The following is a 57,671-nucleotide window of genomic DNA, read 5'->3' on the forward strand; positions in this document are numbered from 1 at the left end:
GGTGATGGCCAACGTCTGGCTGCACAATGGCTTTCTCCAGGTGGAGGGGGAGAAGATGTCGAAGTCGCTCGGCAACTTCATCACCATCCGCGACGTGCTGAAGGACTGGCCGGGCGAGGTCGTGCGCCTCACCATGCTCAAGACCCAGTACCGGCAGCCGATCGACTGGACCCTGCGCGGCCTGGAGGAATCGGCCCGCGTGCTCGACCGCTGGTACAACGCCGCCGGGGATGCGCCCGCCGCGCCCGACATCCCCGCCGGGGTCGTCGAGGCGCTCTGCGACGACCTCAACACGCCGGCGGCGATCAACGAGCTGCACCGGCTCGGGAGCGGTGCGGAGGCGCAGCCCGGTGCGCTGCGCGCCGGCGCGAACCTGCTGGGCTTCCTCGCGCGCACCCGCAGCGATCGCGAGCAGGATCAGGTCGCGGCGTCCGGGGTCGACGTCGCGGCCGTCGAGGCGCTGATCGCCGAGCGCCGCGCGGCGCGGGCCGCCAAGGACTGGCCCGCCTCGGACCGGGCGCGCGACGCTCTCGCGGCCATGGGCGTCGCCGTGAAGGACAACAAGGACGGCACCACGACCTGGACGGTGGCGCGCTGATTGCTGAGCCGGCGGCCGATGACACGGACGTGACGGCGGCCGCGTCCTCGCGCCCGCTTGCGCGGCGCGGCGCGTGCGGCATCTGTGGTCCGGGGGCTCGCGGCGGAGATGAGCAGCACGTGATCAGCTTCGGGACCAGCTTCGGGACGACCTTCCGGACCACCGGGGCGCGGCGCGCCGCCGCCGCGTCGGCGCTCACCCTCGGTCTGGGCCTGTCGGGCCCGGCCGCCGCCATCGACGGCGGCTCGGCCGCCGGCCGGGATGCCCTGGCGCAGGCTACCGTGGCGATCGGCACGATCACCCAGCCCGAGGAGGCGCTGAAGCTGACCCGCTGCACCGGCGTGCTCATCGCGCCGGATCTCGTGCTCACCGCGGCCCATTGCGTGAACGGCGATCCGCTCGGCGCGCTGGTCGTGTTCTTCCGGGGCAGCGAGCCGGCGCGGCCGGTCTACGGGGCGCGTGTCGCCGCCCGCTACAGTCCCGATCCGGGGGAGATGCTGCCGAACGAGGCGTCGGGCGTCAGCCTCTCCGACCTCTCCCTCGACCTCGCGGTCCTGCGCCTGACCGAGCCGGTGCGCGACCGGCGGCCGGTGCCGCTGGCGGCGGATCCCGGCCGGGTCCCCAAGAGCCTGCGCATCGCCGGCGCCGGCCTCTCCGGTCGGACCGTCGGGCGCCTGCGCACCGCCACGCTGACGCCGGTGGCGGCGAGCAGCACCGGGCTGACCATCGCGCGGGCCAACGGTGCCCGGGTCTGCTTCGGCGATTCCGGCGGCCCGGTCGTCGCGCAGGATCGCCGCGGCACCTACATCTGGGGCGTGGCCAGCGCGGTGATCAGCCGGGCCGCGCCCTGCGGCGGCTACGTGGTGATCGCGCCCGCCGCGCAGGTCTTCTCGGCCACCGGGACGCGGTGAGGGCTGCGGATACCGCCGGAACGCGAAAACCCCGCGCGGCCGGACCGCGCGGGGTTTTTCAGGAGACGGTGCGCGTGGCGGGTCAGACCGCCATGCGCTCCTCGCCGTCCATCGGCTCGCGCAGCACGTAGCCGCGGCCCCAGACGGTCTCGATGTAGTTCTTGCCCTGGCTGGCGTTGGCGAGCTTCTTGCGCAGCTTGCAGATGAAGACGTCGATGATCTTCAGCTCCGGCTCGTCCATGCCGCCGTAGAGATGGTTCAGGAACATCTCCTTGGTGAGCGTCGTGCCCTTCCGGAGCGAGAGGAGTTCCAGCATCTGGTACTCCTTGCCGGTGAGATGCACCCGGGCGCCGCCGACCTCGACGGTCTTCTGATCGAGGTTCACGATCAGGTCGCCGGTGGTGATGACCGACTGGGCGTGGCCCTTCGAGCGGCGCACGATGGCGTGGATGCGCGCCACCAGCTCGTCCTTGTGGAACGGCTTGGTGAGGTAGTCGTCGGCGCCGAAGCCGAGGCCCTTCACCTTGTCTTCGATGCCGGCCATGCCGGAGAGGATCAGGATCGGGGTCTTCACCTTCGCCACGCGCAGCGAGCGGAGCACCTCGTAGCCCGACATGTCGGGCAGGTTCAGATCGAGGAGGATGATGTCGTAATCGTACAGCTTACCGAGATCGACACCCTCTTCCCCGAGGTCGGTGGTGTAGGTGTTGAAGTTCTCGGACTTGAGCATCAGCTCGATGCTCTGCGCGGTCGCGCTGTCGTCCTCGATCAAAAGTACCCGCATCGTCGGTCCCCAGCCCCGCCGGCCGCATCAGCGCGCAGACACGTCCCAGCCTTCGCCCGCCACCGGCCTGTGGACGGGCGCTCCGTCGCTCTTGACGTGGAACGCTATGGATTAATCGTTAACAAAACCTGATTCCTGCCCGCAAGCGTCTCGTTCGAAGTTCCGCGAGCTTGACAGGAGAAACACCGTTCCTCCGGCCTCGCCCTCGGCCCCGATTCCGATCCGCCCTCGTCCAGGCCGCTCGCCCCCTTCGGCGTAAGTACTTCCTGCGCAACGGTTCGATCCCCGGTGTTGTCCGTCGGACACACCGGTACGACTTCGTCGGGCGCGATTGTGGTCGCGACCCGGATCGAGCCGCTACGAGCCCGTGACCCGCAGTGTTAAGGAGGCCGGTAAACGAAGCGTTGAGAGCCAGGCCGATGACACAGGATCCGGCAAGATCCGTTGCTTCGCTCGCGTCGGCGCAGGCCGCCCTCGAGCGGATCGAGGTGCTGGAGACGTTCGGGCGGGTCGTGGCGATCCGCGGCCTGCTGGTGGAGGTCGCCGGACCTGTGGCCGCGATGCGACTCGGTGGCCGGGTCGACGTCGAGGGTGCCAACGGCCACGGGCTGGTGCCCTGCGAGGTCATCGGGTTCCAGGGCGATCGGGCGCTCGCGATGCCGTTCGGCTCGCTCGAGGGCGTGCGGCGCGGATGCCCCGCCTATGTCCGCGACGAATCAGCCGGCGCGATCCGGCCCTCCGGCGCTTGGCTCGGCCGGGTGATCGACGCCCTCGGGCGGCCGGTCGACGGGCTGGGCCCCCTTGTGCAGGGGCCAGACGTCTACCCCCTGCGCGCGGACCCGCCCCCCGCCCATGCCCGCACACGCGTCGGCGGACCGCTCGATCTGGGCGTCCGGTGTATCAACACCTTCCTGACCATGTGCGCGGGCCAGCGGATGGGCATCTTCGCCGGGTCCGGCGTCGGCAAGTCCGTGTTGCTGTCGATGCTGGCCCGCTACACGGCCGCCGATGTGGCGGTGATCGGCCTCGTGGGCGAGCGCGGCCGCGAGGTGCAGGAATTCCTCCAGGACGATCTGGGCGCTGCCGGACTCGCGCGCTCGGTGGTCGTGGTGGCGACCTCCGACGAGCCGGCCCTGATGCGCCGGAACGCGGCCTACGTGACCCTGTCGGTCGCCGAGCACTTCCGCGATCAGGGCGCCAAGGTCCTGTGCATGATCGACTCGATCACGCGCTTCGCCATGGCCCAGCGCGATATCGGCCTCGCTGCCGGCGAGCCGCCCACCGCCAAGGGCTACACGCCGACCGTCTTCTCGGAGCTGCCGCGCCTGCTCGAGCGCGCCGGTCCCGGGGTGGGGCAGGGCACGATCTCGGCCCTGTTCACCGTCCTGGTCGAGGGCGACGACCACAACGAGCCCGTGGCCGACGCCGTGCGGGGCATCCTCGACGGCCACATCGTCATGGAGCGCGCCATCGCGGAGCGCGGGCGCTACCCGGCGATCAACGTGCTGCGCTCGGTCTCGCGCACCATGCCGCGCTCCTGCGACCCGGCCTACCTCCCGGTCGTGCGGCGGGCGCGGCGGCTGCTGTCGACCTACGCCGACATGGAGGAGCTGATCCGGCTCGGCGCCTACCGGGCGGGCTCCTCCCAGGAGGTCGACGAGGCGGTCGCGCTCATGCCCGATCTTGAGGCTTTTCTGGGGCAGGGTAAGGAAGAAGCAACGTCCATCGGCGATGGTTACGCACGGCTCACCGAGATCGTCGGCAGGGCCTAGGCACCATGGGCCGGGGCGTTAACGCTTCGGCGCGATCATGGTGCACGTGGGGGATCCGGGCGGGTCTGCCGTGGGCAGGCTCGCACACAGGCTCGGTCCGGGCACGATCCCGGGCGCGGCCTCAAGCGTTGCGTGGAGTGAGCGTCCTGATGAAATCGCGTGACACGCTGATCCGCCTGCGCCGCTTCCAGGTCGACGAGAAGCGCCGGCGCGTGACCCAGATCGAGATGATGATGGCCGACTTCCAGCGCATGGCGGTGGAGCTCGATCGCGAGGTCGCCGTCGAGGAGGCCCGGGCCGGAATCACCGACGTCGGTCACTTCGCCTACCCGACCTACGCCCGGGCCGCGGCGACGCGCCGGGACAACATGATCCAGTCCGCCCAGGCGCTCGAGGGCCAGCTCGCCGAGGCGAAGGCCGAGCTGGGCGAGGCGTTCGAGGAGCTCAAGAAGGTCGAGATCCTGAACGACCGCGAGCGGACCGCCGAGCGCGCTGCCGAATCGGCCCGCGATCAGGCCGCCATGGACGGGATCGGCCTCAACCGCGCCCGGGGCTGACGCGGCCCGTCGGACCGCTCGGCCGGCTTCCGCGGCACGAAACCGTCACGATCACCTGACAAGGGGGATCGCGGCGGCGCCATGCCGCTTGCAGCGCGTCGCGTGCCGGCGCATCAGGGGCTCTCCCCAGGGCGTCGGTGTTCATGAAGAAGATCAGCGAGTTCATCTGGCCCTTGATCGGCCTCGCGGCCGTCGTGATATCGGGCTACTTCCTCTACCAGGAATTGAAGACGACCTCGCTCGCGGCGATCTGGGCCGCGATCCTCGCGATCCCGCCCCACCGGATCCTGCTGGCGGCCCTGTCGACCCTGGTCGCCTACGCGGCGCTCGCCTGGTACGACCGGATCGCCCTGCTGCATCTGGGCGTGCGCCACATCTCGTGGCTCTTCGTCTCGCTCTGCTCGTTCACGACCTACGCGCTCTCGCACAATATCGGCGCCTCGGTCTTCTCGGGCGCCCTGGTCCGCTACCGGGCCTACACGGCCAAGGGCCTGACGGCGGCGCAGGTCGCCGTGCTGGTGGCGCTCTGCTCGTTCACGTTCTTCCTCGGGACCGTCCTCCTCGGCGGCTTCACGCTGGTGGTCGATCCGAACCTGCTGACGCGCCTCGAGGGCAAGCTCCCGGGCTTCCTCACCGATTCCAAGACCGCGCTGATCGTCGGCATCGGCATGCTGGGCTTCGTCGGCCTGTACGTGATCGGCTCGATCCTGCACCTGCGGCCGCTGCACATCCGGTCGTTCAAGCTCGAGTATCCCCGGCCCGGCATCATGGGGCGCCAGCTGCTCGCGGCGCCGCTGGAGCTCCTGGGCGCGGCGGGCATCATCTACTTCGCCCTGCCGGAGGCGATGAACCCGGGCTTCATCCCGGTCCTGGCGATCTTCCTGGCCTCCTTCTCGGTGGCGCTGGCCTCGCACGCGCCGGGCGGACTCGGCGTGTTCGAGATCGTGTTCATCACCGCGATGCACATCACCGACGAGGCGCAGAAGGACGCGATCATCGCGGCGGTGATCATCTTCCGGATCTTCTACTTCTGGCTTCCGGCCTTGGTCTCGGTGATCGTGGTGATCGCCTTCGAGCGCTCGCGGCTGGCCGCGGCGATCGGCTCGGCCGCGCACGGGCCCAAGGCGGCCGCCGTGCCGGAGCCGCCCGTCGTCGTTCCCGGGCTCGACGCGCATGAGCTGGAGCGGGAGCTCAAGCAGAAAGCGATCTGAGGGCCTGACCGCCGTCTCGACGCGGGGGTGACGCCGCCGCCTTGGCCCCCGCGCGCCACACCACGAAACCCGGGATCGCTTCGCCGCGCGCTTCGTCTGCGCGCGGCGCGCGCCGATCCCGTGATTGCTCCCTCGGCCCGTGCGCCGGCACGAGTCTGCCCACGCCGGTGTCGCGGCCCCTGGGTCCTCAGATCGAGTTCACCGTCCGCAGCCGCGCCCGCGGGTGGATCTCCGCTTGGCTCATCACCGGCGTCTCGCGGCGGAAGCGCTCGATGATCGAGCGCACGAAGGGCCGCGTCTGGGCGGAGGTGACGAGCACCGGCATCTCGCCCTGGCGCGCCGCCGTCTCGAAGCGGTCGCGCACGGTGTTGACGAACTCGCTGAGCTTCGAGGGCTGCATCGCGAGGTAGCGCTCCTCGCGCTCGCCGACGATCGACTCCATGAACGCCTGCTCCCAGGCCGGCGACAGGGTGATGATCGGCAGCATGCCGTTCGGGTCCTGGTACTGCGCGCAGATCTGCCGGCCGAGGCGCGCCCGGACGTGCTCGACCACGTCGCGGGGGTTCTTCACGGCGCCCGCCACCTCGGCGATCGCCTCCACGATCGCCCCGAGATCGCGGATCGAGACCCGCTCGGCGAGCAGGAACTGCAGCACGCGCTGGATGCCGGTGGTGGAGATCTGCGACGGCACGATCTCCTTGAGCAGCTCGGCGTGCTCCTTGGGCAACTCGCGCAGCAGCTTCGACACCTCGACGTGGTTGAGGAGCTCGGAGACGTGGGCCTTGATGATCTCGGTCAGGTGCGTCGACACGACGGTGGCGGCATCGACCACCGTGTAGCCCTTGAGCTGCGCTTGGTCGCGCAGGGCGGCGTCGATCCAGGTTGCCGGCAGGCCGAAAGTCGGCTCCAGCATGTGCTGTCCGGGCAGCTGGACCTGACCGCCCATCGGATCCATCGCCATGAACTGGCCCGGGAAGATCCGGCCGGTGCCCGCCTCGATCTCCTTGACCCGCACCACGTAGGCGTTGGCGTCGAGCTGGACGTTGTCGAGGATGCGCACCGACGGCATCACGAAGCCGAGTTCCGCGGCGAGCTGGCGGCGCAGGGCCTTGATCTGGTCGGTGAGCCGGTCCTGGCCCTCGCCGTTGACCAGGGCGAGGAGCGCGTAGCCCATCTCGAGCTTGAGGTCGTCGAGCTTCAGCAGGTCGGTGACCGTCTCCTCCTTGGCGGCGCTCGCCGCGGCGACCGCGGCCGCATCCATCGGGGCGCCCAGGGCGTCGAGCGGCGGCGCGAGCTTGGCGGTCTTGTTGATGCGCCACGCCGCGTAGCCAGCGCCGCCGCCCAGCAGGACGAAGGGCAGCATCGGCATGCCGGGCAGGAGGGCGATCAGCAGCATCACCGCGGCCGACATGCCCAGCGCCTTGGGATAGTGCGCGAGCTGCTTGCCGAGCGCCTTGTCGGCGGCGCCGCGCACGCCGGCCTTCGAGACCAGCAGGCCCGCCGCCGTCGACACGATCAGCGCCGGGACCTGGCTCGCGAGGCCGTCGCCGATGGTCAGCAGGGTGTAGCTCTTGGCGGCCTCGCCGAAGCTCAAGCCCTGCTGCGCCACCCCGATGATGATGCCGCCGACCACGTTGATGAAGGTGATCAGCAGGGCCGCCACCGCGTCGCCGCGCACGAACTTCGAGGCACCGTCCATGGCCCCGAAGAAGGAGGATTCTTCCTCGAGCGCCGCGCGCCGCGCCTTCGCGGTCTTCTCGTCGATCAGGCCGGCCGACAGGTCGGCGTCGATGGCCATCTGCTTGCCGGGCATCGCGTCGAGGGTGAAGCGGGCCGCGACCTCGGCGATGCGGCCCGAGCCCTTCGTGATCACCACGAAGTTCACGATGATCAGGATCGCGAACACGATGATCCCGATGACGAAGTTACCGCCCATCACGAAGTGGCCGAAGGCCTCGATGACGTGCCCGGCCGCCGCCGTGCCCTCGTGCCCGTGCCCGAGGATCAGGCGCGTCGAGGCGAGGTTGAGGGCGAGCCGCAGCATCGTGGCGATGAGCAGCAGCGTCGGGAAGACGGTGAATTCCAGCGGGTTGTCGATCGACAGGCCGGTCATCATGATCAGGACCGACAGGATGATCGACACGGCCAGCAGCAGGTCGAGCAGGATCGCCGGCAACGGGAAGATGAGGACCGCCAGGATCCCCAGCACGCCGGTCGCGAACAGCAGGTCCGACCGCTTCGACAGCGCCTGGAGATCGCCGCGCGTCGGCAGCGCGAGCTGGCCGAGGACGGCCGCCGCTCCTGTCTGTGCCGGCGCGCTCGCCGTCTCTGCCATCGCTGCCATCCGCTGCCGTTCGCCCGGGACAGGCCCGGGACGTACCCGGCAAGATCTGCCGAGCGGATGGTTAGCGCGGCGTTAAGATGGGGCCGGCGCTCGCGGGAACCCACGCCGCCGCGATCGCTTGATCGGTCGGCGAGAGCGTCGATCCGGCATCCGACCGCGCCCGCGTCCGGGCCGCCCGCGCCGCCGCCACGTCTCCGGGCCCAGGCCCGGACATACCGGGAGAGCTCGATGGCCCTGCGCGCCCTGACCGCCCTGTTCGACGATTACGACGCCGCCGCGGGGGCGGTGGACCGGCTGGAGGCCGCCGGCATCCCCCACGCGGACATCAGCATCATCGCGAATCGCAACGAGCCCGCGGTCCCGCCGCGGGCGCCCGGGACCGCCGTTCCCCGACCGGTGGACGCGGCGGATTCCGCCGGCACCGGAGCCACAGTCGGCACGGTCCTGGGCGGCGGCGCCGGCCTGCTCGCGGGGCTGGGCCTCCTGGCGATCCCGGGGCTCGGGCCGGTGGCGGCGGCGGGCTGGCTCGTCGCCACCGTGACGGGCGCCGGCGTGGGCGCCGCGGCCGGCGGCCTGATCGGCGGCCTGACCGCCGCGGGCCTCAGCGCCGACGAGGCCGAGACCTACGCCGAGGGCGTGCGTCGCGGCGGAACCCTGGTGACGGTGCGCGCCGACGAGTCCCGGGCCGAGCGCGTCCTGTCCATTCTCGACCAGGCGGGGTCGATCGATCTCGACCAGCGCGCCGAGGGCTGGCGCGCCCAGGGCTGGACCGGCGGCACCATCGGCCCGGCGGCGGACGACCGGGGCACCGGGGCCGGCCGCTGAGGATACCGGACCGTCCCGGGCGAACCCGGCGGGACGCGCGTCAGGTCATCATCTTCCGGGCGAACATCGCGGCGCCGAACAGGACGCCGGCGCCCGCGGTGATCAACGCGATCATCAGGAGCCGCCGCGGTTCGGTGGAGGATTCGGCCTTCACCGGCTCGACGATCGGGCTGAAGAACTCGATCTGCCGGGCCGCGATGATGCGCGCGCGCTCGTGGGCGGTCAGCACCTGCTGATAGTACTTCTCGGCGTTCTTGCGGTCGTTCTCCAGGACCTCGAACTTGGTCAGCGCGTCGGAGAGCAGGCGCTTCTGCTCCGGATCCTGGCTGGCGGATTGCCGCTCGATCCGCGCGATGTTGTCGTCGATGTCCTTCATCTGCTGCTTGATGTCGATGATCCGGCGGGCGTCGGGACCGAGGTCCCGCTGCCCGATCGCGAGCTGGAGCGCGAGGTTGATCCGCGAGGCCCGCAGCTCGGCGATCATCTTGACGTTGATGTCGTTCGTCTTCTGAGCGTCGAGCACGCCCTCGCGGTTGCGCAGGTCGCGCGTCGCGAGGCGGATCTTGGTCATGCGCTCCTCGGCGAGCCGCAGCTCCCGCGTGCTCTCGGCGACGGCATCCTCGCGCGACTTGACGCTGAGGTCGTTCACCTTGCGCTCGGCCTCCTTCATGATGGCCTTGGCGATGGCGAGGGATTCGTCGGGATCGAAGGCCTCGACCTGCACCGACATGATGCCGGATCCGGACTCGACCTCGACGCCGACGCGCCGCTTCCAGTAGCGGAGGAACTTCTCGATCGGCTTCTCCGGATCGAACCGGGAAAAGTAGTCGATCGAGTCGGCGCTGAACCACTGGCGCAGCGGCAGCTGCGCCTCGAGGAGCTCCAGCATCGGCCGGCTGAGGATGAACTCGCGCGTGATCAGCGTGTCCTGCGCCACCATCTGGTTCGCCATGCCGGAATTCGTCCCCCCGGTCTCGGTGGACGTCTTCTCGGCGGAGCCCAGGGCCGGCCGGATCGCGAATCGCGCCTCGCTGACGTAGCGGTCCGAGGCGATCAGGCCGTAATAGGCCGCCCCGGCGAGCGTCGGCAGCAGGAAGCAGACGATGAACAGGATCGGGATCCAGGGATCGTTCTTGGCGTCGGCCTGAAAGGACCGGATGCCCTTCTTGCGGTCGGCGAAGCGCGACATGCGCGCGATCTGCCGCAGCGACTCGCTCACCGCCTGCTGGCGGTCCGCGGGCGTGACCGGCTGCCCCTCGGCCTTCCGGATCTCCATGTTCATGGCCTGATTCCCGGCCTCCCCGGCCTCGAAGGTCGACCCGTTACCGGGATCCCGCGCGCGCCGCACCCGGCGCCGCGACCGTCTCTCGCACGGCGAGGCGGCAAAAGCATGTCGTCGCAGTCCGGCCGCCGCCGGCGCGGTCAGGCGTTGAGGCGCCGGTACACCTCGATGGCGTCGTTCACGTCCTCGTAGATGATCGCGCGACCGTTCAGCAGGACCAATCCCTGCGTGCACCACTGCCGGATGGTCTCCATGGAGTGCGAGACCATGATGATGTCGGCGTTCTTCCGGCGCTGCGAGAAGACCTCGTCGCAGCGCTTCGAGAACCGCGCGTCGCCGACCGAGGTGATTTCGTCGATCAGGTAGCAGTCGAACGGGATCGCCATGCTCATGCCGAAGGCGAGCCGCGCGCCCATGCCCGACGAGTACGTGTAGATCGGCACGTCGAGGTAGCTTCCGAGTTCCGAGAAGTCCTCGACGAAATCGAGCACCTTGCGCGGATCCTCGCCGTAGATGCGCGCCACGAAGGTGACGTTGTCGCGCCCAGTCATCTTGGGATGGAAGCCGCCGGCGAAGCCGAGGGGCCACGAGACCCTGAGGCCGCGGTGGATCCGGCCGCGCGTCGCGTCCTCGGTGCCGGCGATCAGCCGCATCGTGGTGGATTTTCCGGCGCCGTTGATGCCGAGGATGCCGTAGGACACGCCCGGCTTCAGGGTGAACGACACCTGTTCCAGGATGGTCCGCCGGTGGCCTTCCGTCCGGTAGACCTTGCTGACTTTCTCGAAACGGATCACCGAAATGGTCTCCCGGGCGGTGTGCCGAACCGCCGGTCCGAGCTGCCTGACGGGCGGAGTCCTGCTCGCCGAAAGCGGCAAATCTGAGAAGGACATGAGCGCCTTGCCGGGCCGCGCGGCGGCGGCCGAGAGGCGCGCGTCGGCAGACGGCTTCGCCCGGAAAGCTCCACCGGCCGCTTGAAGAAAAGTGCCACCTGTCACCCCGTCGGTTGACGCCATTCTCCATTTGGCATACCAAATACCAACCGAAGAGGGCGGGTGACAGCCCTTCAAGGATGCGGGACCGGAATTTTACCGCCGTTTCCGCGCGTGACGTTCAGGAAGGGCCGCCCCATGACAAGGCGCCGGACTGCCGCGATCCACCTCTCATCCGCGCCGCCGACCGGGTGGCGCCCATGACGGCGACCGGGCCGACCCTGGCCGCGCCCGGTTCCCTCGAAATCCACGGTCTGGCCGAGGCGATCGGCGACGCGGTGGTGGTGTCTGATCCGGACGGCGCCATCACGGTCTGGAACCCGGCCGCGGAGCGCATCTTCGGCTTCACCGCCGCCGAGGCTCTGGGCCAGACCCTCGATCTGATCACACCCGAGCGGCACCGACGCCGCCACTGGGACGGCTACGCCAAGACCATGCGCACCGGCGTCACCCGCTACGGGGCAGAGACCCTGAGGGTGCCGGCGCTCCACAAGGACGGCCGCCAGCTCTCCATCGCCTTCACGGTGGGGATGGTGCGGGACGCCTCCGACCGGGTGACCGGGATCGTCGCCGTGATCCGCGACGAGACCGAGCGCTGGGCCGAGGAGAAGCGCCTGCGCCAGCGCGTCGCCGAACTCGAAGCTTCCTCGGATCCGGCCCGTCGGGCGCCTTGAGCCCGCCGGACGATCCGAAGGACCCGATCACCGAACCGCACAGGGAGAACGCCCAATGAGCAAGCCGCTGGAAGGCATCAAGATCATCGACTTCACCCACGTCCAGGCCGGCCCGGCCTGCACGCAGCTCCTCGCCTGGTTCGGCGCCGACGTGATCAAGGTCGAGCGCCCCGGCGCCGGCGACGTGACCCGCACGCAGCTGCGCCACGTCGAGGACGCGGACGCGCTCTACTTCACGATGCTGAACTCCAACAAGCGCTCGCTCACCCTCGACACCAAGACCCAGGCCGGCAAGGAAGTCCTCGAGAAGCTCATCCAGGACTCCGACGTCATGGTCGAGAACTTCGGCCCCGGCGCCCTCGACCGGATGGGCTTCTCCTGGGCCCGCATCCAGGAGCTGAACCCGGGCATGATCCTCGCCTCGGTGAAGGGCTTCTCGGACGGCCACCACTACGAGGACCTGAAGGTCTACGAGAACGTCGCCCAGTGCGCGGGCGGTGCCGCCTCGACCACGGGCTTCTGGGACGGGCCGCCCACCGTCAGCGCCGCCGCGCTCGGTGACTCCAACACCGGCATGCACCTCGCCATCGGCATCCTCACGGCGCTCCACCAGAAGAACAAGACCGGCAAGGGCCAGAAGGTCGCCGTGTCGATGCAGGACTCGGTGATCAACCTCTGCCGCGTGAAGCTGCGCGACCAGCAGCGCCTCGACGCGCTCGGCTACCTCGAGGAGTACCCGCAGTACCCCCACGGCGAGTTCTCCGACGTGGTGCCGCGCGGCGGCAACGCGGGCGGCGGCGGCCAGCCGGGCTGGGTGCTGAAGTGCAAGGGCTGGGAGACCGACCCGAACGCCTACATCTACTTCACGATCCAGGGCCACGCCTGGGCGCCGATCTGCAAGGCGCTCGGCAAGGAGGAGTGGATCACCGACCCGGGCTACAACACGCCGCGGGCCCGCCAGGACAAGATCTTCGACATCTTCAAGACGATCGAGGAGTGGCTCGCCGACAAGACTAAGTTCGAGGCGGTCGACATCCTGCGCACCTACGACATCCCCTGCGCGCCGGTGCTGTCGATGAAGGAGATCGCCGAGGACAAGTCCCTGCGCGAGAGCGGCACCGTCGTCGAGGTGGCGCACCCGAAGCTCGGCAAGTACCTGACCGTCGGAAGCCCGATCAAGTTCTCCGACATGCAGGTCGAGGTGAAGGCGTCGCCGCTGCTCGGCGAGCACACCGATGAGGTGCTCGCAGACCTGGGTTACACCCAGGAGCAGATCCGGGCGATGCACGAGGCCCGCGCGGTCTGATAAGGACCGCCCGACTTCAGCGACCCTGAGACAGGACGGCGCTCCCCGGGGCGCCGTCCTTTTCACGTGCGAGCCCCGGATCCGATGCGCGCATTCCTCAGCCGTTTCCTGCCGGAGCTGACCCCGGTCAGCAAGCGCGAGCGCCTGCGCTCGGCGGCCGGTGCCCTCGTGGGCATCCTGGCGACCGGCTTCGTCTGCCGGGTCTCCGTCCCGGCCGAGGCCCTGCCGGTGCTGATCGCCCCGATGGGCGCCTCGGCGGTGCTGCTCTTCGCGGTGCCGGCGAGCCCCCTGGCGCAGCCCTGGTCGATCCTCGGCGGCAACATCGTGGCGGCGCTCGTCGGCGTCACGGCGGCGGCCTGGATCGGCGACCCGTTCGTGGCGGCGTCCTGCGCCATCGGGGTGGCGATCGCGCTGATGATGGCCCTGCGCTGCCTGCACCCGCCGAGCGGGGCCGTGGCGCTGACGGCGGTGCTCGGCGGCCCGGCGATCCGGGAGCTGGGCTACGGCTTCGTGCTGTGGCCGGTGGCGGTCAACTCGCTGCTGCTGCTGACCACCGCCCTGCTGTTCAACAACCTCACCGGGCGCGCCTACCCGCACCTGCGCCCGGCCGGGCCCCGGACGGCGGATCCGCCCTCGGACGCCCGCGTCGGCTTCCGGGCCTCGGACCTCGACGCCGCGCTGGAGGATTTCGACCAGCTCCTGGACGTCGATCGGGGCGACCTGGAGCAGATCCTGCGGCGCGTGCAGATGCGGGTCTACGGCCGCCGCTCGGGCCCGATCACCTGCGCGGCGATCATGTCGCGCGACGTGATCGCGGTGGCGCCGGACGCGCCGCTCTCCGAGGCCATGCGGCTGCTGCGCCGTCACCGCATCAAGGCGCTTCCGGTCACCGACGAGGGCGCGCGCGTCCTCGGCATCGTCACGCAGACCGACCTGCTCGACAAGGCCGCCTGGGACCGGAGCGGGCCGCGCCTCGGTCTCGGCCGACGCCTGCGCCTCACCGCCGAGCGCGGCCGCGCCCCCCACGGCTGCGCGGCCGACATCATGAGCGCGGTCGAGCCGGTCGGTCCCGACACGCCCGTGGCCGCCCTGGTGCCGCGGATGTCGGAGGCGGGGCTTCACCACCTGCCGGTGGTCGACGACGACGGCCGCCTGGTCGGAATCGTCTCGCAGACCGACCTGATCCCGGCGCTCCTGTCCGAGGCCGATGCGCCCGAGGCGCCGATCCGCGCCCGCGCGCCGGCCCGGGCTGCCCTGGCCTGACCCTCAGCGCCCGGCGGGCGGATCCGCCAGGAAGAACCTGACCGCCTGCGCCACCACGGCCGGCTGGTGGGCGTGCGGTCCGTCATACTCCACGTAGGTCACGGGGTAGCCGGCCTCGCGCAGGGCCGGCACGTGGACCCGGGCGCTCCGGTCGATCGGGATCTGCTCGTCCTGTGTGCCGTGCGACAGGAAGATGCGCGGCGCGCCGACCTGCAGGTGCACCGACAGGAACCCCGCCGACGAGACGATAAGGTGGCTCGCCACGTCGCCGTTCGCGAGCCCCGCCGAGAGCGTGTAGCTGCCGCCGTCGGAATGGCCGGCGAAGCAGAGCCGTTGCGGATCGAGCAGGAACCGGTCGGCGACGTGACCCAGCGCCGCCGCGACGCGCTCCCGGTCGGGCCCGTGGCCGGCGATGACGATATCCCAGGTCGGGAACAGGGATTGCGGCGCGAGGAGCAGGAAGCGCTCGGTCCGGGCGTGCGCCTCCAGCATCGGCAGGATGCGCTCGGCGCTGCCGCCGCCGCCGTGGAACAGCACCACGAGCGGGCAGGGCCGGCGCGGATCGAGGCCCTCGGGAACGACCAGCACCGCGTCGCGCTCGGCGAAGAGGCCGAGGTCGTGCCGGCCCGGGGGGAGGGGCTCCTCGGTCGGGAGCCGGTGGCGGAAGTGCAGGCGGCCGGCGAGGTCGGGGTCGATCATGGATGCACCGTCACCGAACGGATGACGGATCCGGCGCCGTCACTGCGGGCGCGGCGAAGACATCCCCGCGCTCCGCGCGGAACTGGACCGCGCCGCCGCGGGTCGCTTCGGTTCGCTCGCGATGACGGTGCGGGGAAGGTCTCCCGGTGGCCGGGAGCTTCGGCGGAACACCGTCCCGCGCGGATCCGCGACGCCGTTCTCATCAAGGCAAAGAGCCGGGCTCGACACGCGAGCCCGGCTTCGATGGTGTGGGATCAGAGATCTCGCGAGGGTCTCGCCCTCACTTCTTCTTCTTGATCCCGCTTTGCGGGTTGAGGCTGCCGATGTTGCCGCTCTCGCTGCCGGCCGCCGGGTCGATGACGGCGTTGACGAGGGCCGGGCGGCCCGAGTTCATCGCCTCGTTGACCGCGCGGGTCAGCTCGTCCGGCGTGGTGACGTGGTAGCCGACGCCGCCGAAGGCCTCCATCATCTTGTCGTAGCGGGAATCCGGCACGAACACCGTGGTGGCCGGGTCGCGGCCGGTCGGATCGGTGTCGGTACCGCGGTAGATGCCGTTGTTGTTGAACACCACGATGCAGACCGGCAAGCCGTACCGGCAGATCGTCTCGACCTCCATGCCGGAGAAGCCGAAGGCGCTGTCACCCTCGACGCAGAGCACCGGCTTGCCGGTCTCGACCGCGGCCGCGACGGCGAAGCCCATGCCGATGCCCATGATGCCCCAGGTGCCGACGTCCAGGCGCTTGCGCGGCTGGTACATGTCGATGATGCCGCGGGCGAGGTCGAGGGTGTTGGCGCCCTCGTTGACGAGGATCGCGTCCGGCCGCTCCTTGACGATGGTGCGCAGCGCGCCGAGCGCGGCGTGGAAGTTCATGGGCGAGGCGTTGCTCATGAGCTTCGGCGCCATCTTGGCGACGTTCGCCTCGCGCTTGGTCTTGAGCGTCTCGATCCAGTCGGACGGGGGCTGCTGCCAGCCCTGGCCCATGCCGTCGAGCAAAGCCTGCACGCAGGAGGCGATGTCGCCGACGACGGGCGCCACGATCTCGACGTTCGAGTCCATCTCGCGGGGCTCGATGTCGATCTGGATGAACTTGGTCGAGCCCGGCTCGCCCCAGCTCTTGCCCTTGCCGTGCGACAGCAGCCAGTTCAGCCGGGCGCCGACCAGCAGCACAACGTCCGAGTCCTTCAGCGCCGTCGAGCGCGCCGCGCCGGCCGAGAGCGGGTGGGTGTCGGGCAGGAGGCCCTTGGCCATGCTCATCGGCACGTAGGGGATGCCGCTGGTCTCCACGAGGGCGCGGATGGCGTCATCGGCCTGGGCGTAGGCGGCGCCCTTGCCGAGCACGATCAGCGGCCGCTTGGCGGATTTCAGGACCTCGAGAGCCCGGGCGATCGCCTCGGGGGCGGGGTGCTGGGCAGGCGCCGGATCGATCACCTTGACCAGCGACTTCTGGCCGGCCTCGGCGTCCATCACCTGGGAGAACAGCTTGGCGGGCAGGTCGAGGTAGACGCCGCCGGGCCGGCCCGAGCAGGCCGCGCGGATGGCGCGGGCGACGCCGATGCCGATATCGGCGGCGTGCAGCACCCGGAAGGCCGCCTTGCACAGGGGCTTGGCGATGGCGAGCTGGTCCATCTCCTCGTAGTCGCCCTGCTGCAGGTCGACGATCTCGCGCTCGGAGGAGCCCGAGATCAGGATCATCGGGAAGCAGTTGGTGGTGGCGTTGGCGAGCGCCGTCAGGCCGTTGAGGAAGCCCGGCGCCGAGACGGTGAGGCAGATGCCCGGCTTCTGGGTAAGGAAGCCCGCGATCGCCGCGGCGTTGCCGGCGTGCTGCTCGTGGCGGAACGAGATGACCCGCATCCCCTCGGCCTGGGCCATGCGGCCGAGGTCGGTGATCGGGATGCCCGGGACGCCGTAGATGGTCTCGATGCCGTTGAGCTTGAGCGCGTCGATGACGAGGTGGAAGCCGTCGGTCAGATCGGGCTCGGCCTCGACCTCGGGGGTGGTGTGGACGATCTTGGCGACTGCGGTCATCACGGTATCTCCCGGAGGATCGGTTTGTACGGGCGGGTCTCGGTGCCGGCTGGCTGGAGGATCCCCCACACTCCCGAGGAGGGGGAGGGCGGGAGATCCGCGAAGGTCGGGCGTCGCTTGCGCGACGTCGTGGGGCGGGGGCCTATCAGGCCGCCCGGATCGGCTGGGCGCTGAGCGCCGCGGGCTGGTCCTCCGAGGCGAGGTAGCGGGCCCGCATCGGGCGCAGGACGAACATCGCCAGCGCCGCCGCCGTCACGTTGAGGACGATGATCAGCGTGAACACCGCCGACCAGCCGTAGGCCGCCGACAGGATGCTGGCGAAGGGGACGAGGAAGGCCGCGGTGCCCTTGGCAGTGTAGAGCAGGCCGGCGTTGCTGGCGGCGTACTTGGAGCCGAACGTGTCGCCGCAGGTCGCCGGGAACAGCGAGTAGATCTCGCCGAAGACCCCGAAATACACCGCGGTGGCCAGGACGAAGACCATCGGGACGTGACCGTAGGTCAGCAGCACGATCACCGCCAGCGCCGCCGTCGAGAAGGCGATGAACATCGTATTCTCGCGGCCGATGTTGTCGGAGACGTAGCCGAAGAACGGCCGGCCGAACCCGTCGAAGACCCGGTCGAGCGAGATCGCCAGCGTCAGCGCCGCCATCTGGAGGCCGAACAGGCTCACCGGCACGCCGGCCACCTGGAAGTCGTGGGCGATCGGGGCGATCTGCGCCGCCGCCATCAGGCCGCCGGAAGCGACCATCACGAACATCACGTACATCACCCAGAAGACCGGGGTGCGCACCGCCTCGCGGGGGCTGCGGTCGACCTTGGTCTGCGGCAGGCGGGTCTTCTTGCGCTGGACCGGCGTGTTGGTCGACGGCTTGCGCAGCAGGAAGGCGAGGGCCAGCACCACGGCGCCCTGGCCGATGCCGAAGTACAGGAACGCGTCCTGGTAGCCGCTCGACGCGATCATGCGGGCGATCGGCACCACCGTGATGGCGGCACCCGCGCCGAAGCCGGCCGCGGTGGCGCCGGCGGCCAGGCCACGGCGATCCGGGAACCACTTGAGCGCGTTGCCCACGCAGGTGCCGTAGACCGAGCCCGCACCGATGCCGGCGACCACGGCGCCGAGATAGAGCATCGCCAGGCTGTCGGCGTAGGCGTTGATGGTCCAGGCGAGGGCGATCATCACGCCGCCGAAGGCGACGACGATCTTCGGACCGTAGCGGTCGACGAACCACGCTTCGACCGGCACCAGCCATGTCTCCGTGGCGACGAACAGCGTGAACGCGAGCTGGATCGCCGCGCGACCCCAATGGTAGCGCTGGTCGATCGGGTCCACGAACAGGGTCCAACCGTATTGAAGGTTGGCGATCATGGCCATGCAGATCACGCCGAAGGCGAGCTGCCACCATTTCGCCGAAGGCGAATCCTGGCGTTCCATCCCTGAGCCTCTCTCTTGGGCGGCGCGGCCTTGCTCTGGCGGCGTCTCTCGTGCCCCGACGATCATGCACATCCGTTCTAGGTATGCAATATACCAGGGTGAGACGGACCGGGTGAAGTGTCAGGACGGCGATATTATTCCGTTTGCCCGGCCGGAGGAATCGGTCCCCAGGCACCGAGCGTCGGTGCCTCAGCGGGGCTCAGAATCTCGTCGAGGGCGGGGATCGAGGCCGGCTCGGCCGGGAAGCCGATGAGGGCGCAGGCGGCCTCCCAGTCGGGCCCCGACTTCACCGCCGCCAGGGTTCCCGGATCCAGCGCCGTGATCCGACCGCGGTCGAGACGCATGAAGGCCCGGCCGGTCTCGGCCTGAACGAAGCGGACGACCGCCATCCGGCGCAGGCATTCGCGCAGGAAGCTGGTGTTGGCGGAGGCCGAGAGGTCGGCGCCGTCGAACACCGCGTCGGGCCCGTGGGCGAAGATGTCGACCTTGCGGAAGCGGTCGATGTCGATCAGCCCCTTCACGTCGAGGATGTTGAGAGTTCCGTCCGCCCAGAACGCGATGGTGCGCGGGCGCTCGCCCAGCGGCACGCTGTTGTCGAGGAACTCGCAGACCACCTGCTTGTCCCGTGAGAGCGCCCAGTTGAAGAACAGGCGCGGCATGCCGGTATAGGCCTCGACGTTGTGGGCCAGGAGGTCCTCGACGGCTTTGTAGCGGCCGAACAGCTCGCCGCGCTTCCAGGCGCGCTCCACGGTGTCGGCCGGAGGCGTGACCATGAACTGCATGTAGACGCGGTCGCCGAACCGGGTGAGCAACTGGCCGCCGCCGTCCGAGCCCGCGTCGGCCTGGAAGCTGTCGAACCGGAACCGGTCGATCAGCAGGTTCGAGATCCGCCGCTCCGCCGCCTTGCGGGTGACGTAGCGGTCGAGCTTCATGTCGATGATCTCGACCTCGTAGCCGGTCAGCGTCCCGGCGTACCGCGAAGCTTCGCCCAGGCTGTCGTAGTCGAGGAGGTACTTGCGCCAGACGTCGGGGGTGATCACCGCGAAGTCCGACCACGCCATGCCCAGCCGCCTGGCGAGGCCGAGCTGGTAGGGGCGGATCGTGCTCTTTCCCGACGCCGAGGCGCCCTTCACGTTCATCACCACCGGATGATCCTGCGGCGCCAGCCGCCGGTAGCGCTGCGCCTCGACGACGGCGTCGATCCAGGGCTCGATCTGCTCGCCGACGCGCCGGCTGCCGTAGCCGTTCGAGACCAGCGTCCCCGCGATGGTCCGCAGCAGCGCGGCGTCGCGGATGACCGCATTCTGCCGCGCGATGAGGCCCGACACCACGGCGCGCAGGGCCTCGCAGGCGGCCGTCTCCAGGGCGTCGCCGGCTTCGGCGGCGCGTCGCTGCCAGCTCTCGAGATGGCGCAGGGCCCGGGTCGCGAGATCCTCGCGCGGCGCCTGGACCGTCGGCGGGCGGCGCCCGAGCAGGCGGTCGAGCCAGCGCGGCTCTGGCGGCGGCGGGGGAGGTCTCTCCTCCAGGATGGCGGCGATCTCGCGGGCGAGCACCGCGTCGGCCTCGGCGCGGATCCGGTCGAGGGCGGACTCGACCTCGGCGAGGCGGGGCTCGATGCCCTCGCGCAGGATGGTCGCGACGATGGCGCGGAAGTTCACGCCGAGATCGGCGTAGACTTCGCCCACCGGCACGGAGAGATCCGACATCACCCGGATCAGGACCTCGTGGACGACGAGGCGCCCGGCCCGGAACCGGGTGAGCTGGCGGGCGGGCAGCCCGCAGAGATCGCTCAGGTCCAGGGCGTCGTGGAGCGGCGTCTCGACGTGCTCCGGCCGGTAGACGGTCACGAGGGGCAGGAAGGCGGACGGCAGATCGGACCGGACGCCCGGGTTCCAGGGGCCGATGGGCGGCTCGGGAGAGTGGACCGACGCGTCCGTCACGCGCGCGGCAGCCGTATCCGTCACCGCGCGCCCCGCCGAAGACCGCCCGAGAAGTCCGCAACGCCCGCCGCGACCTCGGGACGAGGGCTTGGATCGGGCAGACGCCTGCCCGGTCCTCGCGGCGAACCCGGCAGTCCCGACCCCGACCACACGGCCGCGGGCGGACGCCGGCTCTCAGAAGATCTTCTGGAACCAGCCGTGGGCGTCATTGGAATTGCCCCGCTGGATGTCCACCAGCAGGCTCCGCAGCCGCTGGGCCACGGGGCCGGCCTTGCCGTTCCCGATGGTGAAGCTCTCCTCCCGGCCCTTCACGGTACCGATCGGCGTGATCACCGCGGCGGTACCGCAGGCGAAGGCCTCGGTCAGGCGGCCCGCCCGCACGTCGGCGCGCCACGCGTCGATCGTGTAGGGCTCCTCCTTCACGGTCAGGCCCGCCTCCCGCGCCAGCGTGATCACCGAGTCGCGGGTGATGCCGGGCAGGATGCTGTCCGAGAGCGGCGGCGTCACCAGCGTGCCGTCCTCGAAGACGAAGAAGACGTTCATGCCGCCGAGCTCCTCGACGTAGCGGCGCTCGGCCGCGTCGAGGAACACCACCTGCTCGCAGCCCTGCGACGCCGCCTCCGACTGCGCCGCGAGGCTCGCCGCGTAGTTGCCGCCGCACTTGGCCGCGCCGGTGCCGCCCGGGGCCGCGCGGGTGAAGTGCTCCGAGACCCACACCGTCACGGTGCCGGTCGGATCCTTGAAGTAGGAGCCGACGGCCGAGGCGATCGTCACGAACAGGTATTCCGAGGCCGGCTTGACCCCCAGGAAGGCCTCGCTGGCGATCATGAACGGGCGCAGGTAGAGGCTGCCGTCCGGCGTGTCGGGGATCCAGGCGCGGTCGATCTCGACGAGCCTGCGCATCGCCTCGACGAAGGCGTCCTCCGGGAAGGGCGCCATCGCCATCCGCTCGGCGGAGCGGCGGAAGCGCAGGGCGTTGGCCTCCGGCCGGAACAGGGCCGCGCCGCCGTCCGCGGTGCGGTAGGCCTTCAGGCCCTCGAAGATCTCCTGCGCGTAGTGCAGCACCGCGGCGGCAGGATCGAGGGGGATGGCCTCGCGCGCCTGGATCCGCGCGTCGTGCCAGCCGCGGCCGGCGGTGTAGCGCGCCACCACCATGTGGTCTGTGAACACCTTGCCGAAGCCAGGATTCGCCATCAGCGCGGCCCGCTCCTCGGCGGTCCGCGGGGCCGGATGACTTTGGATCTCGAACGTCAGGTCGCTCACGGTGTGGTCCTCATCGACTAAGGCCCTTATGGCGCGCTCCGGCGCGCGAATCTACGGAGCCGGCGCATGACGGCGTCGCCGCACATGCGAGTCACTCGGCGCGTCACTCGGCGCGTCACCCGGCGGTCGCGGGCTCCGACAGCTGCAGACGGTGCAGGCGCGCGTACGCGCCGCCGGCGGCGAGCAGGTCGTCGTGGCGCCCGGTCTCGATCACCCGGCCCGCCTCCATCACGGCGATCTGATCGGCGTCGCGCACGGTCGAGAGCCGGTGGGCGATCACCAGGGTGGTGCGGCCGCGCATCAGCCGGGTCAGCGCCTCCTGGACGAGCCGCTCCGATTCGGAATCGAGGGCCGAGGTCGCCTCGTCGAGGAGCAGGATCGGCGCGTCCTTGAGGAAGGCGCGGGCCAGCGCCACCCGCTGCCGCTCGCCGCCCGAGAGCCGGCCGCCGCCCGGGCCGACCCGGAACCCGTAGCCTTCCGGAAGGGCCGAGACGAAGGTGTGGGCCGCGGCGGCCTCGGCCGCCGCCTCGATCTCCGCGGGCGTCGCCCCGGGCCGGCCGAAGCCGATATTGGCGGCGATCGTGTCGTCGAACAGCACGACCTCCTGCGAGACGACCGCCACCGCGGCGCGCAGGGAGGCCAGCGTCACCCCCCGAACGTCCTGGCCGTCGATGGTCACGGCGCCGCCGGTGACGTCGTAGAGGCGCGGAACGAGGTTGAGCAGCGAGGACTTGCCCGAGCCTGAGCGCCCGACGAGCGCCGTCACCGATCCGGCCGGGACCGCGAGGTCGATGCCCTCCAGCGCCGGCGCGTCCGGCCGGTAGCGGAACCGGACGTCGGCGAAGCGGATCGCGCCGCCGGTCACCGCCAGCGGCCGGGCCTCCGGCGCCTCGCGGATCGTGGCACTCTCGTCCATGACGTCGAAGTAGCGCCGCAGCGCGGCCGCCGCCTCCTGCAGGATGGCGTTGAGGTTGCCCAGCGCCCGCGCCGGCTGGGCGGCGAGGAGCAGGGCCGCCACGTAGCCGGTGAAGTCGCCGACCGTCTTCTCGCCGGCCAGGACCCGCTGGCCGACCAGCACCAGGACGCCCGCCACCGCGATGCCGCCGCCGATCTCCAGCAGCGGGTCGAGGCGGCCGCGGGCATTGGCGGCCTTCATCTTAAGGCGCCGCACCTCGTCGAGGGCCTCCGCGGCGCGGCCCTTGAGGTAGGCCTCCATCGCGTAGGCCTTGGCGACCCGGGCCCCCTGCAGGCTCTCGGAGATCAGGCTGGCGGTGGCGCCCATCTGCTCCTGGGTCGAGGTCGAGACCCGCCGGAGCTTCCGGCCGATCCGCCCGATCGGTCCCGCCACGAACGGGACCGTGACGCCGGCCACGAGGGTCAGCACCGGATCCATCCAGATCAGCGCCGCCACGAGCCCGATCAGCATCGCGATGTCGCGGAGCAGGACCGTCGAGATGCGGGTCAGCGCCTCCTTGATGAAGGCGAAGTCGGTGGTGAAGCGCTGGGTGAGCGCCGCCGGGCTCTCGCGGCCGAGCTGGGCGAGGTCCGAGTCGATGAGATGCCCGTAGAGCGCCGCCTGCATGTCGGCCTCGACCCGGGTCACCACCCGGTTGGTCAGCACCGTCTGGCCGTAGAGGGCGAAGCCGCGCGTGGCCGTGACGACGATCACCACCAGCGGTCCGTACGCGATGGCGGCGGCGTCCTTGCGGTCGAAGGCGTCGAAGGCGGCCTTGATCAGCGCCGGGTAGAGCCCGGTCGAGGCGCCGACCAGGGCGATCAGCACCAGCACCACCGCCAGGGTGGCCCGGTGCGGGTACAGCCACGTGCGCCAGAGCCGGGCGAGGAGGGGAGCCGTGTCGCCGGGAAGGCGCGCCATGAGACCTACCGGGTCGGATCAGTGCCGCCCCGGGGCAGGATGCGCGGCGGCTGCGGTTTGCCGCCGCCGCCGCCGCGGATCAAGGCTTTTGCTCAGCGGCCGTCGCCGCGCGGCCCGTGATCGTCGCCGCGATCGTCACCGCGGTCCCGGTGCCAGCCGCCCCGCATGCCGTGGCCGCCCATCGGGCCCATCGGCCGGGCGAGGATCATGGCGCGCCGCTTCTGGTCCTGGTCGAGGCTGGCGTAGAGCGGCTGGGCCGCGTCGGCGAGCTTGCGCAGGGCGTCGCCCCGCGCGCTCGCCGCGTCCGCCATCGCCCGCAGCGCCGCCGGGGCGTCGTCGCTGAACGTCGGCCGGTCGCGCATCGCCTCGCGGCGCTGCTGGCGCAGCTTGGCCATGTCGCGGATCGCCGTCTCCACCGGCGGCCACAGCTTCTCCTGGTCGGCGTTGAGCTTCAGGCCGGCATGCAGGGCGGCGATGCGGGCATCCGTGAAGGCCGCGCGGTCCTCGGGGGTCAGCGCGCTCCAGCGGCCGTGCCCGCGGAAGCCCTCGGGTCCGTGATCGCGCGCGACCGCCGCGCCGACGAGCCCGAGGCCGAGCGCCCCGGTCACCAGGATGGCCGCCGTCAAAGGTCGGGACATGGAAATCTCCGTCTCACGCTCGGGACGTCGCCGCGGCCCGCGGCGGCGCCCAACGCCGCGCATAGGGCACCCGCCGTGTATCCCGCTTGTGTATGTAACAATGTTACATTAGTGGCAGGCGCGACGGGGTTGCAGCAGGTGGAGCGGTGCGGCGCGTGGCGAGAACATTCCGGATCACGGCGCTCGCGATCCTGTCCCTGTGGTTCGGATCGGCGGGGCCGGTCTCGGCCGCACCGCAGGAGCGGCCGGTGCGGGCGGTGGCGACCTTCTCGATCCTGGGCGACCTCGTCCGGCAGGTCGGCGGATCGCACGTGACGGTGGCGACGCTGGTCGGTCCGGACTCCGACGCGCACGGCCTGAGCCCGTCCCCGGCAGACGCGCGCAAGCTCGCCGAAGCCGACATCGTCTTCGTCAACGGCCTCGGGCTGGAGGGCTGGTTCGACCGGCTGATCCGGGCCTCCGGCACGCGCGCCCCCGTGGTGGTGGCCTCCGCGGGCGTGAAGCCGATCCCCGCGCAGGACGAGCACGCCCACGAGGACGGCGATCACGGACACGGACACGGCGACCACGCCGTGGACCCGCATGCCTGGCAGGACGTCGCCAACGTGCGGACCTACGTGGCGAACATCCGGGACGGCCTCGCCAAGGTCGATCCGGCCCATGCCGACGCCTACCGGGCGGCGGCGGCCGCCTACCTCGCCGAGCTCGACGCGCTGGAGCGGGACGTCCGGGCGGCGATCGCTCGCATCCCCCCGGAGCGGCGGCGGATCATCACGACCCACGACGCCTTCGGCTACTTCGCGGCGGCCTACGGCCTGCGCTTCATCGCGCCGCAGGGCGTGTCGACGGACAGCGAGGCGAGCCCGCGGGACGTGGCCGCGATCATCCGCCAGATCCGGAAGGAGCGCGTGCCGGCGGTGTTCCTCGAGAACATCAGCGACCCGCGCCAGATGCAGCAGATCGCACGCGAGAGCGGCGCCCGCGTCGGCGGCAAGGTCTATTCCGACGCGCTCTCGGCGCCGGACGGCCCGGCCGCGACGTATCTCGACCTGATGCGGTCGAACCTGAAGGCGTTCGACGCCGCGCTGATGCCGGGCTAGCCCGCCGGGAGGGCGCGCCGCCGCGATCCTTCGCCTTCACGGCGTCGGACATGACATAGCGTAAACCGCCGGTTAAGAGGCCCCCACTAGCCTTACGAAACGGGTGCCAGCCGATCCTCGTGCGCGAGGGCTCAAGGCCTTGGGGCCTTCAGAACGCGTAGCTCGGAGATCGCGTGGCTTGGGGGCCTGACCGCTGGCGCTTCTATCGGCTCGTCGCGCGCGAGACCGCGCGCGCGGTCCGCGCCGCCGGCGCCAGCGTCACAGCCCCGCCCGACATCCTCGCCCGGATGCGGGTCGCCGGCCTGGTGATCGCGCCGCAGGACCTGCGCACCTCCGACGCGACCTTCGCGGACGACATCTATGCCGGGTTGTTCGTCTTCGCCGGCCGATCGCTCGCGGCGAGCGGCGGCTCGCCCTTCGACTACGCGGCACCGTCGCCGGAATGGGCCGACGAGCTCTACGGCTTCGGCTGGCTGCGCCACCTGCGCGCCGCCGACACCGCGCTGGCCCGCGCCAATGCCCGCGCCTTCGTGGCCGATTTCATCGCCGGCCGCGGCGACGCGGCGCTCGCCCGCCAGACGCCGGTGGCGGCGCGCCGGCTGATCTCGTTCCTGTGCCAGTCGCCCCTCGTGCTGGAGGGGGCCGACCACGGCTTCTACCAGAACTTCCTCAAGGCGATCGGCCGCAACGCCCAGCAGCTCGAGCGCGACCTCCGGCGCGGTGTGCCGCCGCAATGGCGCCTGAACGCCGCGGTGGCGCTCTGTTACGCCGGCCTGTGCTGCGACGGCATCCAGCCGATCCTGCGCCGGGCGACCCGCATCCTGACGCGGGAGCTCGACCGGCAGATCCTGACCGACGGCGGCCACCGCTCCCGCGACCCGCGCTACGCCATGGAGCTGCTCCTCGACCTCCTGCCGCTGCGGCAGAGCTACCTGAGCCGCAGCGTCGAGCCGCCGCTGGCGCTCCTGCGCGCGGTCGACCGGATGCTGCCGCTGCTGCGACTGCTCCGCCACCCGGACGCCTCGCTGAGCCACTTCAACGGCATGGGCGCCACGGACGCGGACCATCTCGCGACCCTGCTGGTCTATGACGGCGCGCTCGCCCGCCCGCTGATGCACGCGCCGAACTCGGGCTACGAGCGCCTGGAGGGCGGCCGGGTGGTGATCGTGGCCGATGTCGGTGCCAGCCCGCCGCTGCCCTACGCGGTGAATGCCGGTGCGGGCTGCCTCGCCTTCGAGATGTCGAGCGGGCCGCAGCGCATCGTGGTCAATTGCGGCCTGCCGGCCAGCGGCGCGGATCTGCGCCTCCTCGCCCGCTCGACGCCGGCCCATTCGACGGCCTCGGTGGCCCACGCCTCATCCTGCCGGTTCCTCACCCGCACCGGGTGGTGGGGCGAGCGGCTGCTGGCGGACTGGCTGATCGGTCGGCGCGGGCCCGTGGTCCTGAGCGGTCCATCGGCGGTGGCGGCCGAGCGGGCCGAGGAGGCCGACAGCGTCGTCCTCGCGGCCCGGCACAACGGCTACGCCCCCGAATTCGGCATCGTGCACGAGCGCCGCTGGCAGCTCTTCCACGCGACGGCGCGCCTGGAGGGCCGCGACGCCTTCCTGCGCCAGGGCAAGGGGCTCAGCCGCGGGCGGCGGCTGCGCCCGCAGGACGTGGTGATCCGTTTCCACCTGCATCCCGGCATCGCGGTGCGCAGCGTCCCGGAGGGGCTGGAACTCGCCTCGGCGCTCGGGGAGGTCTGGGTGTTCAGCGCCGAGAACGCCGAGATCGCCATCGAGGAGAGCGTCTACTTCTCGGGCCTGACCGGACCGCGCCGGACCGACCAGATCGTCCTCCACCTGCGGGTATCCGACGATGTGGAAGTCCGGTGGAGCTTCGAGCGTCGGGCCTCCGCGCCCCTGCGCGGCGTGGCGCCCTGACGGGTATCCGGACAGGTCTCCGGACAGGGCCGGCTGGCCGGGCTCACCGTTTCCATGCTACCGCGCCGGAAAATCTCGAACTTTCGGCACGAAGCTATGGCGCACGATCAGGTGCGGGTCTCCCGCGCGCTCCTCTCGGTCTCGGACAAGACCGGCCTCGTCGACTTCGCCCGGGCGCTCCACGCCCGCGGCATCGCGCTGGTCTCGACCGGGGGCACCCACCGGACCCTGCAGGAGGCCGGCCTGCCGGTCACCGAGGTCGCCGACCTGACGGGGTTCCCGGAGATGATGGACGGCCGGGTCAAGACGCTGCACCCAGCGGTCCACGGCGGCCTGCTCGCCATCCGCGACAACCCGGAGCACCAGGCCGCGCTCGCCGCCCACGGCATCGGCGCCATCGATCTCCTCGTGGTCAACCTCTACCCGTTCGAGGCGACCATCGCGGCCGACCGGTCCGACGCCGACTGCATCGAGAACATCGATATTGGCGGCCCGGCGATGATCCGCGCGGCGGCCAAGAACCACGCGGACGTCGCCGTCGTCACCGACGTGTCGGACTATGCCGGCGTCCTCGCCGCCCTCGAGGCGCAGGACGGCGCACTCGGCGCGGATCTGCGCCGGAGCTTGGCGCAGAAGGCCTTCGCCCGCACCGCGTCCTACGATGCCGCCATCGCCAACTGGATGGCGGGCCGCTTCGGCGCCGAGGCGCCGGCCCGGTTCCGGGCCTTCGGCGGTTCCCTGGGCCAGGAACTGCGCTACGGCGAGAACCCCCACCAGTCGGCCGCCTTCTACCGCGCCCCCGGTAAGGTCCGGGCGGGCGTGGCCACCGCCCGCCAGCTCCAGGGCAAGGAGCTGTCCTACAACAACTTCAACGACACGGACGCCGCCTACGAGTGCGTGGCCGAGTTCGACCCGGCCCGGACCGCCGCCGTGGCCATCATCAAGCACGCCAACCCCTGCGGCGTCGCCGAGGGGGCGAGCCTGCTCGAGGCCTACGAGCGCGCCCTGAGCTGCGACCCGACCTCCGCGTTCGGCGGCATCGTCGCCCTGAACCGGACCCTCGACGCCGAGGCGGCCCGCCGGATCGTCGAGATCTTCACGGAGGTGATCATCGCCCCCGACGCCACGCCCGAGGCGGCGGCCATCGTGGCCGGCAAGAAGAACCTGCGCCTGCTGCTGGCCGGCGGCGTGCCCGACCCGCGGGCCGGCGGGGAGACCGTGCGGACCCTCGCGGGCGGGCTGCTGGTCCAGAGCCGGGACGCGGCGGTCGTCGACGACATGCCGCTCACGGTCGTGACCAAGCGCGCGCCGAGCGAGGCCGAGCTGGCCGATCTCCGGTTCGCCTACCGGGTGGCCAAGCACGTGAAGTCGAACGCCATCGTGTACGCGAAGGCCGGCGCCACGGTCGGCATCGGCGCGGGCCAGATGTCCCGGGTCGATTCCTCGCGCATCGCCGCCTGGAAGGCCGCCGAGGGGGCGAAGCGTCTCGGGCTGGCCGAGAGCCTCGCTGTCGGCTCGGTGGTGGCGTCGGACGCGTTCTTCCCGTTCGCGGACGGCCTCATGGCGGCAGCCGAGGCGGGCGCCACCGCGGTGATCCAGCCCGGCGGCTCGATGCGCGACGCGGACGTGGTCGCGGCGGCCGACGAGGCCGGTCTCGCCATGGTCCTGACGGGGCACCGCCACTTCCGGCACTGAGCCGGCGGGCCGTCTCCCGCCCTCCGGGACGGCGCGCCACCTCGGGGGCGGCCGCACCGGTCCGGACGCCCCGGAACGCCCGCGGTCGCGCCGCCGCGCCGCGTTAACGATACGCCGCGATCGGATCGGCCGGGTCGATTGTTTGCCGAGCGGGCGCTCCCGCCCAGCATTGCCGTGAACAGACGCGGTGCCCGACCAAGCTCGGCAATGAATGGTCGGCGTCCGGGAAAACTATCTTTGGTGCAACATTACGGGTGTAATATTCCAAACTTATCGAATAGGCGCGGTGTCTGCGCCGCGGGTTGAAATTTTCTCGGCCGCACGCCATCATCGCGGAGAAATGCGCCGGAAGCTCGCGTGGAGAACTTCCTGGAACAGCTCCGGGTCGAGTGACGAGATGGTGGTCGCAGCGCTGTTGTTTCTCGTGGGATGGCTTCTCGGCCGATCCTACTCGGTGATCATCCTCGCCCTGACCTCGTCGGTAATCCTGTTCACCGCCACGACGATCTTCGTGTCGGTCTACGGGATCGACCTGCTGCGCGTCCTGATCGTGTTGGGATATCTCACCGCGCATCAGGCAGGGTATCTCCTCGGCGCCTATCTCACCGGGTACCCCGAGAGCGATCGGGGGCGGTGAGGCGCATCACCACCACCAGACCAGCCGTCCGGCGTACCCGTTGATCAGGATCCAGAGCCCAGTGGCGACGAGGGACCAGGTAATCACAAGGAGAAGCGGTGGCTTCGTGCCGGGCTGACTGCGCAGAAGTGTCAGGACGGTGTTCACGTTCGATATCCCAGGGGCCCGGTGCGGAGGGAAAGCCGATACGGGCTCGTACCGCATCGGGTTCCACCGGGCCGATTGTCGGCAGGTTAAATCTTGTCCAGGCTCGGGTGACGGGCGCGCCTTCGATGAGCTCAGGGTCGCCGGTCAGATTACTTGCAGTTGCAATAAGTCGCCTCTCGCAACATCAAAAGTTTGGACCAGGACAATTGACGCTCCGGATCCGGTCGGCGGAGGCCTGTTTCCGCCGGGCCTCGATACTTGACACATCCGTATAGGATCAGACGAAACGCAATCCGTGAGGAACCGCACGGGTCGCTATTTCGCCGCCGCGTTGCAGGCTCGACACAAGCGGGATGGCCGCGTCGTGCCGTACGAACGAGAACGCCCAGGCAGCGTGAGCTGCCTGGGCGTCTTTGACACGCGCCGGACCTCGGTCCGGTCGGCTCGCGCCGATCAGGTGTCGGCGAAGATGTCGCGATCCTTGGTCTCCGGCACGAAGAACACGCCGATGATCACCGTCGCGACCGCGATGACGATCGGGTACCAGAGGCCGAAATAGATGTCGCCGGTCTGGGCCACCATGGCGAAGGCGGTCGCCGGCAGGAGGCCGCCGAACCAGCCGTTGCCGATATGGTAGGGCAGCGACATCGAGGTGTAGCGGATCCGGGTCGGGAACAGCTCCACCAGCATGGCGGCGATCGGGCCGTAGACCATCGTGACGAAGAGCACGAGGATGAACAGCAGGCCGATCACCTGCGCGACCTGCGGCCGGAAGATGTCGAACGGGTTCGACATCTTGACGATCTCGGGGTCGCCGGCCTTCGGGTAGCCCGCGGCCTGCAGCGCGGCGGTCGTGGCCTTGTTGGCCTCGACGTTGCCGCCCTGCGGGTACGGGATCTCGGTGTCGTTGACCCGGATCGTGGTGGGCTGGCCGGCCGCGCCGGGGGCGGTCGAGTAGCGGACCGACGACTTCGACAGGAAGTCGCGGGCGAGGTCGCAGGGCTGGGTGAAGACCCGGGTCCCGACCGGGTTGAACAGGGTTCCGCAGGCGGCCGGATCGGCCGTCACCGTCACCTTCACGTTCTCGATCGCCGCCTCGAGCTTCGGGTTGGCCGTCGAGGTGATCCCCTTGAAGATCGGGAAGAACGTCGCCGCCGCGATCGCGCAGCCCGCCAGGATGATGACCTTGCGACCGATCTTGTCGGACAGCCAGCCGAAGACCACGAAGAAGCCGGTGCCGAAGAGCAGCGACCACGCGATCAGCAGGTTGGCCGTGTAGCCGTCGACCTTCAGGATCGATTGCAGGAAGAACAGCGCGTAGAACTGGCCCGTGTACCAGACCACGCCCTGGCCGGCGACGAGCCCGAACAGGGCGATGATCGCGAATTTCGCGTTCCGCCACTGGCCGAACGCCTCCGTGAGCGGCGCCTTCGAGGTCTTGCCCTCCTCCTTCATCTTCTGGAAGGCCGGGGATTCGGAGAGCTGGAGACGGATCCAGACCGAGATGCCGAGCAGCAGCACCGAGACCAGGAACGGGATGCGCCATCCCCACTCGGCGAAGGCGGCCTCGCCGGTGATGGTCCGGGTCGCCAGGATCACCATCAGCGACAGGAACAGGCCCAGGGTCGCGGTCGTCTGGATCCAGCTCGTGTAGAAGCCGCGCCGGCCGTTGGGGGCGTGCTCGGCCACGTAGGTCGCCGCGCCGCCATACTCGCCGCCGAGCGCGAGGCCCTGGGCGAGGCGCAGGACGATCAGGATGATCGGGGCCGCGATGCCGATGGTCGCCGCGTTGGGCAGGATGCCGACGATGAAGGTCGACAGACCCATGATCAGGATCGTGACGAGGAAGGTGTACTTGCGGCCGACAAGGTCGCCGACACGGCCGAACACGAGGGCGCCGAACGGGCGGACGATGAAGCCGGCCGCGAAGGCCAGCAGGGCGAAGATGTCGCGCGTGGCCGGCGGGTAGGCCGAGAAGAATTGCGCGCCGATGATCGCCGCCAGAGAGCCGTAGAGATAGAAATCGTACCACTCGAACACGGTGCCGAGCGAGGACGCGAAGATCACCCGCTTCTCGGCCGACGTCATCGGCCTCGCGGCGTCCCCTGTCCGCGCACTCGCGGTTGCCACAGCCATGAAACAGGTCCTCCCAGACGCATTTGGGCGGCCCGCGACACGGATCGCCCGCTCACCGGCCCGATTCCCGGGCGGTTCTGCGCACGGCGCAGATCACCTATGCGTTATCGCACCGATCGGAGCGGTCAACCGGTAAAGCGATCGTGAAGACCCCCATCAACATGGGCGCGTACGCAGTTGTCACCGGAACGACGAAGGGCGCGGCTCGCGCCGCGCCCTTCGCCTGTTCGACGCTTCGGAAGGCCGTCAGTGCGCGTGCGCGCCGGCCGCCCCGATGCCGGTCTCGGAGCGCACGTACTGCGCCTCGAAGGCGGCCCGCTCGCGCTGGGCCCGGCGGGACTTGTCCACGAGGGAGACGACCCAGATCGTCGCGAAGGCCAGCGGCATCGAGAACAGCGCCGGGTTGTCGTAGGGGAAGAGCGGGGCGGGATTGCCCAGCGTGGTCACCCACACGGCCTTCGACAGCACCACCATGATGACCGCCGCGAGCAGGCCGACGAGGCCGCCGGCAAGCGCGCCCCAGGTGGTGGTGCCGCGCCACAGGATCGACATGGCCAGCACCGGGAAGTTGCAGCTCGCCGCCACCGCGAAGGCGAGGCCGACCATGAAGGCGACGTTCTGGTTCTCGAACACGTAGCCGAGGTAGATCGCCACGATCCCGATCACCACGGCCGAGATCTTCGACAGGTTGACCTCGTGCTTCTCGGTGGTGCGCCCGCGGGCGATCACCTGGGCGTAGAGGTCGTGGCTGATCGCCGAGGCCCCGGCGAGCGTGAGCCCGGCGACGACCGCGAGGATCGTCGCGAAGGCCACCGCGGAGATGAAGCCGAGGAAGTACGGCCCGCCCACCGCGTTGGCGAGGTTCACCGCCACCATGTTGGTGCCGCCGATCATGTCCTTCAGCTTGTCGAAGGCGCCGGCCGGACCGAGCTTGAAGTAGACCGGGTCCGACATCAGCAGCGCGATGCCGCCGAAGCCGATGATGAAGGTCAGGATGTAGAAGTAGCCGATCAGCCCGGTGGCGTAGAACACCGACTTGCGGGCGGCCTGGGCGTCCGAGACCGTGAAGAATCGCATGAGGATGTGCGGCAGGCCGGCGGTGCCGAACATCAGGCCGACGCCGAGCGAGATCGCCTCGACCGGGTTCGACACCAGACCGCCCGGCGCCATGATGGCGTCGCCCTTCGGGTGGACCTGAACGGCGCTGGCGAACAGCGATTCCGGGTTGAAGCCGTACTTCAGCAGCACCGCGCCGGCCATGAAGGTCGCGCCGCCGAGCAGCAGGCAGGCCTTGATCACCTGCACCCAGGTGGTCGCCTTCATGCCGCCGAAGGCGACGTAGACGATCATCAGGACGCCGACGATGATCACCGCGTAGAGGTAGGGCAGGCCGAACAGGAGCTGGATCAGCTTCCCCGCGCCGACCATCTGGGCGATCAGGTAGAAGGCCACCACCACCAGGGTGCCCACCGCCGAGATGATGCGGATCGCGGTCTGGTCGAGGCGGAAGCTCGCCACGTCGGCGAAGGTGAACTTGCCGAGGTTGCGCAGGCGCTCCGCGATCAGGAACAGCACGATCGGCCAGCCGACCAGGAAGCCCGTCGAGTAGATCAGCCCGTCGAAGCCCGAGGTGTAGACGAGGCCGGAGATGCCGAGGAACGAGGCCGCTGACATGTAGTCGCCGGCGATCGCCAGCGAGTTGGTGCCGGCCGAGATGCCGCCGCCCGCCGCGTAGAAGTCGGCGGCCGACTTGGTGCCCTTGGCCGCCCGGTAGGTGATGCCGAGCGTCAGCAACACGAAGAACAGGAACATCAGGATGGCCGGCCAGTTCGTGGCCGATTGCGCGACGGCACCGAGATCCGGGCCGGCCGCGTAGGCGGCGCTCGCGACGATCGTGGCGAGCGTCAGGCCGAGGAGGAGGCGGTTCATCGGGCCACGCTCCGCTTCAGGGCTTCGCTCAGCGCGTCGAAGCGCGTGTTGGCCCGGGCGACGTAGACCCCCGTGAGCGCGAAGGCGAACAGGATCACGAACACGCCCGCGAACAGGCCGAGGGAGGCGGTGCCGCCGACCTTCACGGCGAGGAGCGACTTGTCGAAGGCGATCAGGCCGATGAAGCCGAAATAGACGACCAGCATCAGGATCGTCAGGATCCAGGCGAAGCGGGTGCGCTCGTGAACGAGCTGCTGGAACTCGGGTGTCCGGGCGATCCGCTCGACCTGCGGATCGGCGGCGGTCTCGCGTGGGCGTGGTCCCGGGGGCGCCGCGCGCCCTCGGGTGTTCAGTGTCGTGCCGCTCATGGGTGTTCCTCCCGCGAGGGCCTGCTCTGGCCCCCCGGTTCTTCGCGTTGAGACTCGTGGTTCTTGTTGGGAGCGGGCGCCGCCCCGGCACCCGCCCCGGTCCGAACCCGCGCCGCCGGGGCGGCACGGGTGCGATCAGCCCCGGTTCTGCCGGTTCTCGATCAGGTCGTCGACGACGGCCGGCTCGGCGAGCGTCGAGGTGTCGCCGAGCGAGCTGAAATCGTCCTCGGCGATCTTGCGCAGGATCCGGCGCATGATCTTGCCCGAGCGAGTCTTGGGCAGGCCGGGCGCGAACTGGATCAGGTCCGGCGAGGCGATCGGCCCGATATCCTTGCGGACCCAGGTCACGAGCTCCTTGCGCAGGGCGTCGTCGCCCTCCTCGCCGTCGTTCAGGGTCACGTAGGCGTAGATGCCCTGGCCCTTCACGTTGTGCGGGTAGCCCACCACCGCGGCCTCGGCCACCTTCGGGTGGGCGACCAGGGACGACTCGACCTCGGCGGTGCCCATCCGGTGGCCCGAGACGTTGATGACGTCGTCGACCCGGCCGGTGATCCAGTAGTAGCCGTCCGCGTCGCGGCGGGCGCCGTCGCCGGTGAAGTACTTGCCCGGGTAGGTCGAGAAGTAGGTCTGCTCGAAGCGCTCATGGTCGCCGTAGACCGTGCGCATCTGGCCCGGCCAGGAATCGGAGATGCAGAGATTGCCCTCGCAGGGGCCCTCCAGGACCTTGCCCTCGGCGTCGACCATCTCGGGCTTCACGCCGAAGAACGGCCGGGTCGCCGAGCCCGGCTTCAGGGCGGTGGCGCCCGGCAGCGGGGTGATCAGGATGCCGCCGGTCTCGGTCTGCCACCACGTGTCGACGATCGAGCAGCGCTGGTCGCCGACGACGTTGTAGTACCACTCCCAGGCTTCCGGGTTGATCGGCTCGCCCACGGAGCCCAGCACGCGGAGCGATTGCCGCGAGGTCTTCTTCACCGGTCCCTCGCCGCCGCCCATCAGCGAGCGGATCGCGGTCGGCGCCGTGTAGAAGATGTTGACCTTGTGCTTGTCGACCACTTCCCAGAACCGGGAGGTCGACGGGTAGGTCGGGATGCCCTCGAACATCAGCGTCGTGGCGCCGTTCGCGAGCGGCCCGTACACGATGTAGCTGTGGCCCGTGACCCAGCCGACATCGGCGGTGCACCAGTACACGTCGCCTTCGCGGTAATCGAAGACGTACTCGTGCGTCATCGACGCGTAGACGAGGTAACCGCCGGTGGTGTGCACCACGCCCTTCGGCTGCCCGGTCGAGCCGGAGGTGTAGAGGATGAAGAGCGGGTGCTCGGCCTCCACCGCCACGGCGGGGCACTCGTCCGTCACCTGCTCGGCGGCCTCGTCGTAGTAGACGTCCCGGCCCGCCTCCATGGCGACGCTGCCGCCGGTGCGGCGCACGACGATCACGTGGTCGACGAGGTCGGTCCCGAGACGCTTGATCGCCTCGTCGACATTGGCCTTCAGCGGCACCTTGCGGCCGCCGCGCAGGCCCTCGTCGGCGGTGATCACCACCTTGGAGCCGCAGCCCTGGATGCGCGAGGCGAGGGAATCCGGCGAGAAGCCGCCGAACACGATGGCGTGGATCGCCCCGAGCCGCGCGCAGGCGAGCATCGCGTAGGCGGCTTCCGGGACCATCGGCATGTAGAGCGTGACGCGGTCGCCCTTGCCGACGCCGCGGTTGCGCAGGACGTTGGCCATCCGGCAGACCTGCGCGTGCAGCTCGCGGTAGGTGATGTGCTTGGATTCGTCGGGGTTGTCGCCTTCCCAGATGATCGCGGTCTGGTCGCCGCGGGTCTCGAGATGGCGATCGATACAGTTGTGGGCGACGTTGGTCTTGCCGTCCTCGAACCACTTGATCGAGACCTTGCCGGGCTCGAAGCTGGTGTTCTTCACCGTCGAGAACGGCTTCATCCAGTCGATGCGCTTGCCGTGCTCGGCCCAGAACGCGTTGGGATCGGCGACCGAAGCCGCGTACATCTCCCGGTACTTGGCATCGTCCACGTGCGCACCCTCGCGCCACGCGGATTGAACCTCGATCACCTTGCCTACCATGGCGTCCCATCCCTGTTTTGGCGCCCGATCGTATCGCGGTCTCCGCCGCGCAGCCAGGACTTCCAAAGTAACGTAGCCGCCAATCTACGATGACGATATCATCGCAGTTTGGCGCGCTCCTGCGCAGCTCAATTCCCGTGAATAGATTGGGCGCAATGTAAGGGCTGATTGGGGCTTCGATGCTGCGCTGTCAAGCGCGCGCGCCCGAGGCCGCTGTCACCGGCGGCCCTCTGTTTCCGCCCCGCGGGGGTGGGGGGCGCTCACCCCTAGCCGTTGGCCGCCCGCCGCGCGGGCATGATGATCTCCACGAGCGTGCCGTCTTCCGGTCGGGCGGAGAGCTGCAGGCGCCCGCCATTGGCCTCCACGAGCGCCCGCGGCAGCGCCAGCCCGTCCTCGACATCGCCCTGCGGCGCTGCCGCCCGCGGCGCGTGGCCGGCGCCGGTCTCGCGCACCCGCACGGCGATCCCCGCCCGCTCGGCGGACCCGGTGGACACGATGATCTGGCTGCCGGCCGTGGAGCGTCGGATCGCGTTCTCGATCACCAAGCTGGCCGCGCGGCTGACCGAGCGCTCGTCGGCCTCCAGGTCGCCGATATCGGTCGAGAAGCTCGTCCGCATCACGATGCGCCCCCGCGCCGCCTCCGCCTGGAGCTGGGCGACACAGCTCGCCACGACGTCGTTGAGGTCGAGGGCGCGCGGCTCCAGGTGGAGCGCGCCGGCCTCGACGGCGGCGAGGTCCAGGAGTTTCCCGACGCGCTCCAGCATCGCCTCGCCCGAGGCCTTGATCTCGGCGAGGCAGCCCCGGTAGCGCGCGTCGCCGAGGGGGCCGAACGGTTCCTTCAGCATCGCGCCGGCCAGGTCGACGATCCCGGACACGGGCTCGCGGACGGCGCAGCCGAGCCGGTCGAGGGCATCGGCGCGGCCCGGCGCGGGCTCCGGGCCGCCCTCCGCGCTCCGCGCGAGGGCCTCGTCCTCGGCGCGGGCGATCTGGGCCACGCGCCGGCCCGCCGTCGCCGCCACAGTCAACGACATCGGAGCGCCGTCGATGCGCACGATCCGCCGCCCCGGGGCGGTGCCCATCAGGGCATCGGCGACCGTCAGGACGCTCTCCCGGTCGAAGAGCGTGACGAAGCTGCTGCCGACGATCTCGCGCGGATCGCAGCCGAACAGGCCGGCCGCCGCGCGGTTCAACGCGACGATGCGCCCGGCCCCGTCGACCGTGACGACGCTTGTTTCCAGCGCGTCCAGAGTCGCCTCGGCGCTGGCCGTCCGCTCGGTCTCAGCGGCGCGGGCGAGGCGCTCGGCCGTGAGGGCGTCGGCGATGTCGGCGTCCTCGACCGGGCGCACGACCAGGCACGTCGCGGTCGCGCCCGACCAGGGGAGGGCGCCGGCCCGGATTTCGACGGGACGGGCGCCGCCGTCGGCCGTCGCGACGGTCGTCCGGCGCGCGGACGGGTCGGCCGTCTCCGCCGGGGGGAGGCCGGGGAGCAATCCCGGGAGACCGAGGCGCGCGAGGCTCGGCAGGTCGGGATGGCCGGTCAGATCGAGGAGGGCGCGATTCGCCGCGACGATCGCTCCGTCGCGATGGACCAGAACCGGCACCGGCAATCCGCCGAGGAGATCGGATTCCGGGGACGGCGGCGCGTCGGCGACCGGCTCGGCCTCCACCGGCCCGGTCTCGACATCGGGATCCGCGGCGGTCGCGCCGGTCTCCGCCGGACCGGCCTGCGGCGCCGGGAACGGCATCACCGCCCCACCCGCGGTCCGGGGCGACCCCGATCCGGCCTCGTCACCGGCGTAGCGGGCGCCCAGTGCGCGGGCGATCTCGCGGAACGCGGCGTGCTCGTCGTTCGACAGCGGCGCGGCGACATGATCCGCGTCGACCGCGACAGGAATCGCGACAGGGATCGCGGCGTCGCCGGTCCCGGCCGGGACGGCAGCGGGCTTGGCAACCTCGGACGTTGCCGGCTCCGGCGTCGCGGAGGGCACGGGCTCGGGAACGCGCTCGGGCATGGGCTCCGGAATCGGCTCCGGCGTCGCGACCGGTCTCGGGTTGCCGGCCGGGGCGCTGCGGATCAGGCCGAAGCCGCCGAAGCCCGAGAAGGCCGCGTCGCCCCGCCCGAGCGGGGCCCCGGACAGGTCGACCCGGAACGCCCCGGTGCCGGCATCGAGGACCGCCGGTTCCCCGCGGAAGGTGCGCCGGTCGCGCAGGGCCGCCAGCACGGCGTCGGCGCCTGAGAGGCGCCCGCTCTCGGCCAGATCCTGCCAGCGCTGCCCGACCAGCCCAGCGAGCGCCTCCGGGCCTGTGAGGGTCGTCAGGACACCCGCGGCATCGAGGCGCCAGAGGAAGCGGTCGTCGCGCCGGAGCGGCGTCGCCGGAGGCGATTGCGGCTCCTGGGGAAGCGCCCGCGCCGCCACGGGATGCCCAACGGGCGCGTCGACCGGTGGATCGAGCGGGCGGATCGGACGCCCGCGGCCAGCCGCCACCGGCGAGGTCGGCACGACGAGGATCGCGGGCCGGCCGTCGGCCTGCGCGCCGCGCGCCAGCCAGCACAGGACCGGCGGCGCGATCCGGCGGACATCGAGGCGCAGGCGCGCGAGGCGGGGCGCGGCGTCGCCCGCCACCGCGGTCGCGATCTGCCGGGTCAGGTCGGCGAGGGCCGGGCCGTCCAGAACCGCGGCGAGACCCGCCGCCGCTTCGGACGCGGACAGGATCCGGGCCTCCGACGGATCGATCACGAGATGCACGGCGTCGCGCGCGCCCAGAGCGGCCGCCAGCGCGGGCAGGCGCTCCCAGGTCGCGAAGGCAGTCCCCAGCCCGGGCGGGGCTGCAGCGGCCGTCGGTGTCACTGTCGTCTCCAAAGCCCGCGACCTCGAACCCTACGCGATCCTGACGCTCAACGGTCCCGCTTTGCCCGAGAAACGCGCGCGACCGTAGCCCTATTGTAAACTCCCCCGCGCCGCGGCGCTGGACTCTCGGCGCAACCGTCACACGTTTACGTTATGTCAACCTTAACGCCGTGAGCGCGGGTGGCATATGGCGGCGAATCAGTTATTGTGCACCGCACAAAGCGCCATCCACAGGCCAATGAAGAGAGGAGACGACGTATGAGCAACCCCCCGAACTACGAAGTTCCGGCCGAGATGCGCGACTTCGCCGAGAAGAGCGTCGAGCAGGCCCGGAAGGCGTTCGACAGCTTCATCGGCGCGGCTCGCCGCACCGCCGACACCGTGCAGGGCTCGGCCGAGCTGGCGCGCTCCAACGCGCTGGACGCGTCCTCGCGCGGCTTCGAGTATGCCGAGCAGAACGTGAACGCGGCCTTCGACCTCGCCCAGAAGCTCGTCCGCTCCCGGGACATGCAGGAGGCGATGCAGCACCAAGCCGAGTTCGTCCGCAGCCAGTTCGCCGCCATCCAGGCCCAGGCGAAGGAGTTTAGCGGCCTCGCGCAGAGCGCGATGCAGCAGGGCGCCGAGCGCGCCAAGTCGGCGATGCAGCAGGGTGCCGACGAGGCCCGCAAGGCCATGGAGCAGGGCCAGGACGCCGCGAAGCAGACGGCCCAGAACGCCCAGGACGCCGCCGAGCGCGCGTCGCACTGACGCTCGCACCGACGAACGGGGCCGCGGCCCGCTCCTGATCCGGGGGCGGGCCGTCTCGTTTTCGCCGGTATTGCCGCCGAGAGCCGCCGGGCGGACGCGTTGGGTCCGCGCCGAGTGAAGGGTTCAGGGATGCGCGTCACTGTTTCCGGCCGATCCGGCCTGCGTGGACCTCTCCGTCTGGCGGTCGCCGCCCTGGCGCTCGCCGCCGTCGCTCCGAGTAGCGCGGCCTTCGCCCAGTACTACGACGATCCGGGCTACGACGGCGGTTACCGGCCGGTCCCGCGCCGGGCGCAGCGCGCCCCGGTCGGCTACAATTGCGACGCCGTCCAGCAGGGAATCACCGGCCCGAAGCCGTACTCCTGCCCGCTGCCGGGGCCGCGGCCCCTCGGCGTGCGCTGCTTCTGCGACATGCCGATCGCCTCGTTCAGCCCGCCGCAGACGGCCGTCGGCCGCGTCGTTCCCTGAGGCGCAGCCCCGCGCAGGCGACCGCACACGCGACGGGCCGCGCCCCCGGGTGGGATGACGCGGCCCGTGCGGCACAGGCGGGCTAGGGGCGCGGGTGATCCCGCGCCGCGCGCTCAGTTCAGGACGACGACCTTGGCGCCGACCTTCACGCGCTCGTACAGGTCGGTGACGTCGTCGTTGGTCATCCGGATGCAGCCCGACGAGACTGCCTGACCGATCGTGTCCGGCTCGTTGGAGCCGTGGATGCGGTACTCGGTGCTGCCGATATACATGGCCCGGGCGCCGAGGGGGTTCTCGATGCCGCCCGCCATGTAGCGCGGCAGGTCGGGACGACGGGCGATCATGGCCTTCGGGGGCGTCCACGACGGCCACTCACGCTTGGCGGTGATCTTGTTGGTGCCGCTCCAGCTAAAGCCCGGACGGCCGACGCCGACGCCGTAGCGGATCGCCTCACCGTTGCCGAGCACGTAGTACAGGCGCCGCTCGGCGGTGGAGACCACGATCGTGCCGGGCGCGTAGGGCCCGTTGAACGCGACGATCTCGCGGGGGATCGGCTGGACCTGCGCCTGCGGCGCGGCCTGCACGCCCTGGCCGTAGCCCGGGGCAAAAGAGCCCTGGTAACCGTACTGTCCCTGATCGGAGTAGTACTCGTCGGCACTATCCGTGCCGAAGGGATCGTACGACGAAGCGGCGAGGACGGGCGTGGCGGCAAGAACAGACACGCCGAGGAGCGCGGCGAGTGCGGTGACCGTGGTCTTCATGAGTGGCCTACCTGTGCAATAACCTTTGCCATTACAAGCGTGAGCATAGGCTAGCAGTTCCATACTTCCGCCCGGAATTTGCTGTCCGGCGGAATACGCAGGCCGGCTTGGCCGTGCGGTGCGCGATATCACGAACGCGTGCGCGGCTCAGGGGGCCTCGTCCGTATGGACGTCGAAGCGCGCGAGGTGGGCGTAGCCGAAGTTCGTCGAGATGGCGCAGTCGGTGGCGTCGCGGCCGCGGGCCATGACGATGCGGCCGATGCGGGGCCGGTTGTGGCGGGCGTCGAACGTGTACCAGCGCGGCCCCTCGGGCCCTTCGAGGAAGACCTCGAACCACGCGGAGAAGTCCATCGGCGCCGGATCCTTCGGCACGCCGATATCGCCGAGGTAGCCGGTGGCGTAGCGGGCCGGGATATTCATGCACCGGCACAGGGTGATCGCCAGGTGCGCGAAGTCCCGGCACACGCCCTCGCGCTGCATGAAGGCGTCGTGCGCACTCCGGGTCGCGTCGGCGCGCTGATAGTCGAAGCGGATCCGCTCGTGCGTGTAGTCGACGATCGCCTGGACGCGGGCCCAGCCCTCCGGCGTGCCGCCGAACAGGGACCACGCGGTCTGCGAGAGCTTGTCGGTGTCGCAGTAGCGCGAGCCCAGGAGGAAGATCAGGACGTCGTCGGGCAGGTCCTGGACCGGGATCTGCCGGGCGTCCGGCACGACCGGATCGGGCTCGCCCGAATCCTCGACCGTGAAGTCGACCGCGATGGTCAGCTGACCGGGCGGCGCGACGATGCGGTGGCAGATGTTGTCGAAGCCGTCCCGGTACGTCCGCGCCTCGAGCGGCGGATCGAACCCGATCGCGTGCGGGGTCAGCACGTCGTCGATCCGCGAGGGATGGACGCTCAGCATCAGGATCATCGGTGTCGGCTGCGACAGCGTGAAAGCGATATCGAAACCGGTCCTGATCTTCATCGGGGCCACCTTGCTCTGTCGCCGTCCGCGCGGAGTCGCCACGCACGCTCGTTCCGGGTCCGGGTGCGCGCGAACTCAACGCGCCAGGGAGGTCTCCGGCCCCTGCACGGTTCGGGCCGCCGGCCCGTCGGCCGGCAGTTCCACCACGTCGACGTCGACGCGCATGCCGAGATCGTCGCTGGCGAGGCCGAAGAAGGAGCCGTGCAGCGGCACGGCCTGGGCCGGATCGCGGGTCACCGCCACGCGGATCAGGTCGCGGTTGCCCACGATGCCGTTGGTCGGGTCGAACTCGACCCAGCCGGCGCCCGGGAGGTAGACCTGCAGCCAGGCGTGGGTGGAGCCGCCGCCGACGTGGCGCGCCCGGTCGTTGCGCGGGTTGTAGAGGTATCCGGAGACGAAGCGGGCGGCCATGCCGAGCGCCCGGACGCCCTCCATCATCAGCACCGCGAAGTCCCGGCACGAGCCGAGCTTCGTGCGCAGGGTCGTCAGCGGATCCTGCACGCCCTTCTCGGAGCGGGCGAGATAGGTGAAGTTCGCCCGCACGCTGCGCGTCATCGCGGCCAGCAGCTCCTGCGTCGGGATACGGCCCTGCGGCGGCAGGAAGCTCCGCGCCCAGGCATCGACCTCGTGCCGCGGGTCCGGCCATTGCCGCTCGATGGAGCGGGCGAGGTCCGGCATGTCCTCGGCCCCGTAGCCGAACGGGTAGTGGGTCGCGTGCGGCGCCAGCGGGAAGACCGGCGCGTGCTCCGGGGTGTGGTCGAGGGTGATGCCGCAGTCGAAGGTCAGGGTCTCGGCGCGGGTGTCGAAGGTGGCGACCGCCACGCAGTTGCCGAATACGTCGAACAGCCAGCGCAGGGTGGCCGGCTCCGGGGCAATGTCGAGGGTCGCCGCGATCAGCCGCTGATCGTAGCTGTCGCGTGGCCGGAACATGATCCGGTGCTCGCCGAAGGCGACCGGACGCCGGTACCGGTAGACCGTGCGGTGGCGGACGGAGAGGATCGGCAAGTCGCAGGCTCCGGGCTCGCGCCGACGCGGTCACCGGCGATGCAAGGGCCGGGCCCGGCCGCGCGGGACGCCTCAGACCACCGGCGGGGCCGGGTCGGCGGCGGCGCGCTCGGCCTCGACCAGCACGTCGAGGGGGCGCCACGGCTTGGCGATGAAGACGGCCTCGGCCGGCAGCTCGGGGCGGGGAATGCCGTGGCCCGAGGTGATCACCAGGCGGGCCCGGGGCCACAGGGTCGCCACCGCGCGGGCGAGCTGGAGCCCGTCCATCTCGCCGGCCAGCCGGACGTCGGCGAAGACGAGGGCGACGTCGCCCCCGCGCGCCTGGAGGACCGACAGGGCGGCCTCGGCGCTGTCGCACCCGACCACGTCGAGTTCGGTTTCCTCCAAGAGGGTCTCGGCGAGCGCGCGGATCTCGGGATCGTCCTCCACGACGAGCGCGAGACGCGGCGGACCGGCCTCGGCCGCCACGACGCTCGGCGCGCCCGGGGCGGCCTCGTCGCCCTCGTTCTGCCGCACGCGGCGGACCAGGGCCGCGAGGTGCTCGGGCACGCCCTCGGTGACCAGATCATCGTAGAACGACGCCAGTTTCTGACCGATCTGATCGAGCGGAATACCCGGTGACAGCGTATCGGTGAGCGGCAGGGGTGCGCTCGTCTGGTGCTTTTTCAAGGACTCCCCCCGAAGTCGACTTCCGCGCCGCCCGAGGATGCGGCGCTCGAAGGAGGAAAGTCGGCAATCCGCCGCTGGTTGCGCCGGGCGTTCGGAATCCCGCCCGGCGTCACAGAGCCGTTACTGCGTGGCGAGCCCGGCGTCGGCGTCGGCATACGCCATGATTCCAGAGACTTGGCGGACGTTCTGGTAGCGCGTCCCGCGGGTGCTCATCATCGCCTCGAACTTCTCGTGCACCTGCGCGACCGACAGGCTCAGGGGCTTGCGGTGGCGGCCGCGCCCGACGAAGCGCCCGGCGGCGAAGAAGATCGAGCGGTTGGCCCGGGCCGGCCCCGGGAGCAGGGCCGCCGCGGCGGCGGCCGGCTTGTTCACGACGTTGGCGAGGAACTCCTCGGCGTCGTCCGGTCCGAGGAAGTGCGCGAGGTAGACCTCGCCGAGGGTCAGCTCGCGGCCGATGCGCAGGGCGATGCGGGCCGCGTCGCGCTTCAGCATCTCGCCGGCCATCAGCGCCGAGAGGTACGGGTCGCGGCGCAGTTCCAGCACCCGGGCGCGCTCCGCCGGATCGGTGATCACGGGCCGGTCGTTGGCGTCGGAGGTGATCAGCGCGGCGTCCTTCTCCAGCCCGTACTTGGCGCCGAAGTCGCGAACCACGCCGAGCCAGGTCCGCTCGATGAACTGGTAGAGGCCCGTCGCCGAGGAGGTCTTGGCCTGGACCGCCGTGACGAAGCTCGATTCCTTGTCGGCTACCGCCATCAGCAGCACCGGATCGGTCTGGACCGCCTGGGCCGCCCGGACGATCGTCTGCACGAGGTGGCGCCGGATCTTCATCGGACCGAACTCGAGGATGTCGTTCGGATCGCCGACGGCGCTCTCGGACAGCAGGAAGTCGTACGACACGCGGTCGACCGTGTTGGAGCCGAGCTCGGTGTCGAGGTCGTGCACCGGGGCGAAGCTCGCGGCGGCGCGCAGCGGCGTCTGCTCCAGCGGGGTGCTGAGGGCGACGGTGTGGATGCGCGGGCGCGGCATCGGGAGCTCGGTGGCGGCCTCCGCGACCGACACGGCCGGCGACAGGCCGACCTTGGCGAGGTCCACGCCCGACCCGATCAGCGCGGCGCTGAGGCCGCCGGCGATCATCGAGACGGTGAGCAGGGAGCGGAACAGCGCGGGGCGGCTGCCATGGGCACGGCCCAGCATGGGCTGTGCGGCGATCACGTCGGCGCGGCCCGAGCCGAAATGGCCCTGCTTGCCGGTGATGGTCCTCGGCGATCCGACCGTGCGGCCCTGCATCGTTATCCCGACTCTCCACACGCCGCTGTGGCGCTACGGACTCACCATCGCTTGACAGATGTGGCGACAACACGGCCGCGCTTGTGGCCGAGTTGCGGCGTCCCGTGGAGATTTCGGGGCAGGCCGCCCGTGACTCGCGCGACATCCCTCCTTAAGAGGGCGCCATGCGGGCGCCGGGCGGACGACGCGCGGCCGCCCTTTCCCGTCCGTACTGCCAGAGTCAGCCCCGATGAGCGGCGTCAACGAGATCCGGTCGACCTTCCTCGACTACTTCGCCAAGGCGGGCCACGAGGTCGTGCCGTCCTCGAGCCTCGTGCCGAAGAACGACCCGACGCTGATGTTCACGAACGCCGGCATGGTGCAGTTCAAGAACATCTTCACCGGGATGGAGAAGCGCGCCTACGACCGGGCGACGACGGCGCAGAAATGCGTGCGGGCCGGCGGCAAGCACAACGACCTCGACAATGTCGGGTACACCGCGCGCCACCACACGTTCTTCGAGATGCTCGGCAACTTCTCGTTCGGCGACTACTTCAAGGACCGCGCGATCGAGCTGGCCTGGACGCTGATCACCAAGGAGTTCGGCCTCAAGCCCGACAAGCTCCTCGTCACCGTCTACGCCGACGACGACGAGGCCGCAGGCCTGTGGAAGAAGATCGCCGGCTTCTCCGACGACAAGATCATCCGGATCGGGACCTCCGACAATTTCTGGCAGATGGGCGATACCGGCCCCTGCGGCCCCTGCTCGGAGATCTTCATCGACCAGGGCCCGGCGCTGCAGGGCGGCCCGCCCGGCTCGCCGGACGAGGACGGCGACCGCTTCCTCGAGTTCTGGAACCTCGTGTTCATGCAGTACGAGCAGCTGGAGCCGGGCGTCCGGAACCCGCTGCCGCGGCCGTCGATCGACACGGGCATGGGCCTGGAGCGCATGGCGGCGATTCTCCAGAGCGTCCACTCGAACTACGACACCGACCTGTTCCGCGCCCTGATCGACGCCGTGGCCCACGCGGTCTCGCGGGCGCCGGAGGCGGCCACGATGGCGTCCTACCGGGTGATCGCCGACCACCTGCGGGCGGCCTCCTTCCTGGTGGCCGACGGCGTGCTGCCGGGCAACGAGGGCCGCGGCTACGTGCTGCGCCGGATCATGCGCCGCGCCATGCGCCACGCCGAGATCCTGGGGGCCCGCGAGCCCACCATGTTCCGCCTCGTGCCGACCCTGGTCCGCGAGATGGGCCAGGCCTACCCGGAGCTGATGCGGGCCGAGAGCCTGATCGCCGAGACGCTGAAGCTGGAGGAGACCCGCTTCCGCCGCACCCTCGAGCGGGGCCTGTCGATCCTCGACGCCGAGAGCCGCGACCTGCGGGAGGGCGACAAGCTCTCCGGCGAGACCGCCTTCACCCTCTACGACACCTACGGCTTCCCCCTCGACCTGACGCAGGACGCCCTCAAGGCCCGCGGCATCGGCGTGGACACCGACGCCTTCGCGGCCGCGATGCAGCGCCAGAAGCAGGCGGCCCGCGAGGCCTGGAAGGGCTCGGGCGAGGCGGCGACCGAGACGGTGTGGTTCGGACTGCGCGAGCGCGTCGGCGCCACCGAGTTCCTGGGCTACGAGACCGAGACCGCCGAGGGCATCGTGACCGCGCTCCTGCGCGACGGCGCCGAGGTGAAGGCCCTCGAGGCTGGTCAGACCGGCCTCGTCCTCGTCAACCAGACGCCGTTCTACGGGGAGTCGGGCGGCCAGGTCGGCGATACCGGCTTGATCCTGGCGCCGGGCGTGCGGGCCCGGGTCACCGACACCCAGAAGAAGCTCGGCGACCTGTTCGTCCACCACGTCACCGTGGAGGAGGGGTCGGTGAGCCTCGACCAGCCGGTCGAGCTGAAGGTCGACAACGCCCGCCGCAGGGCGATCCGGGCCAACCACTCGGCCACCCACCTGCTCCACGAGGCCCTGCGGCAGGTGCTGGGCGACCACGTCGCCCAGAAGGGCTCGCTGGTCAGCCCCGACCGGCTGCGCTTCGACATCAGCCACCCGAAGCCGATCGAGGCCGACGAGCTCGGCCGCGTCGAGGACATCGCCAACGCGGTGTTGCTGCAGAACGCGCCCGTCGTCACGAAGCTGATGGCCGTGGACGACGCGATCGCGTCGGGCGCCCGCGCGCTGTTCGGCGAGAAGTACGGCGACGAGGTGCGGGTGGTCTCGATGGGGCTGCCGGTCGACGGCGACGCCGCGCAACCGCGCGCCAAGAATTTCTCCGTGGAGCTCTGCGGCGGCACCCACGCCGCGCGCACCGGCGATATCGGGGCGATCACCATCGTGGCCGAGAGCGCGGTGGGCGCGGGCGTGCGCCGGATCGAGGCGCTGACGGCCGACGCGGCGCGCCGTCACCGCGCCGAGGAGGCCCGGACGCTGGCGGCGCTCGCCGGCATCCTCAAGGCGCCGGTCTCTGAGGCGCCCGACCGCCTGACCGCGCTGATGGAGGACCGGCGCCGCCTGGAGCGCGAGCTGGCCGAGACCCGTCGCAAGCTCGCCATGGGCGGCGAGGGCGGCCCGGGCTCGGGCGCGCAGCAGACCGAGATCGGCGGGGTGGCCTTCCGCCGCTCCGTCATCGAGGGGCTCGACATGCGCGACCTCAAGCCGATCGTCGACGAGGAGAAGAAGCGCCTGGGCTCCGGCATCGTGGCGGTGGTCGGCGTCGGACCGGACGGCAAGGCCGGGCTGGTGGTCGGCGTCACCGACGACCTGACCGCGCGCTACGACGCGGTCGGGCTGGTCCGGGCCGGGGCCGGGGCGCTCGGCGGGAAGGGCGGCGGCGGCCGCCGCGACATGGCGCAGGCCGGCGGCCCGAACGGGGCCGGGGCCGAGGCCGCCCTCGACGCCGTCGCGCAGGCCCTCATCGAAGCCGCCTGAGGCGCGACGCGCCGCGGAGCGGCCGCACCGTCACGGGTGCGGCCCGATCGTCCTCCGCGAGACCGGCGCGGTCGCCCCGAGAGAGCCCCGCGCCCGTTCTAGCCGCGGGCAGATATCACGGCCCCTCTAGCGGGTCCTGCGCCGCTCGGGTCACCGGGGATCAGGCGAGATCACCGGCTGCCGCCGCCGCCACCGCCCTGCGGCGCGACCCGCGACTGCTGGTTGGCGTTGCCCGCCGCCGCCGAGTTGTTGGAGATCGTGTCGGCCGGCCGGCCGGTGGGCGAGTAGCTCACGGCGGCTTCGTTCCCGGTGGCGTCGATCTGCTGGCTCACCACGCCCGGCGCGCCGGGAGCGGGCGCGACGGGCCGGGCCTCGACCTGGGCGCTGGCCGGCGCGACGGTGGCGAGGGCGAGAAGGGCGGCGAGACATGTCCGGGTCATGAGAATCCTTGCTGGTTCCAGACCCAGGCAACCTCAGTCGCGCGCGATCGATCCCGCGTTGTTGCGACGCGGCACCGCCTCGCCCCGGCGCCCTCCGCGCGCGATCACTTCACGCGCGTCCAGGTCTGCCGCTTGCAGAACACGCTCATGACGCAGCCGGAGACCTCGAGCGAGTCGGGTCCCGTGAGCTTCAGCGAACCGGAATAGGTCTTGCCGTCGTTCGGGTTGTAGAGCGACCCTGAGAAGCCGCCGCCTCCGGGCTGTCGCGCGTCGAGGATCTGGACGCCGACGACGCTGCGGCCACGCAGGGCCGGATCCGGGTTCTTCGCGTCGAGCCCCTTCCCGGGTGCGCTGATGATCGTGCCGCAGAAGCCGCCGCCGCAGGGCGCGATGCGGACCTTCGAACTGCCGGTTTCCGTCAGCCATACGCCGGCCGGATCGGCCGCCAGGGCCGGCGCGCACGCCGCGCCCGTCGCGAGCAGGGCCAGAACCGCGCGACGAAACCTCGAACCCATACCTGTTCCTCCCAACCGAGAACGCGGCCGGGTTCTACCGCGATGCCTGCGGCAGCGCACCGCCCAGATACGTCTCGACGACCTCGCAGAACGGCTGCCCGGCACCGGTCGACAGCACGGCGTCGATCTCGAAGAGCGGATCGTCCGGTCCGGGCGCGGCGCTCCGGACCGGCGCGCGCACCTCGACGGTGCTGCGCACCGGGGCGAGGGGGCGCACGACCCGGCCGAAGGGCGTGCGGGTGGTGTCCAGCGTCGCGTTCATCTCCGGCGTGAGCCGGGCCGGCACGTACCAGTTATCCGCCTCGGACAGGACGCGGTCCCCGCAGGCGAGACGGACGCGGCGGTAGCGCACCGGCTCGTCCGGGCCGATCGCGAGACGGGCGCGCTGCGCGGCCGTCAGGGGCTTGTCGGCGACGGCCACGCGTTCCGCCACGAGGTGCGGGTCCCCGGCGAGCTTGTAGTCGGCACACCAGCTCTCGAGGGCGAAGGTCGCGCTGTGCGCCGCGAGGATACGGCTCCGCAGCGAGGCGATGAGCGCCTGCGGCCCGTCGGCGGCGGACGGCGTATCGGCCGGCTTCGGCGCCTCGGCGGCGTCGCGCGCCCAGCTCGGCGACCCGATCACCGCGACCGACCCCAGCAGCACCGCGAGGGCCAGGGGCGGCACCCGGAGCGCCGGTGCGGCCGTTGCGGGCCGCGGGGCCCCGCGCGCCGATCGATCCCGTGCCAGTAATGGCAAAATGCGGACGGCATGGCGGAAAGACTTTCCGGTGTGCCACAGCATCTCGGATCATATCCTCCCAGCTGAACCACCAGATCTTCGCCACGTACCGCCGCATCGAGGCCCGGCAGAACGCTCCGACGGGACGGCTTCCCGGCCGAGCCGGCGACGCGGGCCGAGATCTATACAAGACGCGGCGATCCGTCGAGCCGCCGGGCGGACGGGCCCGGCGCCGATGTCGTGTCTACCGACGGGCGACCGGCGGCAGGTCGGTGCAGAGGCCGAGCCCGGCCTCCGCCGCGAGACCGATCGTCTCGCCGAGCGTCGGGTGGGGGTGGATCGTCCGGCCGATATCGGTGGCGTCGGCGCCCATCTCGATCGCCAGCGCGACCTCGCCGATCATGTCGCCGGCGCTCGGGCCGACGATGGCGCCGCCGACGACGCGCCGGGTCTGCGCGTCGAACAGCAGCTTGGTCAGACCGTAATCGGCGCCGTTGGCGATGGCCCGGCCCGAAGCAGCCCAGGGGAAGCGCGCCACCTCGACGGCCCGCCCGGCCGCCTTCGCGGCCGTCTCGGTGAGGCCGGCCCAGGCGATCTCCGGGTCGGTGTAGGCGACTGAGGGGATCACGGCGGCATCGAAGCCGGCCTTGTGGTCGGCGGCGGCCTCGGCGGCGACGTGGCCCTGATGCACTGCCTTGTGGGCGAGCATCGGCTGGCCGACGCAATCGCCGATGGCGAAGATGTGCGGCACGTTCGTGCGCATCTGAGCGTCCACCGGCACGAAGCCGCCGTCCAGCGCCACGCCGGCCGCGTCGAGGCCGAGCGTCGCCCCGTTGGGCCGGCGGCCGGCGGCCTGGAGCACGAGGTCGTAGGTTCCGGGCTCGGCCCCGCCCGAGAAGGTCACGGCGATCCCGTCCGGTTTCGCCTCGGCGGAGACGACCTCGATCCCTGTCAGGACGCGGTCGAAACGGTGGGCGTTGCGCTTCGTCCAGACGCTGACGAGATCCCGGTCGACGCCCTCGAGCAGGCCGGGCAGGCGCTCGACCACGTCGACCCGCGCGCCGAGGGCGCTGTAGACGGTCGCCATCTCCAGGCCGATGATGCCGCCGCCGATCACCAGGAGCCGGCGCGGCACGGCGGGCAGTTCCAGCGCCCCGGTGGAATTCACGATCCGCGGATCGTCCGGGAGCATCGGCAGGGCCACCGGCGCCGAGCCCGCCGCCACGACGGCGCCCGTGAAGGTGATGTCGCGCGTGCCGCCGTCGTGCAGCGTCACCGAGACCGTGTCGGGCCCGGTGAAGCGGGCTGTCCCGCGGACCACCTCGACCTTGCGCTGGCGCGCCATCTGGGCGAGCCCATCGGTGAGGCGGCGGACGGTGCCGGCCTTGAAGGTCCGCAGCTTCTCCAGATCGACCGTCGGCGCGCCGAAGCTGATCCCGTGCGCGGCCAGCCGGACGGCCTCCTCGGTGACCGCGGCCACGTGGAGCAGCGCCTTCGAGGGGATACAGCCCACGTTGAGGCAGACGCCGCCGAGGGTCGCGTGGCGCTCGACCAGGATGACCCGCTGCCCGAGATCGGCGGCCCGGAAGGCGGCCGAGTAGCCGCCCGGTCCTCCGCCGATCACCAGGAGATCGCAGCCCGCGCCGGCCCGCGGCTTCGGCGGCGGCGCGGCGGGCGTGGGCGCGGGGGTCGGAGCCGAGGCAGGGGCCGGTTCGCCGCGCGCGTCGGTCGCCTCGACCGCGAGGCGGGCGACGAGGGTGCCGGCCGAGACCGTGTCGCCGAGGCCGACCTGCATCTCCACGAGGCGGCCCGCCGCGGGGGAGGGGATGTCCAGCGTCGCCTTGTCGGATTCGACCACCAGCAGGGTCTGGTCCTTGGCGACCGGCTGGCCGGGCGCCACCGGGATCTCGATGACGGGCACGTCGGCGTAGTCCCCGAGATCGGGGACGCGGATGTCGAGGGTCTCGGGCATGGCGGCGGTCACAGGAGGGCGCGGCGCAGGTCCGACAGGACCGAGGCCACGTGGCCGAGGAAGCGGGCGGCGGCGACGCCGTCCACGACGCGGTGGTCCCAGGACAGGCTGAGCGGCAGGATCAGGCGCGGCTGGAAGGCCTTGCCGTCCCAGACCGCCTCGGTGCGCGAGCGCGCCGCGCCCAGGATCGCGACCTCGGGGGCGTTGATGATCGGGGTGAAGCCGTCGCCGCCGATGCCGCCGAGCGACGAGACCGAGAAGCAGCCGCCCTGCATGTCGGAACCCGGGAGGGTTCCGGCCCGGGCCTTCTCGGCCATCGCGGCCATCTCGGTGGCGATCTCGATGAGGCCCTTGCGGTCGCAGTCGCGCACCACCGGCACCATCAGGCCCTTCGGCGTGTCCACCGCGAAGCCGACATGGACGTAGTCCTTCAGGACGAGGTCGCCGCCCTCCAGGGAGGAGTTGAAGCGCGGGTAGGCCCGCAGCGCCGAGGCCGCCGCCTTGATCAGGAAGGCCACCATGGTGACCCGGGCGGGCGGCGTGCGCGTCTCCGTGTTGAGGCCGACCCGGAACGACTCGATCTCGGTGACGTCGGCCCGGTCGAAGTTGGTCACGTGCGGGATCGTCAGCCAGTTGCGGCTGAGATTGGCCCCAGAGAGGCTCTGGATGCGCGAGAGCGGCTCGCGCCGCACCGGCCCGAACTTGGCGAAGTCGACCTCCGGCCAGGGCGGCAGGCCGGCGCCGATGCCGGACGCGGCGACGGGCGCCTGGACCGGCGCGTTGAGGGCCGCCTTGACGAAGGCGTGCACGTCCTCGCGCAGGATCCGCCCCTTCGGGCCGGTGGCGGCGACGCGGTCGAGCCCGACGCCCAGCTCGCGCGCGAGCTGGCGGACCGACGGGCTGGCATGCACGTCGCCGCTCGTCGCCTGGATCGGGTCGGCCCGCATCGGCTCCGGCGAGGCGCGACCGGCTCCCTCTCCCGTGCGGGCGAGGGCTGGGGTGAGGGGGGTGCCGTCTCCGGACAACCCGGATCCCTCACCCTGTCCCTCTCCCGAACGGGAGAGGGGACCCGCGCTCCGCTCGGAGGACGGCGGGGTCGCGGCAGCCGGCGAGGTGTCCGGCACCGGTGCGACCCCGCCGCCCTCGGCAGGCTCCACCGTCAGGATCGGCGTGCCCTCGGAGACCTTCGACCCCACCGACACCAGCAACTCGCGCACGATGCCGGCGACCGGGGAGGGGACCTCCATGGTGGCCTTGTCGGACTCGATGCTGAGGATCAGGTCGTCCACCGCGAGGCGGTCGCCGGGCTTCACCAGAAGCTCGATGACCGGCACGTCCCGGTAGTCGCCGATGTCCGGGAGGGCGATCTGCAGCGCGGCGCTCATGCGGTCGGGTGTCCGTGGGTCGGGCGTTCGGAAAAAGGGTGGAGGCGGGCGGCGCCCCTCGACGGGGCGCCCGGCCTCAGATCGTCCAGGGCGCGGGCGCGTCCGCCGCGACGCCGTAGCGGCGGATCGCGTCCGCCACCGTGGCGCGCGGAACCGTGCCGGCCTCGGCCAGGGCGTGCAGGGCGGCGATGACCACGTGCTGCCGGTCGACCTCGAAGAACCGGCGGAGCGCGTTGCGGGTGTCGCTGCGCCCGAACCCGTCGGTGCCGAGGGCGACGAAGCGCGCGCCCACGTAGGAGGCGATCAGCTGCGGGTAGGCCCGGACGTAGTCGCTCGCCGCGACGATGGGCGCCGTGCCCGGGAGCAGCGCCGCCACGTGGCTGACCGGCGCCTCGGCCTCAGGGTTGAGCATCGCCTGCCGCTCGGCCTCGCGGGCCTCGCGGGCCAGCTCGCTGAAGCTCGTCACGCTGAACACCTCGGCCGCGACGCCGAAATCCTGCGCGAGCAGCGCCGCCGCCGCGATCACCTCCGGCAGGATCGCCCCGGAGCCGAGGAGCCGCACGGCGCCGCTTCCCGCCTCCGGCCCCGACAGGCGGTACATGCCCTTCAGGATCCCGGCCTCCGCCCCCTGCGGCATGGATGGTTGGGCGTAGTTCTCGTTCATCGCCGTGAGGTAGTAGAAGGCGTCCTCGCCCTCCTCCATCATCGCCCGGGCGCCCCGGTCGACGATCACCGCCATCTCGTACGCGAAGGCCGGATCGTAGGCCCGGCAGTTCGGGATCGCGGCCGCCTGCATGTGGCTCGACCCGTCCTGGTGCTGCAGACCCTCGCCGCCCAGCGTCGTGCGGCCCGCCGTGGCGCCGATCAGGAAGCCGCGGGCCCGCTGGTCGGCCGCCGCCCAGATCAGGTCGCCGACCCGCTGGAAGCCGAACATCGAGTAGTAGATGTAGAACGGCAGCATCGACAGGCCGTGGACGCTGTAGGACGTGGCCGCCGCCGTCCAGGACGAGATCGCACCGGCCTCGGTGATGCCCTCTTCGAGGAGCTGCCCGTCCCGGGCCTCGCGGTAGTAGAGCATCGAGCCCGCATCCTCCGGCTCGTAGAGCTGCCCCTGCGGCGCGTAGATCCCGACCTGCCGGAACAGGTTGGCCATGCCGAAGGTCCGCGCCTCGTCGGCGACGATCGGCACGATGCGCGGCCCGAGATCCTTGTGCTTCAGGAGGTTGCCGAACAGGCGCACCACCGCGGTGGTGGTCGACATCTCCTTGCCGCCGGCCTCGAGGGCGAAGCCCGCGTAGGTGGAGAGCTCCGGAACCGGGACCGACGGCGCCGTGCGGCGGCGGGCCGGCAGGACGCCGCCGAGCATCTCGCGCCGCTCGCGCAGGTAGCGCATCTCGGCGCCGTCCTCGGCCGGCTTGTAGAAGGCGAGGCCCTCCACCTGCGCGTCCGACAGCGGCAGGGCGAAGCGGTCGCGGAAGGCGCGCAGCGCGTCGACGTCGAGCTTCTTGGCCTGGTGGGCGGTCATGCGCGACTCGCCCGCGCCGCCCATGCCGTAGCCCTTCTTGGTCTTGGCCAGGATCACCGTCGGCCGGCCCTTGGTGGCCTTGGCGGCCGCGAAGGCCGCGTAGAGCTTGCGGAAGTCGTGGCCGCCGCGCTTCAGCCGGTCGACGTCGGCGTCCGACATGTGGGCGACGAGCTCGCGCACCTCCGGGTCCTCGCCGAAGAAGTGGGCGAGGTTGTAGGCGCCGTCCTTGGCACCGAGCGTCTGGTACTTGCCGTCCACCGTCTCGGCGAAGCGGCGCAGCAGGGCGTGGTTGGTGTCGCGGGCGAAGATCCCGTCCCACTCCGAGCCCCACAGCACCTTGATGACGTTCCAGCCGGCGCCGCGGAACAGGCTCTCCAACTCCTGGATGATCTGGCCGTTGCCGCGCACCGGCCCGTCGAGCCGCTGCAGGTTGCAGTTGATGACGAAGGTCAGGTTGTCGAGATTCTCGCGCGCGGCGAGCGCCAGGCCGCCGATCGACTCGGGCTCGTCCATCTCGCCGTCGCCGAACACGCCCCAGACGTGCCGGCCGGTGGTGTCGGCGAGGCCCCGGTCGCCGAGGTAGCGCATGAACCGGGCCTGATAGACCGCGTGGATCGGGCCGATGCCCATGGAGCCGGTGGGGACCTGCCAGAAATCCGGCATCAGCCAGGGATGCGGGTAGGAGCAGAGCCCGTCGCCGGCGATCTCCTGGCGGTAATGCTTCAGCTGCTCCTCGGACAGCCGGCCCTCGAGGAAGGCCCGCGCGTAGACGCCCGGCGCGGAGTGCGGCTGGAAATAGACGAGGTCGCCGTCCGTGCCGCCCTTGAAGAAGTGATTGAAGCCGACCTCGAACAGCTCCGCAGCCGAGGCGTAGCTCGCCACGTGGCCGCCGAGCTCGCCGTAGGCCATGTTGGCACGCACCACCATGGCCAGCGCGTTCCAGCGCATGATCGAGGTCAGGCGCTCCTCGATGTCGAGGTCGCCGGGGTAGCGCGGCTGCTTCTCCAGCGCGATCGTGTTCCGGTAGGGCGAGTAGGGCAGGGCCTCGTCGAGGATGCCGATCTCCTTCGAGCGCCGCTCCAGGCGATCGAGGATGAAGCGCGCCCGGGCCGCACCCTCGGTGCGGAAGACGGATTCCAGCGCGGCGAGCCAGTCCTGGGTCTCGGCCGGATCGTGATCCACCTCGGCGGACCGCGCGATCGTGGCTTTCGGCGGTATGGCGTTCATCGGCGCGGCCTCCCTGGTCGGCGCGATCATACGAGGATCGCGGCGGCGGGACATGCCGGATATTTGCCGCTATGCCGGGGTTCGCGGATTGATATTCCCTGATACGGGCTGTAGGCGGCAAAACATGCCGCATCCTGCCCCTCAGGCCGCGCACGCGGCTCTAGACCGGAGACCGATCGCATGCCCGCCCGACCGGCTGCCCTCGACGCCGCGAGCCTGCGCATCCTCGAGTGCCTGCAGCAGGACAGCGAGATCAGCATCGCGGATCTCGCGGAGCGAGTCGGCCTGTCGACGTCGCCGTGCTGGCGACGCGTCAACGACCTGAAGGAGGCGGGGGTGATCCGCGGCTGCGTGGCGGTGGTCGACCCGCTGAGCCTCGGGCTCGCGGTCAACGTCTTCGTCCACGTCTCGCTGGAGAAGCAGACCCAGGCCGCGCTCCAGGCCTTCGACGAGGCGGTGCGCAGCCGCCCGGAGGTGATGGAGTGCTACCTGATGAGCGGCGAGGCCGACTACATGCTGCGCGTCGTGGTCGAAGATCTGGGCCAGTACCAGAAGCTCGTCCTCGACCACCTCACACGGATCCCCGGCGTGGCCAACATCCGCTCGAGCTTCGCCCTGGGGCAGGTGAAGTACACGACCGCGCTGCCGCTCGGTCACCTGACCCGCTGAGCCGGATTGATACAGCGAGGAGTCCCGATGCGGGCTTGGTCGGCCGGGACGGGTTCCGCCTGAAACCCTCGGGCGATGTCCTCTCCGCCGTCACGAGCAACGCGTGGTGACTCAGGACCGCGCGACCTCAGTCGTCGCGCCGACGGGATCGCTTCGCTGCGCGCGCAGGGACGGTGCTGTGGGGATCTGCCTGACGGCGCGGAAGGCCGGGACGGCCGCGTCGCGCCTGCGAGGAATGGTGGAGCCTAACGGGATCGAACCGATGACCTCTTCCATGCCATGGAAGCGCTCTCCCAGCTGAGCTAAGGCCCCATATTTTTAGAACGCTGTCCGCGTCCCCGACAGGGCCGCGTCGCGCGAGGGTGGGATGGTGGAGCCTAACGGGATCGAACCGATGACCTCTTCCATGCCATGGAAGCGCTCTCCCAGCTGAGCTAAGGCCCCACTTTTTACATCCACCGCGGTTTGGGTATCGCGGGGTCTCGCCGGTCCGGGTCGCGGTCGGCGAGGCCGGTTCTATAGGCGGCTCGCATCGCGGACTCAACCCCCTTTTTCGCTGCCGCCGGGGGTTTTTGGTCGGGAGAGACGGAGGCCGCCTCAGCCCTCCTCGTCGTTCTCGATATCGCCGTCGATCAGGTCGGAGACGTCGTCGTCGCCAGAATCCTCTTCCTCCAGGAAGGTATCGTCGTCGGAGGATTCCCCGTCCTCGACCGAGTCGTCCTCGGGCGTCGGATCCGCGTCGTCCTCGGCGGCCTCGACCTCGTCGAGGGAGACCATCTCCGGGCCCTTCTCGTCCGTCTCGTCCTCATCGTCGGAGTTGGCCGGGCCCCGCGACAGCGCCGGGGGGGCCGCACGGCTGGAGGTGGCCACCGCCTGATAGACCGCGCCGCATTTCGGGCAGACCGCGGGATCGCGGGCGAGGTCGTAGAACTTCGCGCCGCAGCTCATGCACTGGCGCTTCAAGCCAAGTTCCGGTCGGGCCACGGGCGGACACCTCGTCGTCAGTACTGTCTCGGGAGAGGCGCCCCGTTAGTCGCGGTGAAAGCGCCTGTCAATCGAGCCCGCGCAGGGCGTTTCGGGCGGCGCGCCCCCGCGTGCGGCGGCCGGGATCGGCGCGGGCAGCGGATGGATGACGGCGGGCGGTGCCCGTGTTAACG

The 57,671-nt window shown here is 71.0% G+C and carries 45 protein-coding genes and 2 tRNA genes (1 of these 47 running past the window's edge); 17 read left to right on the plus strand and 30 right to left on the minus strand.

Features of this window, described 5'->3' with window-relative positions; all coding sequences use genetic code 11:
• Both cysS and ACLBYB_RS08500 read left to right on the plus strand, forming a co-directional pair.
• Window positions 1-598 carry the end of a cysteine--tRNA ligase gene (gene cysS, locus ACLBYB_RS08495; RefSeq protein ID WP_447698488.1) on the plus strand. Its footprint begins 800 nt before the window's first position, so 598 of the gene's 1,398 nt are visible here — the last part of the coding sequence; its start codon lies beyond the left edge, outside the window; its stop codon occupies window positions 596-598.
• Window positions 599-717: 119 nt separating this feature from the next.
• Window positions 718-1,509, plus strand: a complete 792-nt coding sequence (locus ACLBYB_RS08500; RefSeq protein ID WP_447698489.1) for a trypsin-like serine protease — start codon at window positions 718-720, stop codon at window positions 1,507-1,509.
• An 82-nt stretch (window positions 1,510-1,591) separates the two neighbouring features.
• Here the strand turns inward: ACLBYB_RS08500 and ctrA are convergent, their stop codons facing one another.
• Complete coding sequence (ctrA, locus tag ACLBYB_RS08505) at window positions 1,592-2,293, minus strand: response regulator transcription factor CtrA (RefSeq protein WP_010683835.1); 702 nt, start codon at window positions 2,291-2,293, stop codon at window positions 1,592-1,594.
• Window positions 2,294-2,712: 419 nt separating this feature from the next.
• Between ctrA and fliI the strand changes: the two genes are divergently transcribed.
• From fliI to ACLBYB_RS08520, 3 genes are all read left to right on the plus strand, one after another.
• The gene (gene fliI, locus ACLBYB_RS08510; protein ID WP_020092905.1) at window positions 2,713-4,065 is read left to right on the plus strand and encodes a flagellar protein export ATPase FliI; all 1,353 of its coding nucleotides are present in this window, start codon (window positions 2,713-2,715) and stop codon (window positions 4,063-4,065) included.
• A gap of 149 nt (window positions 4,066-4,214) precedes the next feature.
• Entirely contained in the window at window positions 4,215-4,622 is a 408-nt protein-coding gene (gene fliJ / locus ACLBYB_RS08515) for a flagellar export protein FliJ (protein WP_012322462.1), read from the plus strand.
• A 143-nt stretch (window positions 4,623-4,765) separates the two neighbouring features.
• Complete coding sequence (locus ACLBYB_RS08520; RefSeq protein WP_020092903.1) at window positions 4,766-5,833, plus strand: lysylphosphatidylglycerol synthase domain-containing protein; 1,068 nt, start codon at window positions 4,766-4,768, stop codon at window positions 5,831-5,833.
• Window positions 5,834-6,020: 187 nt separating this feature from the next.
• Here the strand turns inward: ACLBYB_RS08520 and flhA are convergent, their stop codons facing one another.
• On the minus strand, window positions 6,021-8,168 hold the full coding sequence (gene flhA, locus ACLBYB_RS08525; RefSeq protein ID WP_091682035.1) for a flagellar biosynthesis protein FlhA: 2,148 nt from the start codon (window positions 8,166-8,168) through the stop codon (window positions 6,021-6,023).
• Between the two features lie 237 nt (window positions 8,169-8,405).
• On the opposite strand from flhA, the gene ACLBYB_RS08530 reads away from it, so the two are divergent.
• On the plus strand, window positions 8,406-9,002 hold the full coding sequence (locus ACLBYB_RS08530) for a hypothetical protein (RefSeq protein ID WP_020092901.1): 597 nt from the start codon (window positions 8,406-8,408) through the stop codon (window positions 9,000-9,002).
• Window positions 9,003-9,042: 40 nt separating this feature from the next.
• Here the strand turns inward: ACLBYB_RS08530 and ACLBYB_RS08535 are convergent, their stop codons facing one another.
• Both ACLBYB_RS08535 and ACLBYB_RS08540 read right to left on the minus strand, forming a co-directional pair.
• Entirely contained in the window at window positions 9,043-10,284 is a 1,242-nt protein-coding gene (locus ACLBYB_RS08535) for a capsule biosynthesis protein (protein WP_447698490.1), read from the minus strand.
• Between the two features lie 140 nt (window positions 10,285-10,424).
• The gene (locus ACLBYB_RS08540; protein WP_012322467.1) at window positions 10,425-11,078 is read right to left on the minus strand and encodes an ABC transporter ATP-binding protein; all 654 of its coding nucleotides are present in this window, start codon (window positions 11,076-11,078) and stop codon (window positions 10,425-10,427) included.
• A gap of 395 nt (window positions 11,079-11,473) precedes the next feature.
• Here ACLBYB_RS08540 and ACLBYB_RS08545 point away from each other — a divergent pair, with 395 nt between their 5' ends.
• The 3 genes from ACLBYB_RS08545 to ACLBYB_RS08555 all read left to right on the plus strand — a co-directional run bounded on the left by ACLBYB_RS08545 (window position 11,474) and on the right by ACLBYB_RS08555 (window position 14,516).
• Window positions 11,474-11,947, plus strand: a complete 474-nt coding sequence (locus ACLBYB_RS08545; protein ID WP_020092899.1) for a PAS domain-containing protein — start codon at window positions 11,474-11,476, stop codon at window positions 11,945-11,947.
• A gap of 55 nt (window positions 11,948-12,002) precedes the next feature.
• Window positions 12,003-13,253, plus strand: coding sequence for a formyl-CoA transferase (frc, locus tag ACLBYB_RS08550; RefSeq protein ID WP_020092898.1), 1,251 nt, complete (start codon window positions 12,003-12,005; stop codon window positions 13,251-13,253).
• 84 nt (window positions 13,254-13,337) lie between these two features.
• Window positions 13,338-14,516, plus strand: coding sequence for an HPP family protein (locus ACLBYB_RS08555; protein ID WP_091925118.1), 1,179 nt, complete (start codon window positions 13,338-13,340; stop codon window positions 14,514-14,516).
• Window positions 14,517-14,519: 3 nt separating this feature from the next.
• Here the strand turns inward: ACLBYB_RS08555 and ACLBYB_RS08560 are convergent, their stop codons facing one another.
• From ACLBYB_RS08560 to ACLBYB_RS08590, 7 genes are all read right to left on the minus strand, one after another.
• Window positions 14,520-15,215 (minus strand): alpha/beta hydrolase, encoded by a 696-nt coding sequence (locus tag ACLBYB_RS08560; protein WP_447698491.1) that lies wholly within the window; start codon window positions 15,213-15,215, stop codon window positions 14,520-14,522.
• 280 nt (window positions 15,216-15,495) lie between these two features.
• Entirely contained in the window at window positions 15,496-17,241 is a 1,746-nt protein-coding gene (gene oxc / locus ACLBYB_RS08565; protein WP_447698492.1) for an oxalyl-CoA decarboxylase, read from the minus strand.
• A gap of 145 nt (window positions 17,242-17,386) precedes the next feature.
• A complete protein-coding gene (oxlT, locus tag ACLBYB_RS08570) occupies window positions 17,387-18,673 on the minus strand; it encodes an oxalate/formate MFS antiporter (RefSeq protein WP_056531965.1) in 1,287 nt (428 codons plus the stop codon).
• Window positions 18,674-18,807: 134 nt separating this feature from the next.
• Window positions 18,808-20,613 (minus strand): hypothetical protein, encoded by a 1,806-nt coding sequence (locus ACLBYB_RS08575; RefSeq protein WP_447698493.1) that lies wholly within the window; start codon window positions 20,611-20,613, stop codon window positions 18,808-18,810.
• Between the two features lie 174 nt (window positions 20,614-20,787).
• Complete coding sequence (locus ACLBYB_RS08580; RefSeq protein WP_091682026.1) at window positions 20,788-21,876, minus strand: branched-chain amino acid aminotransferase; 1,089 nt, start codon at window positions 21,874-21,876, stop codon at window positions 20,788-20,790.
• Window positions 21,877-21,991: 115 nt separating this feature from the next.
• Window positions 21,992-23,752, minus strand: coding sequence for an ABC transporter ATP-binding protein (locus ACLBYB_RS08585; protein ID WP_447698494.1), 1,761 nt, complete (start codon window positions 23,750-23,752; stop codon window positions 21,992-21,994).
• Between the two features lie 92 nt (window positions 23,753-23,844).
• On the minus strand, window positions 23,845-24,390 hold the full coding sequence (locus ACLBYB_RS08590; RefSeq protein ID WP_447698495.1) for a Spy/CpxP family protein refolding chaperone: 546 nt from the start codon (window positions 24,388-24,390) through the stop codon (window positions 23,845-23,847).
• Window positions 24,391-24,545: 155 nt separating this feature from the next.
• Between ACLBYB_RS08590 and ACLBYB_RS08595 the strand changes: the two genes are divergently transcribed.
• The 4 genes from ACLBYB_RS08595 to ACLBYB_RS08610 all read left to right on the plus strand — a co-directional run bounded on the left by ACLBYB_RS08595 (window position 24,546) and on the right by ACLBYB_RS08610 (window position 29,744).
• Window positions 24,546-25,490 carry a metal ABC transporter solute-binding protein, Zn/Mn family gene (locus ACLBYB_RS08595; protein WP_447698496.1) on the plus strand — a complete coding sequence of 315 codons (945 nt, stop codon included), beginning with the start codon at window positions 24,546-24,548 and terminating at the stop codon, window positions 25,488-25,490.
• A gap of 173 nt (window positions 25,491-25,663) precedes the next feature.
• Window positions 25,664-27,412, plus strand: coding sequence for a heparinase II/III family protein (locus ACLBYB_RS08600; RefSeq protein WP_447698497.1), 1,749 nt, complete (start codon window positions 25,664-25,666; stop codon window positions 27,410-27,412).
• A gap of 96 nt (window positions 27,413-27,508) precedes the next feature.
• Window positions 27,509-29,107 carry a bifunctional phosphoribosylaminoimidazolecarboxamide formyltransferase/IMP cyclohydrolase gene (purH, locus tag ACLBYB_RS08605; RefSeq protein WP_091925093.1) on the plus strand — a complete coding sequence of 533 codons (1,599 nt, stop codon included), beginning with the start codon at window positions 27,509-27,511 and terminating at the stop codon, window positions 29,105-29,107.
• Between the two features lie 397 nt (window positions 29,108-29,504).
• On the plus strand, window positions 29,505-29,744 hold the full coding sequence (locus tag ACLBYB_RS08610) for a hypothetical protein (RefSeq protein ID WP_020092886.1): 240 nt from the start codon (window positions 29,505-29,507) through the stop codon (window positions 29,742-29,744).
• A 600-nt stretch (window positions 29,745-30,344) separates the two neighbouring features.
• Here ACLBYB_RS08610 and ACLBYB_RS08615 read toward each other — a convergent pair.
• The 5 genes from ACLBYB_RS08615 to ACLBYB_RS08635 all read right to left on the minus strand — a co-directional run bounded on the left by ACLBYB_RS08615 (window position 30,345) and on the right by ACLBYB_RS08635 (window position 39,255).
• A complete protein-coding gene (locus ACLBYB_RS08615) occupies window positions 30,345-31,979 on the minus strand; it encodes an MFS transporter (RefSeq protein ID WP_020092885.1) in 1,635 nt (544 codons plus the stop codon).
• Between the two features lie 294 nt (window positions 31,980-32,273).
• Window positions 32,274-33,956, minus strand: a complete 1,683-nt coding sequence (locus ACLBYB_RS08620; RefSeq protein ID WP_447698498.1) for a cation acetate symporter — start codon at window positions 33,954-33,956, stop codon at window positions 32,274-32,276.
• Window positions 33,953-34,324, minus strand: coding sequence for a DUF485 domain-containing protein (locus tag ACLBYB_RS08625; protein ID WP_020092883.1), 372 nt, complete (start codon window positions 34,322-34,324; stop codon window positions 33,953-33,955). The genes ACLBYB_RS08620 and ACLBYB_RS08625 overlap by 4 nt, the downstream gene beginning before the upstream one ends.
• Before the next feature lie 135 nt (window positions 34,325-34,459).
• A complete protein-coding gene (gene acs / locus ACLBYB_RS08630) occupies window positions 34,460-36,406 on the minus strand; it encodes an acetate--CoA ligase (protein ID WP_447698499.1) in 1,947 nt (648 codons plus the stop codon).
• A gap of 266 nt (window positions 36,407-36,672) precedes the next feature.
• Window positions 36,673-39,255 (minus strand): PAS domain-containing protein, encoded by a 2,583-nt coding sequence (locus ACLBYB_RS08635; protein ID WP_447698500.1) that lies wholly within the window; start codon window positions 39,253-39,255, stop codon window positions 36,673-36,675.
• Between the two features lie 258 nt (window positions 39,256-39,513).
• Here ACLBYB_RS08635 and ACLBYB_RS08640 point away from each other — a divergent pair, with 258 nt between their 5' ends.
• Together ACLBYB_RS08640 and ACLBYB_RS08645 are read left to right on the plus strand one after the other, a co-directional pair.
• Entirely contained in the window at window positions 39,514-40,002 is a 489-nt protein-coding gene (locus ACLBYB_RS08640) for a phasin (RefSeq protein ID WP_012322487.1), read from the plus strand.
• A 129-nt stretch (window positions 40,003-40,131) separates the two neighbouring features.
• Window positions 40,132-40,467, plus strand: coding sequence for a hypothetical protein (locus ACLBYB_RS08645; protein WP_447680218.1), 336 nt, complete (start codon window positions 40,132-40,134; stop codon window positions 40,465-40,467).
• Between the two features lie 113 nt (window positions 40,468-40,580).
• On the opposite strand, the gene ACLBYB_RS08650 is transcribed toward ACLBYB_RS08645, so the two are convergent.
• From ACLBYB_RS08650 to ACLBYB_RS08670, 5 genes are all read right to left on the minus strand, one after another.
• On the minus strand, window positions 40,581-41,228 hold the full coding sequence (locus ACLBYB_RS08650; RefSeq protein WP_447698501.1) for a L,D-transpeptidase: 648 nt from the start codon (window positions 41,226-41,228) through the stop codon (window positions 40,581-40,583).
• Between the two features lie 147 nt (window positions 41,229-41,375).
• Complete coding sequence (locus tag ACLBYB_RS08655; RefSeq protein ID WP_447698502.1) at window positions 41,376-42,194, minus strand: transglutaminase-like domain-containing protein; 819 nt, start codon at window positions 42,192-42,194, stop codon at window positions 41,376-41,378.
• A gap of 75 nt (window positions 42,195-42,269) precedes the next feature.
• Window positions 42,270-43,199 carry a transglutaminase family protein gene (locus ACLBYB_RS08660; protein ID WP_447695023.1) on the minus strand — a complete coding sequence of 310 codons (930 nt, stop codon included), beginning with the start codon at window positions 43,197-43,199 and terminating at the stop codon, window positions 42,270-42,272.
• 72 nt (window positions 43,200-43,271) lie between these two features.
• Window positions 43,272-43,868, minus strand: a complete 597-nt coding sequence (locus ACLBYB_RS08665; protein ID WP_082558049.1) for a NepR family anti-sigma factor — start codon at window positions 43,866-43,868, stop codon at window positions 43,272-43,274.
• A 120-nt stretch (window positions 43,869-43,988) separates the two neighbouring features.
• Window positions 43,989-45,155 carry a transglycosylase SLT domain-containing protein gene (locus tag ACLBYB_RS08670; RefSeq protein ID WP_056531990.1) on the minus strand — a complete coding sequence of 389 codons (1,167 nt, stop codon included), beginning with the start codon at window positions 45,153-45,155 and terminating at the stop codon, window positions 43,989-43,991.
• A 229-nt stretch (window positions 45,156-45,384) separates the two neighbouring features.
• Between ACLBYB_RS08670 and alaS the strand changes: the two genes are divergently transcribed.
• Entirely contained in the window at window positions 45,385-48,063 is a 2,679-nt protein-coding gene (gene alaS, locus ACLBYB_RS08675) for an alanine--tRNA ligase (RefSeq protein WP_447698503.1), read from the plus strand.
• A 170-nt stretch (window positions 48,064-48,233) separates the two neighbouring features.
• Here alaS and ACLBYB_RS08680 read toward each other — a convergent pair whose 3' ends face one another.
• From ACLBYB_RS08680 to mdeB, 6 genes are all read right to left on the minus strand, one after another.
• On the minus strand, window positions 48,234-48,503 hold the full coding sequence (locus ACLBYB_RS08680) for a hypothetical protein (protein ID WP_447698504.1): 270 nt from the start codon (window positions 48,501-48,503) through the stop codon (window positions 48,234-48,236).
• A gap of 104 nt (window positions 48,504-48,607) precedes the next feature.
• Entirely contained in the window at window positions 48,608-49,018 is a 411-nt protein-coding gene (locus ACLBYB_RS08685; RefSeq protein ID WP_447698505.1) for a DUF2147 domain-containing protein, read from the minus strand.
• 34 nt (window positions 49,019-49,052) lie between these two features.
• Window positions 49,053-49,661 (minus strand): hypothetical protein, encoded by a 609-nt coding sequence (locus tag ACLBYB_RS08690; protein ID WP_447698569.1) that lies wholly within the window; start codon window positions 49,659-49,661, stop codon window positions 49,053-49,055.
• A 319-nt stretch (window positions 49,662-49,980) separates the two neighbouring features.
• Entirely contained in the window at window positions 49,981-51,708 is a 1,728-nt protein-coding gene (gene lpdA, locus ACLBYB_RS08695; protein WP_447698506.1) for a dihydrolipoyl dehydrogenase, read from the minus strand.
• Window positions 51,709-51,716: 8 nt separating this feature from the next.
• Window positions 51,717-53,093, minus strand: a complete 1,377-nt coding sequence (locus tag ACLBYB_RS08700; protein ID WP_447698507.1) for a 2-oxo acid dehydrogenase subunit E2 — start codon at window positions 53,091-53,093, stop codon at window positions 51,717-51,719.
• A gap of 76 nt (window positions 53,094-53,169) precedes the next feature.
• Window positions 53,170-55,845, minus strand: coding sequence for an alpha-ketoglutarate dehydrogenase (mdeB, locus tag ACLBYB_RS08705; protein ID WP_447698508.1), 2,676 nt, complete (start codon window positions 55,843-55,845; stop codon window positions 53,170-53,172).
• Window positions 55,846-56,025: 180 nt separating this feature from the next.
• Between mdeB and ACLBYB_RS08710 the strand changes: the two genes are divergently transcribed.
• A complete protein-coding gene (locus ACLBYB_RS08710) occupies window positions 56,026-56,514 on the plus strand; it encodes an Lrp/AsnC family transcriptional regulator (protein ID WP_020092868.1) in 489 nt (162 codons plus the stop codon).
• Window positions 56,515-56,750: 236 nt separating this feature from the next.
• Here ACLBYB_RS08710 and ACLBYB_RS08715 read toward each other — a convergent pair.
• From ACLBYB_RS08715 to ACLBYB_RS08725, 3 genes are all read right to left on the minus strand, one after another.
• Window positions 56,751-56,826, minus strand: a tRNA-Ala gene (locus tag ACLBYB_RS08715).
• Window positions 56,827-56,882: 56 nt separating this feature from the next.
• A tRNA-Ala gene (locus tag ACLBYB_RS08720) sits at window positions 56,883-56,958 on the minus strand.
• Window positions 56,959-57,111: 153 nt separating this feature from the next.
• Window positions 57,112-57,498, minus strand: coding sequence for a TIGR02300 family protein (locus ACLBYB_RS08725; RefSeq protein WP_447698509.1), 387 nt, complete (start codon window positions 57,496-57,498; stop codon window positions 57,112-57,114).
• Between the last annotated feature and the right edge of the window lie 173 nt (window positions 57,499-57,671).

It is taken from the genome of Methylobacterium sp. D54C (assembly GCF_053345595.1).

Coding starts and splice junctions, on each gene's coding strand:
- ctrA (WP_010683835.1), bottom strand. CDS start 2,293: ATGCGGGTACTTTTGATCGAGGACGACAGCGCGACCGCGCAGAGCATC.
- fliI (WP_020092905.1), top strand. CDS start 2,713: ATGACACAGGATCCGGCAAGATCCGTTGCTTCGCTCGCGTCGGCGCAG.
- fliJ (WP_012322462.1), top strand. CDS start 4,215: ATGAAATCGCGTGACACGCTGATCCGCCTGCGCCGCTTCCAGGTCGAC.
- ACLBYB_RS08520 (WP_020092903.1), top strand. CDS start 4,766: ATGAAGAAGATCAGCGAGTTCATCTGGCCCTTGATCGGCCTCGCGGCC.
- flhA (WP_091682035.1), bottom strand. CDS start 8,168: ATGGCAGAGACGGCGAGCGCGCCGGCACAGACAGGAGCGGCGGCCGTC.
- ACLBYB_RS08530 (WP_020092901.1), top strand. CDS start 8,406: ATGGCCCTGCGCGCCCTGACCGCCCTGTTCGACGATTACGACGCCGCC.
- ACLBYB_RS08535 (WP_447698490.1), bottom strand. CDS start 10,284: ATGAACATGGAGATCCGGAAGGCCGAGGGGCAGCCGGTCACGCCCGCG.
- ACLBYB_RS08545 (WP_020092899.1), top strand. CDS start 11,474: ATGACGGCGACCGGGCCGACCCTGGCCGCGCCCGGTTCCCTCGAAATC.
- frc (WP_020092898.1), top strand. CDS start 12,003: ATGAGCAAGCCGCTGGAAGGCATCAAGATCATCGACTTCACCCACGTC.
- ACLBYB_RS08555 (WP_091925118.1), top strand. CDS start 13,338: ATGCGCGCATTCCTCAGCCGTTTCCTGCCGGAGCTGACCCCGGTCAGC.
- ACLBYB_RS08560 (WP_447698491.1), bottom strand. CDS start 15,215: ATGATCGACCCCGACCTCGCCGGCCGCCTGCACTTCCGCCACCGGCTC.
- oxc (WP_447698492.1), bottom strand. CDS start 17,241: ATGACCGCAGTCGCCAAGATCGTCCACACCACCCCCGAGGTCGAGGCC.
- oxlT (WP_056531965.1), bottom strand. CDS start 18,673: ATGGAACGCCAGGATTCGCCTTCGGCGAAATGGTGGCAGCTCGCCTTC.
- ACLBYB_RS08585 (WP_447698494.1), bottom strand. CDS start 23,752: ATGGCGCGCCTTCCCGGCGACACGGCTCCCCTCCTCGCCCGGCTCTGG.
- ACLBYB_RS08590 (WP_447698495.1), bottom strand. CDS start 24,390: ATGTCCCGACCTTTGACGGCGGCCATCCTGGTGACCGGGGCGCTCGGC.
- purH (WP_091925093.1), top strand. CDS start 27,509: ATGGCGCACGATCAGGTGCGGGTCTCCCGCGCGCTCCTCTCGGTCTCG.
- ACLBYB_RS08610 (WP_020092886.1), top strand. CDS start 29,505: ATGGTGGTCGCAGCGCTGTTGTTTCTCGTGGGATGGCTTCTCGGCCGA.
- ACLBYB_RS08615 (WP_020092885.1), bottom strand. CDS start 31,979: ATGACGTCGGCCGAGAAGCGGGTGATCTTCGCGTCCTCGCTCGGCACC.
- ACLBYB_RS08620 (WP_447698498.1), bottom strand. CDS start 33,956: ATGAACCGCCTCCTCCTCGGCCTGACGCTCGCCACGATCGTCGCGAGC.
- ACLBYB_RS08625 (WP_020092883.1), bottom strand. CDS start 34,324: ATGAGCGGCACGACACTGAACACCCGAGGGCGCGCGGCGCCCCCGGGA.
- acs (WP_447698499.1), bottom strand. CDS start 36,406: ATGGTAGGCAAGGTGATCGAGGTTCAATCCGCGTGGCGCGAGGGTGCG.
- ACLBYB_RS08640 (WP_012322487.1), top strand. CDS start 39,514: ATGAGCAACCCCCCGAACTACGAAGTTCCGGCCGAGATGCGCGACTTC.
- ACLBYB_RS08645 (WP_447680218.1), top strand. CDS start 40,132: ATGCGCGTCACTGTTTCCGGCCGATCCGGCCTGCGTGGACCTCTCCGT.
- ACLBYB_RS08650 (WP_447698501.1), bottom strand. CDS start 41,228: ATGAAGACCACGGTCACCGCACTCGCCGCGCTCCTCGGCGTGTCTGTT.
- ACLBYB_RS08655 (WP_447698502.1), bottom strand. CDS start 42,194: ATGAAGATCAGGACCGGTTTCGATATCGCTTTCACGCTGTCGCAGCCG.
- ACLBYB_RS08670 (WP_056531990.1), bottom strand. CDS start 45,155: ATGCAGGGCCGCACGGTCGGATCGCCGAGGACCATCACCGGCAAGCAG.
- alaS (WP_447698503.1), top strand. CDS start 45,385: ATGAGCGGCGTCAACGAGATCCGGTCGACCTTCCTCGACTACTTCGCC.
- ACLBYB_RS08680 (WP_447698504.1), bottom strand. CDS start 48,503: ATGACCCGGACATGTCTCGCCGCCCTTCTCGCCCTCGCCACCGTCGCG.
- ACLBYB_RS08685 (WP_447698505.1), bottom strand. CDS start 49,018: ATGGGTTCGAGGTTTCGTCGCGCGGTTCTGGCCCTGCTCGCGACGGGC.
- lpdA (WP_447698506.1), bottom strand. CDS start 51,708: ATGCCCGAGACCCTCGACATCCGCGTCCCCGATCTCGGGGACTACGCC.
- ACLBYB_RS08700 (WP_447698507.1), bottom strand. CDS start 53,093: ATGAGCGCCGCGCTGCAGATCGCCCTCCCGGACATCGGCGACTACCGG.
- mdeB (WP_447698508.1), bottom strand. CDS start 55,845: ATGAACGCCATACCGCCGAAAGCCACGATCGCGCGGTCCGCCGAGGTG.
- ACLBYB_RS08710 (WP_020092868.1), top strand. CDS start 56,026: ATGCCCGCCCGACCGGCTGCCCTCGACGCCGCGAGCCTGCGCATCCTC.